At 63.8% G+C, this 56,488-nt stretch carries 52 protein-coding genes (1 of these 52 running past the window's edge); 27 read left to right on the forward strand and 25 right to left on the reverse strand.

From position 1 onward, the window contains the following. The first annotated feature begins 54 nt into the window (after positions 1 to 54). The 3 genes from DWB23_RS20530 (at position 55) to DWB23_RS20545 (ending at position 5,627) form a co-directional block, all read left to right on the forward strand. Positions 55 to 3,477: a PAS domain S-box protein gene (locus DWB23_RS20530; protein WP_121744643.1), complete on the forward strand. Its 3,423-nt coding sequence runs from the start codon at positions 55 to 57 to the stop codon at positions 3,475 to 3,477. Positions 3,478 to 3,913: 436 nt separating this feature from the next. Beyond that, positions 3,914 to 4,603 carry a helix-turn-helix domain-containing protein gene (locus DWB23_RS20540; RefSeq protein WP_121744644.1) on the forward strand — a complete coding sequence of 230 codons (690 nt, stop codon included), beginning with the start codon at positions 3,914 to 3,916 and terminating at the stop codon, positions 4,601 to 4,603. Between the two features lie 445 nt (positions 4,604 to 5,048). Beyond that, entirely contained in the window at positions 5,049 to 5,627 is a 579-nt protein-coding gene (locus DWB23_RS20545) for a DUF7344 domain-containing protein (protein WP_121744645.1), read from the forward strand. A gap of 43 nt (positions 5,628 to 5,670) precedes the next feature. Here the strand turns inward: DWB23_RS20545 and DWB23_RS20550 are convergent, their stop codons facing one another. Next, complete coding sequence (locus DWB23_RS20550; RefSeq protein WP_121744646.1) at positions 5,671 to 6,126, reverse strand: hypothetical protein; 456 nt, start codon at positions 6,124 to 6,126, stop codon at positions 5,671 to 5,673. A 217-nt stretch (positions 6,127 to 6,343) separates the two neighbouring features. Here DWB23_RS20550 and DWB23_RS20555 point away from each other — a divergent pair, with 217 nt between their 5' ends. Genes DWB23_RS20555 through DWB23_RS20560 form a run of 3 tightly spaced genes read left to right on the forward strand, consistent with a single transcriptional unit; the run spans position 6,344 to position 8,310 of the window. Then, entirely contained in the window at positions 6,344 to 7,075 is a 732-nt protein-coding gene (locus tag DWB23_RS20555; protein WP_121744647.1) for a GNAT family N-acetyltransferase, read from the forward strand. Positions 7,076 to 7,100: 25 nt separating this feature from the next. Next, positions 7,101 to 7,238: a hypothetical protein gene (locus tag DWB23_RS23225; protein ID WP_162989891.1), complete on the forward strand. Its 138-nt coding sequence runs from the start codon at positions 7,101 to 7,103 to the stop codon at positions 7,236 to 7,238. Between the two features lie 49 nt (positions 7,239 to 7,287). After that, positions 7,288 to 8,310: a hypothetical protein gene (locus DWB23_RS20560; protein ID WP_121744648.1), complete on the forward strand. Its 1,023-nt coding sequence runs from the start codon at positions 7,288 to 7,290 to the stop codon at positions 8,308 to 8,310. Positions 8,311 to 8,317: 7 nt separating this feature from the next. On the opposite strand, the gene DWB23_RS20565 is transcribed toward DWB23_RS20560, so the two are convergent. Further along, the gene (locus DWB23_RS20565) at positions 8,318 to 8,728 is read right to left on the reverse strand and encodes a DUF2267 domain-containing protein (protein WP_121744649.1); all 411 of its coding nucleotides are present in this window, start codon (positions 8,726 to 8,728) and stop codon (positions 8,318 to 8,320) included. 148 nt (positions 8,729 to 8,876) lie between these two features. Here DWB23_RS20565 and DWB23_RS20570 point away from each other — a divergent pair, with 148 nt between their 5' ends. Beyond that, positions 8,877 to 10,055 (forward strand): redox-regulated ATPase YchF, encoded by a 1,179-nt coding sequence (locus DWB23_RS20570; protein ID WP_121744650.1) that lies wholly within the window; start codon positions 8,877 to 8,879, stop codon positions 10,053 to 10,055. Between the two features lie 68 nt (positions 10,056 to 10,123). Here the strand turns inward: DWB23_RS20570 and DWB23_RS20575 are convergent, their stop codons facing one another. Continuing rightward, positions 10,124 to 10,591, reverse strand: a complete 468-nt coding sequence (locus DWB23_RS20575; RefSeq protein WP_121744651.1) for a GNAT family N-acetyltransferase — start codon at positions 10,589 to 10,591, stop codon at positions 10,124 to 10,126. A gap of 441 nt (positions 10,592 to 11,032) precedes the next feature. Beyond that, on the reverse strand, positions 11,033 to 11,851 hold the full coding sequence (locus DWB23_RS20580; protein ID WP_121744652.1) for an aminoglycoside N(3)-acetyltransferase: 819 nt from the start codon (positions 11,849 to 11,851) through the stop codon (positions 11,033 to 11,035). A 202-nt stretch (positions 11,852 to 12,053) separates the two neighbouring features. Here DWB23_RS20580 and DWB23_RS20585 point away from each other — a divergent pair, with 202 nt between their 5' ends. Then, entirely contained in the window at positions 12,054 to 12,959 is a 906-nt protein-coding gene (locus DWB23_RS20585) for a hypothetical protein (protein ID WP_121744653.1), read from the forward strand. A gap of 200 nt (positions 12,960 to 13,159) precedes the next feature. On the opposite strand, the gene DWB23_RS20590 is transcribed toward DWB23_RS20585, so the two are convergent. Then, the gene (locus DWB23_RS20590) at positions 13,160 to 14,020 is read right to left on the reverse strand and encodes a UbiA family prenyltransferase (RefSeq protein ID WP_121744654.1); all 861 of its coding nucleotides are present in this window, start codon (positions 14,018 to 14,020) and stop codon (positions 13,160 to 13,162) included. Positions 14,021 to 14,150: 130 nt separating this feature from the next. Between DWB23_RS20590 and DWB23_RS20595 the strand changes: the two genes are divergently transcribed. Continuing rightward, on the forward strand, positions 14,151 to 15,842 hold the full coding sequence (locus DWB23_RS20595; RefSeq protein ID WP_121744781.1) for a thiamine pyrophosphate-binding protein: 1,692 nt from the start codon (positions 14,151 to 14,153) through the stop codon (positions 15,840 to 15,842). Between the two features lie 40 nt (positions 15,843 to 15,882). Here DWB23_RS20595 and DWB23_RS20600 read toward each other — a convergent pair whose 3' ends face one another. Together DWB23_RS20600 and DWB23_RS20605 are read right to left on the reverse strand one after the other, a co-directional pair. After that, entirely contained in the window at positions 15,883 to 16,236 is a 354-nt protein-coding gene (locus DWB23_RS20600; RefSeq protein ID WP_121744655.1) for a hypothetical protein, read from the reverse strand. 60 nt (positions 16,237 to 16,296) lie between these two features. Then, the gene (locus DWB23_RS20605) at positions 16,297 to 17,712 is read right to left on the reverse strand and encodes an FAD-binding oxidoreductase (protein WP_121744656.1); all 1,416 of its coding nucleotides are present in this window, start codon (positions 17,710 to 17,712) and stop codon (positions 16,297 to 16,299) included. Positions 17,713 to 17,809: 97 nt separating this feature from the next. On the opposite strand from DWB23_RS20605, the gene DWB23_RS20610 reads away from it, so the two are divergent. Both DWB23_RS20610 and DWB23_RS20620 read left to right on the forward strand, forming a co-directional pair. Continuing rightward, positions 17,810 to 18,136 (forward strand): hypothetical protein, encoded by a 327-nt coding sequence (locus DWB23_RS20610; RefSeq protein WP_394341762.1) that lies wholly within the window; start codon positions 17,810 to 17,812, stop codon positions 18,134 to 18,136. A 367-nt stretch (positions 18,137 to 18,503) separates the two neighbouring features. Next, positions 18,504 to 19,511 (forward strand): TIGR04024 family LLM class F420-dependent oxidoreductase, encoded by a 1,008-nt coding sequence (locus DWB23_RS20620; protein WP_121744657.1) that lies wholly within the window; start codon positions 18,504 to 18,506, stop codon positions 19,509 to 19,511. A gap of 91 nt (positions 19,512 to 19,602) precedes the next feature. On the opposite strand, the gene DWB23_RS20625 is transcribed toward DWB23_RS20620, so the two are convergent. Both DWB23_RS20625 and DWB23_RS20630 read right to left on the reverse strand, forming a co-directional pair. Beyond that, positions 19,603 to 19,860, reverse strand: a complete 258-nt coding sequence (locus tag DWB23_RS20625; protein WP_121744658.1) for a DUF5789 family protein — start codon at positions 19,858 to 19,860, stop codon at positions 19,603 to 19,605. Positions 19,861 to 20,018: 158 nt separating this feature from the next. Continuing rightward, entirely contained in the window at positions 20,019 to 20,984 is a 966-nt protein-coding gene (locus DWB23_RS20630; RefSeq protein WP_121744659.1) for an NADPH:quinone reductase, read from the reverse strand. Between the two features lie 115 nt (positions 20,985 to 21,099). Between DWB23_RS20630 and DWB23_RS20635 the strand changes: the two genes are divergently transcribed. Then, positions 21,100 to 21,657, forward strand: a complete 558-nt coding sequence (locus DWB23_RS20635) for a type 1 glutamine amidotransferase domain-containing protein (protein ID WP_121744660.1) — start codon at positions 21,100 to 21,102, stop codon at positions 21,655 to 21,657. 200 nt (positions 21,658 to 21,857) lie between these two features. Here the strand turns inward: DWB23_RS20635 and DWB23_RS20640 are convergent, their stop codons facing one another. Next, positions 21,858 to 22,979: a pyridoxal phosphate-dependent aminotransferase gene (locus DWB23_RS20640; RefSeq protein ID WP_121744661.1), complete on the reverse strand. Its 1,122-nt coding sequence runs from the start codon at positions 22,977 to 22,979 to the stop codon at positions 21,858 to 21,860. 148 nt (positions 22,980 to 23,127) lie between these two features. Between DWB23_RS20640 and DWB23_RS20645 the strand changes: the two genes are divergently transcribed. Further along, entirely contained in the window at positions 23,128 to 23,784 is a 657-nt protein-coding gene (locus tag DWB23_RS20645; protein WP_121744662.1) for a DUF6517 family protein, read from the forward strand. Positions 23,785 to 23,921: 137 nt separating this feature from the next. Here DWB23_RS20645 and DWB23_RS20650 read toward each other — a convergent pair whose 3' ends face one another. Both DWB23_RS20650 and DWB23_RS20655 read right to left on the reverse strand, forming a co-directional pair. Then, the gene (locus DWB23_RS20650; protein ID WP_121744663.1) at positions 23,922 to 24,785 is read right to left on the reverse strand and encodes a 2-oxoacid:ferredoxin oxidoreductase subunit beta; all 864 of its coding nucleotides are present in this window, start codon (positions 24,783 to 24,785) and stop codon (positions 23,922 to 23,924) included. Further along, the gene (locus DWB23_RS20655) at positions 24,785 to 26,539 is read right to left on the reverse strand and encodes a 2-oxoacid:acceptor oxidoreductase subunit alpha (protein WP_121744664.1); all 1,755 of its coding nucleotides are present in this window, start codon (positions 26,537 to 26,539) and stop codon (positions 24,785 to 24,787) included. The genes DWB23_RS20650 and DWB23_RS20655 overlap by 1 nt, the downstream gene beginning before the upstream one ends. A 305-nt stretch (positions 26,540 to 26,844) precedes the next feature. On the opposite strand from DWB23_RS20655, the gene DWB23_RS20660 reads away from it, so the two are divergent. After that, complete coding sequence (locus DWB23_RS20660; RefSeq protein WP_121744665.1) at positions 26,845 to 27,519, forward strand: ferredoxin--NADP reductase; 675 nt, start codon at positions 26,845 to 26,847, stop codon at positions 27,517 to 27,519. Positions 27,520 to 27,677: 158 nt separating this feature from the next. After that, positions 27,678 to 27,992, forward strand: coding sequence for a DUF7344 domain-containing protein (locus DWB23_RS20665; RefSeq protein ID WP_338067834.1), 315 nt, complete (start codon positions 27,678 to 27,680; stop codon positions 27,990 to 27,992). A 64-nt stretch (positions 27,993 to 28,056) separates the two neighbouring features. On the opposite strand, the gene DWB23_RS20670 is transcribed toward DWB23_RS20665, so the two are convergent. After that, positions 28,057 to 29,211: a sensor histidine kinase gene (locus DWB23_RS20670; RefSeq protein WP_121744667.1), complete on the reverse strand. Its 1,155-nt coding sequence runs from the start codon at positions 29,209 to 29,211 to the stop codon at positions 28,057 to 28,059. Between the two features lie 195 nt (positions 29,212 to 29,406). Between DWB23_RS20670 and DWB23_RS20675 the strand changes: the two genes are divergently transcribed. Beyond that, complete coding sequence (locus tag DWB23_RS20675) at positions 29,407 to 29,802, forward strand: hypothetical protein (RefSeq protein WP_121744668.1); 396 nt, start codon at positions 29,407 to 29,409, stop codon at positions 29,800 to 29,802. Between the two features lie 57 nt (positions 29,803 to 29,859). On the opposite strand, the gene mce is transcribed toward DWB23_RS20675, so the two are convergent. Next, positions 29,860 to 30,243 carry a methylmalonyl-CoA epimerase gene (mce, locus tag DWB23_RS20680; protein ID WP_121744783.1) on the reverse strand — a complete coding sequence of 128 codons (384 nt, stop codon included), beginning with the start codon at positions 30,241 to 30,243 and terminating at the stop codon, positions 29,860 to 29,862. Between the two features lie 528 nt (positions 30,244 to 30,771). Between mce and DWB23_RS20685 the strand changes: the two genes are divergently transcribed. Further along, the gene (locus DWB23_RS20685; RefSeq protein WP_162989892.1) at positions 30,772 to 32,181 is read left to right on the forward strand and encodes a glycosyltransferase family 2 protein; all 1,410 of its coding nucleotides are present in this window, start codon (positions 30,772 to 30,774) and stop codon (positions 32,179 to 32,181) included. A 25-nt stretch (positions 32,182 to 32,206) separates the two neighbouring features. Here DWB23_RS20685 and DWB23_RS20690 read toward each other — a convergent pair whose 3' ends face one another. Both DWB23_RS20690 and DWB23_RS20695 read right to left on the reverse strand, forming a co-directional pair. Continuing rightward, a complete protein-coding gene (locus DWB23_RS20690; RefSeq protein WP_162989893.1) occupies positions 32,207 to 33,001 on the reverse strand; it encodes a polysaccharide deacetylase family protein in 795 nt (264 codons plus the stop codon). Between the two features lie 211 nt (positions 33,002 to 33,212). Next, positions 33,213 to 34,490, reverse strand: coding sequence for an RNA-guided endonuclease InsQ/TnpB family protein (locus DWB23_RS20695; RefSeq protein ID WP_121744671.1), 1,278 nt, complete (start codon positions 34,488 to 34,490; stop codon positions 33,213 to 33,215). Positions 34,491 to 34,706: 216 nt separating this feature from the next. On the opposite strand from DWB23_RS20695, the gene DWB23_RS20700 reads away from it, so the two are divergent. The 3 genes from DWB23_RS20700 to DWB23_RS20710 all read left to right on the forward strand — a co-directional run bounded on the left by DWB23_RS20700 (position 34,707) and on the right by DWB23_RS20710 (position 39,149). Further along, positions 34,707 to 35,531, forward strand: coding sequence for a glycosyltransferase (locus tag DWB23_RS20700; RefSeq protein WP_121744672.1), 825 nt, complete (start codon positions 34,707 to 34,709; stop codon positions 35,529 to 35,531). Between the two features lie 373 nt (positions 35,532 to 35,904). Next, positions 35,905 to 36,753 carry a glycosyltransferase family 2 protein gene (locus tag DWB23_RS20705; RefSeq protein ID WP_162989895.1) on the forward strand — a complete coding sequence of 283 codons (849 nt, stop codon included), beginning with the start codon at positions 35,905 to 35,907 and terminating at the stop codon, positions 36,751 to 36,753. A 191-nt stretch (positions 36,754 to 36,944) separates the two neighbouring features. Then, positions 36,945 to 39,149: a DUF2206 domain-containing protein gene (locus DWB23_RS20710; protein ID WP_121744674.1), complete on the forward strand. Its 2,205-nt coding sequence runs from the start codon at positions 36,945 to 36,947 to the stop codon at positions 39,147 to 39,149. A 90-nt stretch (positions 39,150 to 39,239) separates the two neighbouring features. Here the strand turns inward: DWB23_RS20710 and DWB23_RS20715 are convergent, their stop codons facing one another. Continuing rightward, positions 39,240 to 40,670 carry a lipopolysaccharide biosynthesis protein gene (locus DWB23_RS20715; protein ID WP_121744675.1) on the reverse strand — a complete coding sequence of 477 codons (1,431 nt, stop codon included), beginning with the start codon at positions 40,668 to 40,670 and terminating at the stop codon, positions 39,240 to 39,242. A 468-nt stretch (positions 40,671 to 41,138) separates the two neighbouring features. Between DWB23_RS20715 and DWB23_RS20725 the strand changes: the two genes are divergently transcribed. After that, positions 41,139 to 42,524, forward strand: coding sequence for a glycosyl hydrolase family 28-related protein (locus DWB23_RS20725; protein WP_121744677.1), 1,386 nt, complete (start codon positions 41,139 to 41,141; stop codon positions 42,522 to 42,524). Positions 42,525 to 42,631: 107 nt separating this feature from the next. Here the strand turns inward: DWB23_RS20725 and DWB23_RS20730 are convergent, their stop codons facing one another. After that, positions 42,632 to 43,606 (reverse strand): DUF1616 domain-containing protein, encoded by a 975-nt coding sequence (locus DWB23_RS20730; RefSeq protein WP_121744678.1) that lies wholly within the window; start codon positions 43,604 to 43,606, stop codon positions 42,632 to 42,634. 259 nt (positions 43,607 to 43,865) lie between these two features. On the opposite strand from DWB23_RS20730, the gene DWB23_RS20735 reads away from it, so the two are divergent. Next, positions 43,866 to 44,819, forward strand: a complete 954-nt coding sequence (locus tag DWB23_RS20735; RefSeq protein WP_121744679.1) for an NAD-dependent epimerase/dehydratase family protein — start codon at positions 43,866 to 43,868, stop codon at positions 44,817 to 44,819. A 166-nt stretch (positions 44,820 to 44,985) separates the two neighbouring features. Here the strand turns inward: DWB23_RS20735 and DWB23_RS20740 are convergent, their stop codons facing one another. After that, positions 44,986 to 47,211 carry a PQQ-dependent sugar dehydrogenase gene (locus DWB23_RS20740; RefSeq protein ID WP_238717522.1) on the reverse strand — a complete coding sequence of 742 codons (2,226 nt, stop codon included), beginning with the start codon at positions 47,209 to 47,211 and terminating at the stop codon, positions 44,986 to 44,988. Between the two features lie 165 nt (positions 47,212 to 47,376). Continuing rightward, entirely contained in the window at positions 47,377 to 49,059 is a 1,683-nt protein-coding gene (locus tag DWB23_RS20745) for an acyl-CoA mutase large subunit family protein (protein WP_121744681.1), read from the reverse strand. Positions 49,060 to 49,269: 210 nt separating this feature from the next. On the opposite strand from DWB23_RS20745, the gene DWB23_RS20755 reads away from it, so the two are divergent. Then, the gene (locus DWB23_RS20755; protein ID WP_121744683.1) at positions 49,270 to 49,509 is read left to right on the forward strand and encodes a hypothetical protein; all 240 of its coding nucleotides are present in this window, start codon (positions 49,270 to 49,272) and stop codon (positions 49,507 to 49,509) included. Positions 49,510 to 49,626: 117 nt separating this feature from the next. Here DWB23_RS20755 and DWB23_RS20760 read toward each other — a convergent pair whose 3' ends face one another. Continuing rightward, positions 49,627 to 50,616, reverse strand: coding sequence for an alpha/beta hydrolase (locus tag DWB23_RS20760; protein WP_121744684.1), 990 nt, complete (start codon positions 50,614 to 50,616; stop codon positions 49,627 to 49,629). A gap of 265 nt (positions 50,617 to 50,881) precedes the next feature. On the opposite strand from DWB23_RS20760, the gene DWB23_RS20765 reads away from it, so the two are divergent. After that, entirely contained in the window at positions 50,882 to 51,337 is a 456-nt protein-coding gene (locus DWB23_RS20765) for a hypothetical protein (RefSeq protein ID WP_121744784.1), read from the forward strand. Between the two features lie 29 nt (positions 51,338 to 51,366). Here DWB23_RS20765 and DWB23_RS20770 read toward each other — a convergent pair whose 3' ends face one another. Beyond that, the gene (locus DWB23_RS20770) at positions 51,367 to 51,615 is read right to left on the reverse strand and encodes a hypothetical protein (protein WP_121744685.1); all 249 of its coding nucleotides are present in this window, start codon (positions 51,613 to 51,615) and stop codon (positions 51,367 to 51,369) included. 130 nt (positions 51,616 to 51,745) lie between these two features. On the opposite strand from DWB23_RS20770, the gene DWB23_RS20775 reads away from it, so the two are divergent. After that, positions 51,746 to 52,348, forward strand: coding sequence for a sulfite oxidase-like oxidoreductase (locus DWB23_RS20775; protein WP_121744686.1), 603 nt, complete (start codon positions 51,746 to 51,748; stop codon positions 52,346 to 52,348). Positions 52,349 to 52,445: 97 nt separating this feature from the next. On the opposite strand, the gene DWB23_RS20780 is transcribed toward DWB23_RS20775, so the two are convergent. Both DWB23_RS20780 and DWB23_RS20785 read right to left on the reverse strand, forming a co-directional pair. Next, positions 52,446 to 53,030 (reverse strand): GNAT family N-acetyltransferase, encoded by a 585-nt coding sequence (locus DWB23_RS20780; protein ID WP_121744687.1) that lies wholly within the window; start codon positions 53,028 to 53,030, stop codon positions 52,446 to 52,448. Positions 53,031 to 53,229: 199 nt separating this feature from the next. After that, entirely contained in the window at positions 53,230 to 54,165 is a 936-nt protein-coding gene (locus tag DWB23_RS20785; RefSeq protein ID WP_121744688.1) for a hypothetical protein, read from the reverse strand. A gap of 102 nt (positions 54,166 to 54,267) precedes the next feature. On the opposite strand from DWB23_RS20785, the gene DWB23_RS20790 reads away from it, so the two are divergent. Further along, on the forward strand, positions 54,268 to 55,332 hold the full coding sequence (locus DWB23_RS20790) for a pyridoxal-phosphate-dependent aminotransferase family protein (protein ID WP_121744689.1): 1,065 nt from the start codon (positions 54,268 to 54,270) through the stop codon (positions 55,330 to 55,332). Between the two features lie 127 nt (positions 55,333 to 55,459). Here DWB23_RS20790 and DWB23_RS20795 read toward each other — a convergent pair whose 3' ends face one another. After that, the gene (locus DWB23_RS20795) at positions 55,460 to 56,125 is read right to left on the reverse strand and encodes an HAD family hydrolase (RefSeq protein WP_121744690.1); all 666 of its coding nucleotides are present in this window, start codon (positions 56,123 to 56,125) and stop codon (positions 55,460 to 55,462) included. Between the two features lie 160 nt (positions 56,126 to 56,285). Between DWB23_RS20795 and gvpA the strand changes: the two genes are divergently transcribed. Then, on the forward strand, positions 56,286 to 56,488 hold the 5' portion of the coding sequence (gvpA, locus tag DWB23_RS20800; RefSeq protein WP_121744691.1) for a gas vesicle protein GvpA. Its footprint extends 85 nt past the window's final position; 203 of the gene's 288 nt are visible here — the first part of the coding sequence; the start codon lies at positions 56,286 to 56,288; its stop codon lies beyond the right edge, outside the window.

The raw sequence follows: 56,488 nt of genomic DNA on the forward strand, positions 1-56,488 counted from the left end.
AGCCGCGTCGAATCGGCGAGAGGTTTATCCGACTCAGGGTCGACCACGAGACATATGAGTAACCGAGTGGATGCCGCGGAATCGACGTTTTGGGGAGACGTCGACGACGACGTGGCGCTCCAGCGCTACCGGACGCTCGTCGAGACGATCGACGACAGCGTCTACCAACTCGATGCCGACGGGAACTTCATCGCGGTCAACGAAAACGTCGTGGAGTGGACGGGATACGCCCGGGACGACCTCATCGGAGAACACGTCTCGCTGGTCATCGACGAGCGGGACGTCGAACGGATCGATCGCGAAATCCGCGCGCAACTCGAGGGCGGTGCCGAACTCACCCCGTTCGAACTCGCGGTCGAAACGGCGGGCGGCGGGCGAGTTCCCTGCGAACTGCGGATCAGCGTGCTCACCGACGACGGCGAGTTCAGCGGTACGGTCGGCGTCGCCCGCGATATCTCCGACCAGAAACGCCGACAGCGGATACTCGAGTCGACGCAAGCGTCCTACGAGTCGATCACGAGCGTCGTCGACGAAGCCGACGTCGGCGTCTTCATCATCGGGGAGGCGTCCGATATCAAGTGGATCGACACGTCCGTCGAGGAGTATCTCGGGCTCGATCGCGACGCGGTCATCGGGCGGGACAAACGGAGGGTGATCGAGGAGAACGTCATGGGGAAGGTCGCCGATCCCGAATCCTTCGCCGAGACGGTCCTCGCGACGTACGAGGACAACAGCTACGTCGAACGCTTCGAGTGTCGGGTTACCGCCGACGAATCCGAAGGCCGCGAAGAACGCTGGCTCGAGCACCGGAGCAAGCCGATCGAGTCGGGTCGATATGCGGGCGGCCGGGTCGAACTCTACTACGATATCACCGAGCGAAAGCGCTCTGAAGGTGCCCTCAAGGAGAGCGAAGAACGGTTTCGATCGCTGGTCGACGCGGTCGAAGAGTACGCGATTTTTCGGCTCGATTCGGACGGACACGTCGCTAGCTGGAACGAGGGGGCGAGACAGATCAAGAGCTACGACCGCGAGGAGATCCTCGGCGAGCACATCTCCACGTTCTATACCGAGAGCGATCGAGCGGCGAACGTGCCCGAACGAAACCTCGAGCGCGCGATGGAAGCGGGGTCGATCGAGACGAAGGGCTGGCGTCTCAGGAGGGACGGCTCGCGGCTCTGGGCGAACGTGACGATCACGGCGATCCGGGACGACGACGGAACCCACCTCGGGTACGTGAAGGTCACCCGCGACATGACGGAGCGACGCGAACGGGAGCAACAACTCCAGCGCGAACGCGACCTGACCGATCGCGTCCTCGAGGCCAGTCCGGTGGGGATCATGGTCTTCGACACGGACGGGGTCATTACCCGGGTCAACGATCGATACACGGAGCTGCTCGAGCTCTCCGAGTCGGATCTCGAGTGGGCCACGCAGTCCAGCGGGATGCTCTACGACGAACGTGGCGATCCGATCGAATCCGCGACGCACCCGTTCGCGCGAGCGTTGCGGACCGGGGAGCCGGTATCGGACCAGCACATCCAGTTCGAGCCCGCGACCGGGAGCGAGGACCGACGGTGGGTGGTGATGAACGCCGTCCCGATTCTGGACGGCGAGACGGTCGACCGCGTCGTCGCGACGGTCGAAGACGTCACCGGTCTCAAGCGGCGCGAACGGGAACTCAAGAGCGAACTCGAGTCGATCTTCATGCGGATCACCGACGCCTTCTACGCGCTCGACGACGACTGGACGTTCACGTACGTCAACGATCGGGCCCGGGAGCTAATCGATTTCGAGGACCGGGGACTACTCGGGCGAAACATCTGGGACGTGTTCGAGTGGGCGGCCGATTCGACCCTCAAGGAGGAGTACGAGCGAGCGATGGAGACCCAGGAACCCACGGCGTTCGAACTCTACTACCCCGACCCGCTCGAGACGTGGTTCGAAATCCACGCCTACCCCTCCGAAACGGGACTGTCGGTCTACTTCCAGGACATCAGCGATCGCAAGGCCCGCGAGCGAGCGCTCGCGGAGTCGGAACGTCGCCACCGCACGCTCGCCGAGCACGTCCCGAACGGGCTCGTAACCCTGTTCGACCACAAACTGGAATACACGCTGGCGGCGGGGAAAGGGTTCGACCGCATTCCCGTGGCACCAGCCGATCTCGAGGGCGAACACATGCGAAACGTATGGCCCGAGTCGACCGCAGACACGCTCGAGCCGGCGTTCAGGGCTGCCCTCGGCGGATCGGAACAGTCGGTCGAACTCACGTACGCCGGACGAGAATGGGTCCTTCGGGCCGTTCCGATCACCGACGACCGAGGCGACGTTTTCGCCGGGATGACGATGGCACAGGACGTCACCGAGCGTAAACACCGGGAACAAGAGCTCCGGGAGGAGCGAAACCTCGTCGAGCGGATCATCGACACCAGTCCGATCGGGATCGTCACGCTCGATGCGGACGGGACCTTCGAGCGTATCAACCGCCGGGCCGAAGAGATCCTCGGCTACTCGATAGCCGAATTCGAGGCCGTTTCCGGCGGGACCGACGAACTGGATCCGATCGGGCCGAACGGGGAGCCGTTTACGGCGGCGAGGATGCCGATACGTCGCGTGCTCGGTGACGGCGAGACGATTCACGACCTCGAGATGGGCGTGCGTCGGGCTGACGGCCGGCGAGTCTGGGTGTCGGTCAGCGGTACGCCGCTGTACGACGATGGTGCGATCACGGGTGCCGTGATCACGTTCGTCGATATCACCGAACGCAAGGAGTACCAGCGGAAACTCGAAGCCTCGAACGAACGCTTAGAGCAGTTCGCCTACGCCGCCAGCCACGACCTCCAGGAGCCCCTCCGGATGGTCTCGAGCTATCTCCAACTGATCGAGAGCCGGTACGCCGACGAACTCGATGCGGACGGCGAGGAGTTCATCGAGTACGCCGTCGACGGCGCAAACCGGATGCGCGACATGATCGACGGACTCCTCGAGTACTCCAGGATCGAAACGGAGGGAGACCCGCTCGAACCGGTCGATCTCGATCGCGTGCTCGAGGACGTACTAGAGGATCTGTCGCTCCAGATCGAGGAGACGGACGCCGAGATCACGGTCGAGGAACTGCCGTCCGTCCGCGGCGATGCCGATCAGCTTCGACAGGTGTTCCAGAACCTCCTGAGCAACGCGCTCGAGTACAGCGGCGACGAGTCGCCGACGATAGACGTGTCGGCGGACCGCGACGGAACTCGCTGGACGATTTCCGTCGCGGACGAGGGGATCGGCATCGACGCCGAAGAGACCGACCGCATCTTCGAGGTATTCCAACGGCTACATAGCCGCGAAGAGCACGACGGGACGGGGATCGGCCTCGCGCTCTGCCAGCGGATCGTCGAGCGCCACGGCGGCGAGATCCGGGTCGACTCCGAACCCGGGGAAGGAGCGACGTTCTCGGTGACGCTGCCGGCCGCGGAGACGAGCGACCGATAGCGGTACTGTTCGACGGCGATCGGCTCGAGGTGGTCGACGGATACGGTTCGGGACGTTCGCGGCTTCGCGAGGAAATGCGTGACCCGCGCTGGCGGCGGACGTGGATCGTCCTCGGGGCTCGGTCTCCGAATCTACAAAACGCGCGACTAAGAAAGCGTGGGAGGACGCGAAAACGCGACACCGGCGACCTGTATTCCCTGTTGACCCAGTTCCAGAACTCGGTCAGCTACAGCTACCGTCGTGTGACTATTATAGCTTTGTGGTGGTTTCTCTCAGTGAGAGCGCGGTGAACGTATCGCGAACGAAGTCAGTTCGTTCGGACGAACGATTTGCCGCTCGCGACTCTCAGTTTTCGGGGATAGTCATCCGGATTGGGTGGCGGGAAAGGCTACCGGAAACCCAACGGGTCTATACGTCTTTGTGGTGGGTTCTGGTGATGACGACAGTCGTCGAACTCGAGATTCCAGCCGATCGACTCGGGGCCGCCCGGACGTTCGATCGAGTCCCGGCGTTCGAGTGCCAGATCGGCGGGATGATCGGTGACTCGCCCCCGCTAGTCTGGGTATCCGGCCCGAATCGGGAAACGGTCCACGAGGCGCTCACGCAGGATCCGTCGGTCGACGTGATCGCGAGTCTGACCGGCAGCAACCGGGGCGGAGGGACCGCCGAAACCGACGATCAAGAGCGGTGGCTGTTCCGCCTCGAGTTTGGGGACGGCATCAAACTGTTTCAACAGATCGTCACGGAGAACGACGGCGCGATCCTGGCGGCCTGCGGCAAGAACGGCACGTGGGCGGTGAAACTCCTCTTTCACGACCGAGGCGCGCTCTCCGAGTGTTACGCGCTGTTCGAACAGTACGATTTCAACGTCGAGGTGACGCGTCTCACGGGGCTCGACGATTTCTCGAGCGCCCAGACGCCGCTGACGCAGACGCAGTACGAGACGATCTGTAAGGCCCACGAACTCGGCTACTTCGACATCCCGCGACAGATCACGCTCAAGGAACTCGCCGCCGAACTCGACGTGTCACATCAGGCGCTCTCCGAACGACTCCGCCGGTGTCACTCCGCGCTCGTCAGCGCCGAATTGACCGACCGGATGCAACCGACCGCGATCGATCCGTAGTCGCGCCGCTCCGTTCTCGAGGGCGAACAGTCGGCATCGGCCTTCGACCCTCACAGAGACGTACTTTTCAGCGGCGAGCAGTATCAATTCCGCGTATGATTTTTAAATTGCGGCCAAAATAGGGAGTTTGTTAATATACTGTCCGTAAAGAGGCACATATACCGCGAAAGATAGCTTTATTGTTGGACAGAACAACTCAAACGTGTCGGTGTGATGGCCGACCTCGCGATGCGCTACCGCGTGTATCGATACGCGTCGGTAGACCACTCGTGCTCAATCACCGCGGTCACTCGTGGCTGTGTGGCCGCCGTTTCAGATCTCTCGGGCCGTCCCCGACGGCCTACTCGTTTTCGAACCGATAAGTCGGGACCGCCGACAGCGCCGGCGATCGTGTTCGAAACGAGCAAGATACTTACCGTTCTCCTCTGGAAGTGTAGTACCGACGATGACCACCGTATCCCGCAGCCGACGCACCGACGGCCAGCACTCGCCTCGAGAGCCAGACGCGGACGGTGACCGGTCCGTACTGGACCCGGACGACATCTATCACATTCTTCAAACCCGCCGGCGGCGCGACGTGCTCCGGTATCTTCACACCGCCGACGAACCGGTTCGGTTGCGCGACCTCGCCGAACAGATCGCCGCCTGGGAACACGAGGTCACCGTCGAGAACCTGACCTCGAGCCAGCGCCAGCGCGTCTACATCTCGCTGTACCAGTCGCACCTCCCGAAACTCGACAACCGCGGGATCGTCAGCTACGACAAGGACCGGGGAACGATCGAGTCGACGCCGCTTGCGTCCCAGTTCGATCCGTACCTGGTGGGGATCGAGAGCCCGACCGAAAGCGACCCGTGGCCACACCGGTACGCGGGGGCCGTCGGCTGTTGTGGACTGTTCCTGACGGCCATTGCGGGTGGCATCGTTTCGATACCGTGGACCGTCGCGGCAGTGCTCGTCGTCCTCCTGTTTGCCGCCGTCACGACCGTTCACGCGTACTCGGAGCGGATGCTAAGCCGCCCGTGACTCGCTCGAGCACCACGAGACCGCGGCGGCGAAGCGACGACCGTCAGTCGGCGCAAGAAGCGGGTGCCGCGTCCGTCTCGTCGGTATCCGCAGCCTCGAGGACCCGGTGGGCGTAAAAGGCGACCGAGAAGTCCTGTGGACTGGGGACCGCACAGGCGAGCCAGCCGATCGCGACCGCCGTGACGATCGGCGACTCGGCCGTCACGATGCCGCCGATCCCGAGCGCGAAGGCGGGAGCGGCGAGGAGTACCGGTGCGAGAGCCGCGATCCGAAGGATCGTGGCCGACTCCCGATCGACTCGATGCGGGTGGACCGCAGCCCACGGGCAACTCGCCAGAAGCCCGAGGACGCCGTCGCTCCGGCCCGGAAAGTAGGTGATCGTGTACTCGACGCGGGCGAGTCGAAGGACCAGCGCGTGAGCGCACTCGTGGGCGACGAGTCCGATCGCTACCGCGAGGACGAGCGCGCAGCCAGCAACAACCACAGTCGGTTCGATCATGAGGAGACGTGAGCCACCTGTCGTCTCGACCCTGCACCGAGCCGAGACTCGTCTCACGCGTTCGTCGCGACGAACCGCGGGTGAAAGTCCGTCCGGATTCACCTGTTGGATTATTAAATAGCAGTTCGCGCCGAGCGATCCTTCAGTACGACCGCGATCGACCACACCCGCCCGGGCCCAGCCAAGGGTTAAGTATTGTAAGGTGTTATCTAATGACATGGCATCAAGTGAGCCACTCGAGTTCGGTCACGACGACCGCAAACGGATCTACGAGCACGTCGAGCGCCACGGCGCGGCCGATCCGGACGAAACCCAGGCGCAACTGGGCATCGATCCCAGCGGTTTTCGACACCACGTCGCGATCCTCAAACGCGACGGACGGCTCGGGGAAGCGGACGGGAAACTTCGGGTCACGATCGACGCGGGAGCCGAAGAGGAGTACGTTTCGGCGGACCTCGAGTTCCACATCCGACCGGCCAGACAGGAGGACCTCTCGGGGGTCGTCGGCGCGATCCGACAGGTCGCCGAGGAGAAGACCTACATCGAGGCCGAAAGCGTCGCCGACGAGATCGATCACGAGGAGGCGTTGCTCCGACACAACGAGATCGAGTCTCGGATGTTCTTCGTCGCGACCGTCGACGACGAGGTCGTCGGCTGGGTGCACCTCCACGCGCCGGAGTTGGAGAAACTGTCCCACACCGCCGAACTCACCGTGGGCGTCCTCGAGGAGTACCGCGGCCACGGCATCGGCTCTCACCTCCTCTCGCGGGGGCTCGAGTGGGCCGGCTCTAACGGCTACGAGCGGGTCTATCAGAGCGTTCCCTCGAGCAACGAGGACGCCATCGCGTTCCTCGACGAACACGACTGGGAGACCGAAGCGGTCCGCGAGGACCACTACAAACTCAACGGCCATTACGCCGACGAGGTGATGATGGCGATGACACTGTAGCCGGTCACACCGCTTCCCACCATCGGTGACTCGACCGCAACGTCCGACGGACCGAACGCTGGTCCGCCTTCGAGTGCAACACGTCGCTCGAGTACTGACCGTGCTCGTCGCACCCTCCCGCCTGACGGCCGATCCCGAGATCGTCCCGTTCCGGCGAACGTAGTCACCTCCGGACAGTCTGTTTTATATACTACTCGCTGAAATGAAGAGGCATGCGTTTCGCTACCCCGATACAGTACGACTGGGACGAGTGGGGCGAGTCGTCCGCCCTGATCGTCTCCATGGGGCTCGCGCTCGCGATCGCGGGTATCGTGCAGACGCTCGCCGCTCCGGCTACCAAGCCGCTCGTCGCGCTCGAGCTGTTTCTCTCGTTGCTCGTTCCGACCGGTCTCGCCACCGGCGGCTACTGGCTGGTCAGCCAGAACGTCTCTCGAGACGTCCGTCGACGGGTCGCGATCTGGGTGTCGGCCGGGATCGTCGGCGCTTGCGCACTCGGCGGCTGGCTGTGGCTCTACGTGGCGCTCGAGGGCGGGACGATCCACGGGCCGCTATCGATCGTGACGACGCTCGCCACGGTCGGCGGTGCGGGCGGCTTCGTCGCCGCGGTTCGCCTGGCGCCGAAGATCGAATCGCCGAGTTCGGTTACCGAACAACCTGCCACGCCTGAGACGGGCGCTGCCGCCGCGTCTTCCTCGGACTCCCGCCGAGAGCCGACACCACCCCGGTCAACGGGACCCGCTATCGGCGCGTCGGAACCGCCCCAGTCGACGACGCCGTCGACACCCGCAACATCACCCCCTCCCGAATCGGCGACGCCTTCCCGGCCCGCGACGCCAGCCGACCCCGCCGAGTCCGTCAGCGCGCCGACCGCACGATCGTCGCTGGAACCGCGCGTCGACACCGTCGCCGCCGCTCCGTCCACAGCGGAGGTGGTCCTCGAGATCCTCCGGGACGCTCGTGCTCGAACCACCCTCGCGGTCCTCTATCACGAGCGGGGTGGGAACCCGCAGTCCGTCGACGAACTCGCCCGCGCCGTCGCTGACCACACGGACGACTGCGTCGAGGACACCACGACCGCGCTCCGACAGTCGACGCTTCCGCAACTCCGAACCGCTCGAGCTATCGACTGGGATCCCGCGACGGATCGGATCACAGCGCCGGAACACGCGGTCTTCGAAGAAGGCGTTCGCGAGGCGTCTGCTCTGCTCGAGACGTTCGAACCCGGCACTCGATGACGTCGGTTTACGCGGGGCTTCCGTCCTGTTCTGCGATCTCGAAGAGGTCTCCGTAGCCTTCGTCTTCGGGCAGTTGATCCCTGATATCCTCGAGTGCGCCCTCGGTAACCGCTTGCTCGACTACGTCGATGACGACCTGTGCGTGGAAGGCGGCGTCGGCCGGATCGTCGTCGCCGATCTCCTCGCGGTCGGCGACGCGCTCGACGAACTCGTCGGACCCGAACCGCTCGATGTCGTCGACCTCCTCGAGAAATCGACCGAGTTCGTCGGGGAATTGGGCTCCCAGGTTCTCGGCTTCACCGGGCTGGATCCGCTCGGAGAGCGTGGTCAGCGTAGCGCGGGAGACACTCAGCCCAGCCTCTCGGGAGTCGAGCTGTGCTCGGTGTTGGACCTCGCCGATGAAAGTGCCATACTGCATACTCGTTCGTTCACGCCCGCCGCTCGTGAGCCTGACCCTTCAGATGAAAGGGACGCGGAGCGGCTCAGTGACGAGTCGCGTCGCGATCGCACGGTGCCCGAGCGCGGGAATCGAAAGACAGTTTGAGGGGACGATGCTACGGGGAGGCATGCTTTCGATCGCACTTGCCGGAAAGCCGAACGCCGGCAAGTCAACGTTCTACACCGCGGCGACGATGGCGGAGGTCGACGTCGCCAACTACCCCTTCACGACCATCGACGCCAACCGTGGAGTGAGCTACGTCCGGACCGACTGCCCCTGCCTCGAGCGCGAGGAGCGCTGTACCGCCGACAACTGCGAGGACGGCAAGCGCTACGTTCCGATCGAACTCATCGACGTCGCAGGGCTGGTTCCCGGTGCTCACGAGGGGAAGGGGCTGGGCAACCAGTTCCTCGACGAACTCACGAACGCGGACGTGATCGTCAACGTCGTCGACGCCTCCGGGGGGACCAACGAGAAGGGCGAACCCGTCGATATCGGCGACCACGATCCGCTCGAGGATATCGATTTCGTCGAAGAGGAGATGGACCTCTGGCTGGCCGGCATCGTCGAGAACAACTGGGAGTCCGTCGAGCGCAAATCCCGATCGCCGGATTTCGACATCGACGACGTCCTCGCGGATATGCTCTCGGGCTTCGGCGCCTCGCCGACGCAGATCGCGAAGGTGCTTCGGGAACTGGACTACCCCGAGGACCCGATCCAGTGGGAGGACGACCACCGCGAGGAACTCGCCCGATTGGTCCGCGAACGGACCAAGCCGATCGTCGTCGCGGCGAACAAGATCGACGTCGCGCCCCAGGAGAACGTCGAGAAACTGCTCGACCTCGACAAGCCGGTCATCCCGACCACCGCGGAGGGCGAACTCGCGCTTCGCCGCGCCGCGGAGAACGGCCTCGTCGACTACGATCCGGGCGACGAGTCACTCGAGATCGGCGACGACGTCACCGACGCCCAGTGCGAGGCGCTCGAGGGACTCGCCGAAACGATGGGCGAGTGGAACGGAACCGGCGTCCAGTCGGCGCTGAACTACGCCGTCTACGACTTGCTCGAGCACCTCACCGCCTACCCGGTCGAGGACGCCGCGAAGTGGTCCGACGGCAGCGGCAACGTCCTCCCCGACGCCTTCCTGTTGCCGGACGGCTCGACCCCTGTCGACCTCGCCTACGCCGTCCACTCCGACATCGGCGACGGCTACCTCCACGCGGTGAACGCGAAGTCGAGTCGGGAGATAAGCGACGAGTACGAACTCGAGGAGGGCGACGTGATCAAGATCGTGAGTACTAATTGATAGTTCCCCGTTATAGAGGACCGATGCTTCACAGTGTTGGAGCAGTCAGATAGACCGGCGTATTCGACTCACTCCAGTGGCTGTGCGTAGTCGACTTGCTTCGGCTGGAAGTTCGCGTCGCGATAGAACCGGCGTGCATCCTCGTTTCCCCACTCGCAGGAGACTTTGAGATGGTCGCAACCCCGCTCGCGAGCCAGTTCTTTCACGCGCTCGAGGACCGCCGTGCCGTGGCCCTGACTCCGGTGGGGTTCGTCGATAGCGACGTTCACGATGCGAAGGTACGTCGAGTACTGCTGGGACGGGTGGCGGCCCTCGCGGAGCGTGACGAAGCCGATCGTTTCGCCGTCGTGGACGATGAGGTAGTCGGTGACGTCCTCGTTCTCGAGGTGTGCCCGGAAGCCGTCGTCGGGGACCTCGCGAACGTCCGCGTAGGCGAGTTCGTTCAACTCGGAGTACTCCTTCATCCCCGTTGCGAGGTCGTACCAGCGATCGACGAGCGCATCGAGATCGTCCGAGGTGGCTTCCACGAGTTCCATACGGGGGACCTCTCAGCGCTCGCTTGTTAGGTTTCGGCCGGTGTGTCGTATTCTGGTACGCCTCTTATCTGCCCTACGAGCGAGTGCGTGAACCCGCCGTACAGAAATCCGAGCCCAACGGTTGGAAAATCGGGTTCTGTTTAATCATCACTTTTCAGACATATTTTTGCGTGAAACACGCGTTCACGACAGCTGTGTACTTGCCGATCCTGTTTTGCAGTGATTACGGCAAAGACGAACGTATTGCTGCCGCTGGCGGCAGTGATTTCCACGTCCTCCCCAACCGATTCGCTCGTTCGCAGACTCACTCGCTCATCCCTCGCACGGCTACGAACCGCGTCTCACTGTTCGTTCGACGCGGTCCAGCGCGCGCCACCGCACGTTATTTTATTAGTATGAAGCGATAACGTGTTTACTTATCGAATGTAATTCTGAATTGAATTATCGCTCCCGGTTGACCTCGAACCAGCCGACCGCGAAATCCACGAGTAACGGCTGTGGCAGGAGTGTAGCGTCACTGACGCCGACGGTGCCCGTCTCGAAGGCGTCGGGATGCTCGCGCTCGAACGCGTCGCCGCAGGCCGGAAAGTCTTCGTCGGTGTAGTCGATGTCTTCCCACTGAATCCACTCGCGTTCTCCGTCGACGAGCACCGCGCCGGCGTGAGTTTCCGTGGCGAGCTCGAGGTCGGCGCGGTACTCGGCGAGATGGAACGAGGTGTTCGTCGCGTGGGATGTTCCCAGAAACAGTACGTCACCGCCGAGATCATAGATACGGGCCAGCGGCGACTCCTCGCCGAGCGAATAGTCGAGCGAATGATCTTCGATAATGAACTGGGTATCAGCGCCCCACGCAGCGAACGATAACTGTGGGTGGTCGCTCCGGCGGACACCTGGGGAAGAGCGGAAGCACTCGGCGATTGCGCCCATCCCTTGGGTCGGCGTGACGGCTGGCCGGTACGGGGGCATCTGTTGACGAATGGTGTCGTACCACGAGTCAGGGACCGGCGGGGCTCCCATGTCGGAGGGATCCATGTTTCCGGGCGAGTGCGCCGGCATCACGATGGTTCCGTCCTCGCCGACGACGCGCTGGAGCGCATCTATGACGGCGGGCGCACCGCCACAGACCCAGCCGAGGGAGGAGAGTGATCCGTGGACGAGCAACGTGTGCCCGGCCTCGATGCCAAGGGCACGTAGATCGTTCGCCATCGAATCCACCGTGATCGGCTCCGAAGATCGGTCCGCGGGGAGCGTTTCGCTCATGCGTAGATATATCTGAAATCGAATTTACGTTTTTTGATCCGATGCAGCATGGGCCGTCACTGTATCCGGGTATCGCCCCACAGGGACTTCACAAATGTCGATACTAATCAGTAGCATATTCAGTATCCGGCGACGCATTTTCAATTACTGAGTACAATAATTATTTCTTAACCCTTGACCGTTGGCTGTTGGGTCGTAACAGATGAATCCCGAACGAACCCGGAGTAGGAAATTTCTGAACCGACGAACGTATCTCGGCCTGACCGGCGCAACCGTCGCGGGGATGGTTGGTGCAACGAGTACGGCCAGCGCGGCGGACGAGACGTACGAAACCGTCACCGTGCCCAAAGGCGAGCGCGAGGTCGTCAACGTGGACGACGGCGAGACGCTCGAGAACGTGCTGTACGACGTCACGGCCTGCGGGGCAGGCGTGACGATCGTGGCGTACGGGTCGGACTGGACGATCCGAAACATCGCCGTTCGCGGGCAGGTCGATATGGGTGACAATACCGTCATCGGCGGGGCCGTCACCGATGGCGGGAGCGCTCGCATCGAGAACGTGTGGATCGGCGACGGCGCGGTCTACGAAGCGGACGGCGGGATCGGAATCTGGCTCGATCCCAAACACGACGGTCACCTCACGATCGATCGGGTGAACGTCCAGAAAATGGGTAACAACGCTTTCTACTGTTCGTCGCCGGGCGGTAACGGTAACGGGACAGTTACCTTCCGAAACTGTTACGCAGCGAACTGCGGGGTCGCTCACTACCGACTCCCGCGCGGGGTCGTCGATAACTGCGTCGCCGCCGTTACCGACGACCGACAACACCGCAAGGGACGGGGGGTCTGGGCGTGGTCGCCCGGACCGGTTTTCGTCCAAGACAGCCAGTTTGCGATGAACGGACACCACTACTCGTTCGTTCCCGGCGCGGAGGACGAGGGAAGCACCATCGTCGTTGCCGGAACGCAGTGGGACGACGAGTTCCGCGGCGGCTGGACGGACGCGTACGGCGGAACGGCATACTTCGCCGGCGGCAACGGGAACGATCCGCAAAACGTCGTCCCGGCGGGCTGTCCGACCTCGCCCGCGGACGCGGTCGAGAACTAACCTTCGTTTCGTTCGTCGGTATTCTGTGGATTCATCCCTCGGTATCTCTGACGATCGACTACCGGCTTTCAGTGGGCGGGGTTTACGTCGCAAGCGGGTAGCTATCGTTCGAATAGAGAGTCGTCTGTCGTCTCTCGGCGAGGAGCGCCGGCCCTCGGTGTCGTTCTTTCGTCGGGTGATCAGGCTCGATCGACCGGTACTCAACCGATCCACGCGAGCGGTTCGAACCAGACCGCGAAGACGAGCACGGCCAGAAAGACGTACGAGCCGCGAATGAGCAACATCGTCGCGATATCGGGACCGGCTCGGCGGGCGACGAGCGCGACCGCGCCGAAAGCGAGCGCCGCGAACACCGCCGTCGGCGGAAACACTCGAGCGACGGCGAAGCCGACCACGACGAGGAGCGCCGTCACCATCAGGCCGTAGGCGACCGCGTACGCCCGGTGCGGGCCGACCGTTACGGCAACGGTTCGCTTTTCGATCGAGCGGTCGTACGCGTAATCCTGCGCGTCGTCGATGACCTTGATTCCCGAGAGCAGCAGGAGGAAGACGAGGGCGAAGCCGAGCGGGACGGCGGCGATCGTTTCGGCCTGCACGTAGAATCCGCCGAGTAGCGAGAGCGCGATCCCGAGCGGGTAGCCGACCGTCGCGGTCACGGGATGCATATCCAGCTGTGGCGCGTGATGGTACGCGATCACCCACGTCGGGAGCGTCAGCGCGACCGCGACCCAGTTGACGAAGACTAACAGGAGGAGACAACACAGCGCGAACACCGCCGTCGAGAGCGCGAGACCGACGTGACAGCCGCGCTCGGTCAGCGGATGCGCGTCGTCCTCGCCGCGGACGTGGAAGTCGACGTAGCCGTCCTTGACGTGAGCGGTGTAGACCGCCGCGAACATCGCGACGACGTGCACTATCGCGAGCGTCGGCTCGACGCTCCGGGCGAGTATCGCGCCGAACAGCGACGCGGCGAGCGGCGGCGTCATGAAGACGGGATGGATCTGCGACCAGAACGCCCGCGCGGTTGCTCCAGCGCCGGTCTCGTTTCTCGCGAGGGCCATGCCTCGAGTGACAACGAACTGGCCCATAATACCCGTCCCAGCACGCCGCGTGTTGCAATCGACGGACGACGAACCGGTGTGGGGCTCCGAAACACACAGTTTGATGTACCGTCCCGTGCCACGAGCGACCATGACAGACGGCTACACCGGTGCCGAGCTTTTCACCGACGCGCTCGAGTCCTACGGCGTCGACTACGTCTTCGGGAATCCCGGCACGACGGAGCTCCCGATCATGGAGGCGATCGGGCAAAGCGACCTCGAGTACGTTCTGGGGCTGCACGAGGACATCGCGGTGGGGATGGCGTCCGGCTACGCCCAGACGCGGCGCTACCACTCCCACCACGACGATTCGGTGCGCCCGGTCGGGGTGGCCAATCTCCACATCGCACCCGGGTTGGCCCACGGGCTGGGGAACCTCTATGCGGCCAAGATCACCGGCGCGCCGCTGGTCGTCACCGCGGGCAACCACAGCACCGACTTCCGCCACGAGGAGCCCATCCTCTCGGGCGATCTGGTCCGGATGGCCGAGCAGTTCTGCAAGTGGTCCGACGAAGTGCTGGACGTCTCCGCGCTGCCGACGATGCTCCGACGCGCGTTCCGCGTTGCGATGACGCCCCCGACCGGCCCCGTTTTCCTCGGATTGCCACTGGACGTGATGTTGGCCGAAACCGACGCCGAACCCGAGCGTCTCGGCGCGATTCCGAACGCGGGCAGCGGCGATCCCGCCCAGCTCGAGCGCGCCGCCGAACTCCTCGCTGAAGCCGACAGCCCGGTGATGGTCGTCGGCGACCACGTCGCGCGGTCGGGCGCTGACGCCGTCGACGCGGCGGTCGAACTCGCGGAGTCCACGGGCGCTCGCGTCCATGGCGAGATCCTCGCCTCCGAGGTGGACTTCCCGACCGATCACGACCAGTGGGTCTCCTACATCCCGCCGGACGAGACCCTCGCGTCGATGCTGATGGATACCGACACGGTCGCCTTTATCGGCTGCTCGACCAACACGACGCTGACCCGCCACGAGGAGGCGCTGGTCGATCCGGACACCACGTGTATCCACATCAGCGACGACGACTGGCAGGTCGGCAAGAACCAGCCCGCCGACGCGGCCGTAATCGGCGATCCCGGGCTGATCCTGCAGGGGCTCAACGAACGAGTTCGGGGCAGACTCTCCGAGGATACCGTCGAGGAGCGACTCGAGAACGTCGCCGCGATCAAGGAGATGGTCGAAGCCAGGATGGCCGGCATGGGCGAGAGCGACGGCGAGGACGACCCGCGGGCCTCGAAAGCCGAACTCGTCGACGCGATGGAGGCTGTCGCGGGAGACGCCTACATCGTCGACGAGGGAGTCACCTCGAAGTACGCCATGTTGACCCGCTGGGATCTCGCTCCCGAGCAGTACATCTCGAACAAGGGCGGTGGCCTGGGCTACGGGCTTCCCGCCTCCGTGGGGGCGGCCGTAGCTGAAGGCCAGCGCGACGATCCGCGCGAGGTCATCGGCTTCATCGGCGACGGTTCCTACCTGTACTACCCGCACTCGATCTACAGCGCGGCCCGCCACGACGTCGACCTCACGGTCGTCATCTCCGACAACCGCAACTATCGCATCCTGAAGGACAACACGCTCAAACTGATGGGCGGGGAGGAAGACGACTACGGGTTCCTCGGAATGGACTTCGATCCGGCCGTCGACCTCGTCACAAACGCCGAGAGCCACGGTGCGCGAGCGACACAGGTCGAGACCCCCGACGGGATCGAGGGGGCGCTCGAGGACGCGGTAGCCCACGAGGGAACCGACGTCCTCGACGTGTTAGTTCACGACTGATACGGGGCTGACTCGAGCGGACGGAGACGACGGGCGTCGTTCAGTACTGCTCTCGAACCGCGTCGATCTGACACTGCACGCAGAGATCGTCTGCGAAACAGGAGACGCTGTCGTACGGACAGTCGTACGCCTCGACGTGGACCGACAGCCGGCGTTTTTCCCGTTTCCACGCGCTCTCCCAGTCGTCGATGTCCATCTCCACGGAGGTGAAGACGACGTCATCGTCTCGGTCGATGATCTTCGCCGCCGTGACCGAGTGCTGGTTCGCTCTGACGAGTTCGATCGCTCGCTCGTAGGACGAACAGTCGAACTCTTCCATCCCGGCGTCGTCGTCCAGCAACCGAACGGTGATCGACCCGTCGTACTCCTCCGTCGGCTCGAGCCCGTGAGTCATGCGGTTCACTACCGGAAGCGCGTATAAAAAGGTGGGATACGGCGGGCCTCCGTTCGGTCATCACCGCGAGTCGCGTTCGTCGTCCGCTTGCTCCGGAAAGATCTTCCCCGGATTCAACGTCCCCGTCGGATCGAGTGCATCCTTGATCCGCCCCATGGCGTCGACCGCGCCGGCACCGTGTTCCGGCTCGAGGAACTTGCGTTTCCCCTGGCCGATACCGTGCTCGCCGGTGACGGTGCCGCCGAGTTCGATCGCGCGCTCGACGGTCCGTCGGTAGACATCCTCGCCGCGTTCGACCTGCTCGGGGTCGTCCGGGTCGACGAGTACGGTGTGGTGGAGGTTGCCGTCGCCGGCGTGGCCGTAACAGGGTGCGAGGAGATCCGCCCCGTCGGCGAGTCGCTTCGCCTCGCGGACGATTTCGGGGTAGGAACTGGGCGGCACCGTCACGTCGCCGGGATGGAGCGGTTCGAGGGCCGTTTCGTAGCTTCGAACGGCGTAGGCCAGTTCGCGACGAGCTTTCCAGAGCTGTTCCATCTCCGCGTCGTCAGCGCTCATCTCGAATCGGAGCACGCCGTGGTCCTCGAAGATCGTCCGGCAGAGGTCGATCTCCTCCTCGATCCCGTGGTTCGCGTGGAACTCGAAGAAGACCATCGGCGCGTCGGGAAGATCGGTGTCTAGGTAGCGATTCGCCATCCGCGCGCTCAACGCGTCGACCAGTTCGATTTTGGCGACGTCGACCTCGGTCAGGATCGCGTCGGAAATCGCTTCGGCCGCGTCGTCGAGCGTCTCGAAGATGGCCCGGCCGCCGCGGATCTGCTGGGGCCGGCCGGCGAGTTGGAGGGTGGCTTCGGTGACCACCGCCAGCGTCCCCTCGCTGCCGACCAGCAGGTCGGTCAGGTTGTAGCCGCTCGAGGTTTTGATCGCCCGCGATCCCGTTCGGACGACGGTGCCGTCGGCGAGGACGGCTTCGAGGCCGAGCACCCAGTCGGCGACCTCGCCGTAGCGGACGGTCTGCATGCCGCTGGCGTCGGTCGCGATCATCCCGCCGATCGTCGAGATGTCGCCCGAGGAGGGAAGCGGCGGGAAGAACAGGCCGTCGTCGGCGACGTACTCGTCGACCGCAGACCCGATGATCCCGGGGCCGACGTCGATCTGGAAGTCGTCGGGGCGGTAGTCGACCACGCCGTCCATCCGGGTCAGATCCATGCTGATCCCGCCGTGGGCCGGAACGGCGTTCCCCTCGAGACCCGTCCCGGCCGCGTAGGGGGTGACCGGGACGCCGCGGTCGGTCGCGGCCGCGAGCACGGCCGAGACGTCCTCGGTACGTTCGGGCCAGACAACTGCGTCCGGGGTGACGCCGCGACCGCCGAGCTGTGCGCCGAAATCGGCCGCGTGTACCTCCCGTCGCCCCTCCGCGAAGGATAGCTGGTCGTCCGCGAGGTCGAGGGCCTCGAGAAACGAGCAGTCGTGTGTCATACGAGCACGTCGTCCACGATCCGTATCAACGTTTCCCACCGATTCGACGGTCGCTGAAGGGGATACCACTACGGGCCCCGTCGACGTCCCCTCGAGTGTGACCGACGAGATGACCTCACCACCGGATTCGAACGGCGACGGCCCGGACGACTCGCTCGCCGAGCGGACGCGGCAGTTACACCGCCACCTCGAGGCCACCGCCGAGTTACCGATCGAGCGCCGGACAAATCGCTGGCTCGGCGAGGCCGAAGCCATCGCTACCGACATCGTGACGAGCGACCTCGGTCGAAAGACGGTCCTCGAGCGCGTCTCGAAGGTCGAACGCCTGCTTTCGGAAGTCGACGACACCGGCCACCAAGGGGCTAACGACCACCTCGAGGCGGCGAAAGGGGTTTGTGCGGGTATTCTCGAGGAGCACCTCTAACCTCGGCGGGGCGAAACCGACGAACAGCGTCCCGTCGTACTCGAGGCTCCCGCTGCCTCGCCGTACACGATAGAAGACGTATATTTTCGGCCGCTGTTGTCGACAGTACGCCAGATGCTCGATCGCTCGCGGTGATCGAGCGACGCTCCGGACGGCCGAGGGCGAAGACCGCCCCTTCCTGCAGCGCACGTACACCAATCCCGAGATTCGCTATCCGCTCGGGTCACCGCTGAACCAGGACCAACTCGAAGAGTGGCTCGAGTGACCGCCGACCCGTCGGAAACATCACAATTTTATATGACTGGCTGTCGCGGTAGGGGACGATGACAGACGATCGACTCGAGTCGTCGACGCGGAGGGCAACACCGTGAACGCCGAACTGGATCTACTGGTGCGACTCGGCGACTACGAACGGCCGCGGGACGTCGCCGATCGCGCCGTCCAGGCCGAGAATCTCGGGTTCGATCGGATCACGGTCGGCGAAACGACGGGCTGGAACATCGTGCCGCCGCTGACGCTCGCGGCGGACCGCACCGACGAACTCGGGATCTCGAACGACGTCATCTCGCCCTACGGACGCTCGCCTGCGCTGCTCGCCCAGACGGCGCTCACGCTCCACGACGCCTCCGACGGCCGGTTTCGGCTGGGGCTCGGCCCCAGCTCCCCGGCGATCACCGAGCGCTGGCACGGCCAGGCGTTCGATCGCCCGCTGCGGCGCACTCGAGAGGCCATCGAGGTCGTCCGCGCGGTCTACGAGAACGGCACGCCGGCCTACGAGGGCGAGATCTTCGATATCTACGGGCTCAACTACGAACGCGACGTCCCCGAGAATCCGCCGCCGATCGACCTCGGGACGCTCGGCCCGAAGGCCACCGAGATGGCCGGCCGCTTCGGCGACGGCTGGGCACCGCAGTTGTTCACGAAAGACGGCCTCGAGGATCGACTCGAGGACTTGGCGCGCGGTGCCGAACTCGCGGGCAGGGACCTCGACGACCTGCGCGTCGCGCCGATCGTTCGCGGCATCGCGAACGAGGACCGCGACCTGGCACGACGGAAGGCCCGAGGGACGATCGCGTTCATGCTCGGGGCGTACGGTCCCTACTACGGCGATTCGGTCGCCGGGCAGGGTTATCCCGAGGTCGTCGAGGAGATCCGGGCCGCCTGGCAGGAGCGCGATACCGAATCGATGGCCGCCGCGCTGCCCGACGAACTGCTCGACGAACTGGCCCCCGCGGGAACGCCCGAGGAGGTTCGGGAGTGGGTCGCGGCGTACGGCGACCTCGAGGGCGTCGACGCCGTCCGCGTCGGCTTCGTCAACGAGATGACCGAGGAGGAAAAGGCGGTGACGATGGAAGCGGTCGCGGATCTGGTGTAGCGGCTCTCGGCGACCGTACGTGCTCTCGAGAGCTTCCATAGAGCCGATCGATCTCATCTCGCGACGGAATTTCCGAGACGCCGTCGCGTTCTTATCCTTCCCCCTCGGACTGGTAGGGCTCCCCGACGGCGTTCCGGGGAAGGAGGTTGAACACCTCCGTTTCCAGATCGTCCATCGACTCGAACTCGTCGCCGTTCGAATCGGCGATGAGTTCGCCGAGGTTCTCCGCTCCCTCGGCGAGGATCAACGTCACGTCGGAACACTGCGTGGCCGCCTTCTCCCTGGGGATCGGATACTCGAGATCCTCGAGAATCCGTCCGAGACCGTTGAGCTTGACATTCCGTTCCATGGGAGCGAACACGACTGCCGGTAGCTTAGCCGTATGGATGCTTCGGATCCCGGTACAGTCGGCATCGGCCGAATCGGGCGAACCGCGGAACGACGAGTCGCCGGCGGGAACCGACCGAACTCGAGGAGGGATTCGCGCTCAGTCCGTCCGGATTCAGCTCACGGTTCGACGACCAGCTTTCCGAGGAAGCTGTCGTCGATCACGTCCTCCTGGGCCTGCGAAGCGTCCTCGAGGTCGTAGCTCCGCGCGATCTCGATCGAGAGCGCGTCCGTCGCCATGAGGTGGGCGACGCCGCGCAGCGGCACGCGCAGATCGGGCGTGTTGAACATGCTCATGAACTGGTAGCTGACGTCCTTCGAGCGGGCGGCGCCGTCGTTCGTGAACGCCGGGTCGGGACTGTTCTCGCCGATACCGACGACGCGACAGCCGGTCGCGGCGACGTCCGCGTCGAACTGGAGGTAGTCGTCGAGGCGGTGGTCGAGGATCGCGTCGACGCCGCCGTCGCTGGCCTCGAGCGTCGCGTCCGCGAGGTCGTCGCGTGCGTAGTCGAGGACCGTCTCGGCACCGAGCGTCTCGAGGGCGTCGTGGTACTCCTCCGCGCCGGTCGTGATCACCCGCGCGCTGACGGCGGCACCGATCTGGACGGCGGCGTGGCCGACGCCGCCGGAGCCGCCGTGGACGAGACAGTACTCGGCGGGGTCGAGGGCCGCGTGGTCGATCAGCGCGCGCCAGGCGGTGACGGCGGCGACGCCCGCCGCGCCGGCTTCCGTCAGGTCCGCGCCGTCGGGGAGGCGAACGACCCGGTCCGTGGGCACCGTCGCGTACTCGGCGTACGACCCCTGGAAGGAGCCGTTGCCGATCCCGGTGCCGAAGACGCGGTCACCCCCGTCGAAGTCCGCGACGCCGTCGCCCGTCTCCGCAACGGTACCCGCAAAATCGACGCCGGGCGTGAAGGGCAGACCGACCGGTTCGTACGATCCGTCCCGAAAGTAGGTGTCGACCGGGTTGACACCCGCAGCGGCTACCTCGACGAGCAACTCGTCGTCGGCCGGGTCGGGTCGGTCGACCTCGTCTACCTGCAGTACGTCGGCATCACCGTGCTCGTGACAGCGTACAGCTCGCATACGGTTCGAGCACACGCCGCAGAGCCGTATAAGGGTACGCGTCTCTCGGTTCGCGTTCGCTCGGCTGCACCAGCAAGTCCAACGCTTGTCCGTTCGCTGGCCCTCGAGTGAGGTGATGAGTGAATCTTCCCAGACCGAACTCGAGGACGTAACGGTCGCCGTCTTCCTCGCACAGGAAGGCAGCGAAGAAATCGAGTTTACCGAGCCAATGGAGACCGTCTCCGAGGCCGGCGCGACCGTCGACGTCATCGGCAGCGAGACCGGCGAGGCACGGACGGTCAACAACGACCTCGAGGAGAGCGAGAGCTACGAGATCGAGAAGACGTTCGAGGAGGTCTCAGCCGACGACTACGACGCGGTGATCGTGCCGGGCGGCACCGTGGGCGCGGATACGCTCCGAACGCAGGAGGAGGGCGTCGAACTCCTGCGCGAGCACGTCGAGGCCGGCAAACCCGCGGCCGTGATCTGCCACGGCCCGTGGACGCTGATCGAAGCTGGCGTCGTCGACGGGCGGACGCTGACCTCCTACCACAGCCTCCGGACCGACGTCCGCAACGCCGGCGGCGAGTGGGTCGACGAGGAGGTCGTCGTCGATGGCGGTCTGATCACGAGCCGGAATCCGGACGACCTCGAGGCGTTCTGCGAGACGATTCTCGAGGAGTTCGGAACGTAGGAGGGCTAAGCGACGGCCCGCTGGAACGGACTCACGCGCCGCTCCGCCGAAAGCGGTCCAGAAACGCGAAACCGTGTTCTTCACCGATGCCGAACAGCTCCACGGGGTCGCTATCGCTCATCTCGCGCGATGTGGGTCGATCTCGCGCCGCAGTCGGCTCACTGACGGCGCGAACGAACGCGACGGAGAACGTTCCGGCGCTATCGAACCGCTCGCGTCGCGTCGTCGATGATCTCGAGGGCCTCTTTCAACACTTCCGTCCCCGTCGCGTACGACAGCCGTGCGTACCCCTCGCCGTTCGCGCCGAACGCGTCGCCGGGGACGACGACGACGCCCCGCTCGAGCACTTTATCGCACCACCCCTCCGGAACCTCGGGCATCACGTAGAACGCGCCCGACGGCGTCGGCACCTCGAGACCGGCGTCCTCGAGTCCGTCCACGACGACGTCACGACGTTCCTCGAAGGCGTCGACCATCTCCCGAACGGGCTCTTGTGGCCCCGTCAGCGCGGCCTCGGCGGCGTACTGTGCGGGCGCGGAGGCGCAGGCCTGTCCGTACTGGTGGACCCGAAGCATGCGCTCGACGCGCCGATTGGAGCCGGCGACCCAGCCCAGTCGCCAGCCGGTCATCGAGTAGGTTTTCGAGCAGGCGCTGACGACGACCACGTTGTCCGTCTCGGCGAACTCGAGGGGCGACCGGTGTTCGCCCTCGAAGACGATGTGCTCGTAGACTTCGTCGGAGATACAGAGGACGTCGTGCTCGTCGGCGATGCGGGCGAACTCCCGAATGTCCGCCTCGCTCTGAACCGCACCGGTCGGGTTGGCGGGGCTGTTGACGACGAAGACGGCGGTGTCGTCGGTGATGGCGTCCTCGACGGTCGCCGGATCGAGCGTGAGGTCGTCCCGTAGCCCGACGGGTTTTGGCGTCCCGTCGGCGATGTGGGTCAGCGCATCGTAGGAGACGAAGCCCGGATCCGGGAAGATCACTTCCTGGCCCGGATCGACGTGGGCCTGCAGGACGAGGTGGAGCGCCTCGCTCCCGCCCGACGTGGCGATGACGTCCTCGGGATCGATCTCGAGACCGTAGTCGCGGTCGTACTTCGTCGAGATAGCCTCCCGAAGGCTCAGGGTGCCCTTGTTCGACGTGTAGGCGTCGGTCAGCCCGGACTCGATCGCCTCGATCGCGCCGCGGCGGGCGTGGGCCGGCGTCGGGAAATCCGGCTGGCCCAGCCCCAGGTTGATCGCGTCGTCGCCCGCGGCCTCGAACACTTCTCGAATGCCGCTGATCGACACCTGCTCGACCCGATTTGCGAACTCGGTCATGCCTAAACCGGTGGGGCGAATCCCGATAACGCTTGCTGTGTCGGTTACCGCCGTCGGGTCGAGCACACGGCCGCCGTATCCGGTCGTACTGTCTCCGAGAAAGAACGTGCCACAACGGTTATACGGCCGCTTTCGCACTACAGAAGTAATGACTTACTCTCGACGGACAGTCCTCGCTGCGGGCGCGACCGGGGTGCTCGCACTGACGGCAGGCTGTCTCGACTTCACACTCGGCAACGGTCCGCTCGAACTCGAGTCCGAACGCGTCGCACCGACGACGACGGCGCTCGAGGAGACCGGCTACGAGGAACACGAGGTCACACAGGAAACGATCGAGGAGACGGTCGATGTCGGCGTCGAACGCGACGTTCACGCCTCGGTGTGGAGTTCGGTCTACTCGAAACGCGTCGAGCAGCTAGGACAGGAACGCGACGGCGCGTTCTTCGCCGCCGTTTCGATCCCGGATTTTTCGATACTGGGTCGGTCGTTCAACCCCATCACGGAGATGAGTAACGAAGAACTCCTCAACGAGTTCGTGGATCAACTCGACGGCGATCAAAGCGGGATCGACAACATCGCCCATCAGGAGACGATTTCCTTCGAGATTCTCGGCGACGAGCGGGAGGTCGAGGTCTTCGAAGGCGAGTCGGAGGTCGCTGGCGAGCCGGTCGATGTCGAGATCAAACTCGCCTCGTTCAGTCACGAGGACGACCTCATCGTCTTACTCGGCAGCTATCCTGCGCCCCTCGCCGAGGAGTCCGCGAACGTCGAGGTCTTGATGGAGTCCGTCGAGCACCCGGTCTAATTGCACGAGCGTCCGAGTGGTCGGGCGGTCCACTCGAGATCTCGAGGTCCATAACGGAATCCGAGACGACGCATCTCTGCAAAAGCCGTCGCTACGTGAGAGAAAAACCGAAACGGCTGAATCGGTGATACGGGGCGTTAGTAGAACTCGCGAACGAGGTCCATCGCGTCTTCGGGTGCGCCGTCGGGGATCTCGGACATGTCCTCGGTGACGCCGTGTTGTTCGTGGTACGGCACGGAGTTTTCGTCCTGATACATGACGCCCTGGTACTCCTTCTCGCCGTCGGTGATGACGTTCTTGGCGGCCTCGTAATCGGTCGGATCGTGGTCCGCTTCCTTGAGGTCGACCAGATTGTCACGGAAGTAGTCGTAGGTGTCGACGTCGTTGAACGTCACGCACGGGCTGAAGACGTTGACGAAGCCGAAGCCGTCGTGTTCGATCGCCTTCTGGATGATCTCCTGGTGTCGGAGCGCGTCGGAGCTGAACGACTGGGCGATGAAGGACGCGCCGGCAGCCAGCGCGAGTGCGAGCGGGTTGACCGGCGGCTGCTTTGGCCCTTCGGGCGTCGTCGAGGTTTCGAAGTCCGATCGCGAGGTCGGCGAGGCCTGTCCCTTCGTCAGGCCGTAGATGCGGTTGTCCATGACGACGTAGGTCATATCGACGTTCCGCCGTACGGCGTGGACGAAGTGGCCGGCACCGATCGAGTAGCCGTCGCCGTCGCCGCCGGCGACCATCACTTCGATGTCCGGTCGGGCCATCTTGACGCCGGTGCCGACGGGGAGCGCACGGCCGTGGACGCCGTGAAGGGCGTAGCTGTGCATGTAGGTCCCGATCTTGCCGGAACAGCCGATCCCGGCGACCACGAACGTGTTGTCGGGGTCGTTGCCGGTTTCGGCGAGGCCTTTCATCATCCCGTTCATCGTCCCGAAGTCGCCGCATCCGGGACACCACGTGGGCTGCTTGTCGGATTTGAAGTCGGTGAATCGTACGTCTGAGCTCATTATGCTGGCACCTCCTCGGAGAGTCGTTCGGTAATCTGTTCGGCGAGTTCGTCCGCCTTGAAGCGGACGCCGGTGTACTTGTTAATGCGCTTGACGCGGGTAAGTGCGTCGTGTTCGATAACGTCCGCGAACTGCCCGGTTGCGTTACACTCGACGACGATCGTCTGTTCGGCGGCCTCGATCTCCTCGGTCAGATCCGGTCGCGGGAAGATGTACGGCACCGAAATCACGCGGACGTCGATTCCGTCTTCCTCGAGGTAGCCGAGCGCTTCGGCGAGTGCGCCTTCGTTCGATCCCCAGGAGATAACGAGGTTGTCCGCGTCGGCGTCGCCGAACTCGCGGTAGTCCCAGTCCTCTTCGTTTTTGGCAGTCTCGACCTTCCGGTTTCGCTTGTCGACTTGCTGGACGCGTTCGTCCTCTTCCTCGGTTCGGCGGCCGAGTTCGTCGTGTTCTAGGCCCGTACTCATGTGAGCGCCGTCGATCGTGCCGGGTTTCGCTCGCGGACTGATACCGTCTTCGGTGACGGCGTGGGCGCGGAAGTGTCCCTGTGCGTCGAGCCACTCGTCGACTTCGTCCTGGTCGACGAGTTTGCCGCGGTCGATCTCGACTTTGTCCATGTCGAACGTCTCGGGTTCGAACGTACGTTCGGTGACCGCCATTGCGAGGTCGGAAACGACGTAGACGGGCGTCTGGTACTGCTCGGCGAAGTTGAACGCTTCGACGGTCTTCCAGAAACACTCGGCGATGGTCGTCGGGGCGATGACGAACCGGGGGATCTCGCCGTGCCCGCCGTAGAGCGTCATGTTGAGGTCGCCCTGTTCTTGCTTCGTCGGCATCCCGGTCGAGGGACCCGAGCGCATCACGTCGACGATGACCATCGGCGTCTCGCTCGTCGCGATGAGGCCGAACGTCTCGGTCATCAGGTCGATCCCGGGGCCGGAGGTTGCGGTCATCGAGCGCGCACCGGCGCGCGCCGCGCCGAGCGCCATGTTGATCGCCGACAGTTCGTCCTCGGCCTGGACGACGTGGCCGCCGTAGTCCTCGATTCGGCCGGTCAGGTACTCCATGACGTTCGTCGCGGGCGTGATGGGGTAGCCTGCGTAGAAGCGACAGCCGGCCGCGAGCGCACCCATGCCGATGGCCTCGTCGCCGTTGAGCAGGACGTAGTCATTGTCGGTCGTTTCGACGGCGTAGCCGAGGTGGTCCAGGTCGTAGTTTTCCTGTACGTACTCCTGTCCGGCGCGGGCGGCCTCCTTGTTGTTCTCGACGATCTTCGAGCCCTTGCCGCCGAAGCGCTTCTCCAGGGCTTCGTCGAGGTACTCGACGTCGAAGCCGGTGATCTCACACGCGGCACCGAGCGCGACGATGTTGCGCATGATCGCTCCCCCGGCGTCTTCGGCGAGCGATTTCAGCGGCACGTCTACCGCGGTCATCTTGTCGGGAATCTCGGCCTCCCACGAGCGCTCGCCGTCGTAGATAACGGCGCTGCCCTCGTGGAGTTCGTCGAGGTTCTCGTCGATCGTTCGCTGTGTCAAGGCGACCAGAATGTCCAGTCGGTCGACGACGCTCTGGACCTGATCGACCGACGTCCGAATCTTGTAGGCCGTGTAGCCGCCGCGGATTCGCGACGCGAAGTCTTTCGACGTGAATACGTGCCGCCCGGCTCGGGAAAGTGCCTGAGCGAAGATTTTTCCAGTAGAGTCGATGCCGTCACCGGCCTCGCCTCCGACCGCCCAGTTGAGATCCTCAGCCATGTTATGCTGGACCTTGCCCCCAGTAAATGAAAAGGCTTCTGAAAACCCAACCGGCCCACCGCAACAGCAGACGATACGTTCACTCTTCAGGGACGATTTCGTTACTCGTTACAGAAGAAATATGTTTAGAACTATGCGAATCGGAAAACGATGAAAACTGCTAACGGTCACTCTCCTGAACGGAATCTGCGCGATGGCGCTCCCCTGTTCGTCGATCAGCGCCTCGGAACAAGGGCCGAGGTCGCGAATCCCGCGATGGCGCGGAACGGAAACGCCTTTTCGAGCGGCCGCCGAACGCGTCCACTATGACAATCGAGGGGACACCAGTCGCCGTCGAATCGGTCCGCGAAGTAGGTCCTGATACCGTCGCACTCGAACTCGAGACGCCCGAGGGGTTCGACGCTCACCCGGGGCAGTTCGTCCTGCTCCGGGCCGTCCCGCGGGACGTCGACGCGGACGAAACGATCGACGAAGACGACGTCGTCATGCGCCACTACACGCTCTCGTCGCCGTCGGTCGGTGAGACGTTCGAGATCACGGTCGGAATCGACCCCGACGGAGACCTCTCGCCGTGGCTCGCGGCTCTCGAGGGCGGCGAAACCGTCCACGTCGAGGGTCCGTTTGGAACGATCACGTACGAGCGCGACGAGGATATCGTCGCCGTCGCCGGCGGACCGGGCGTCGGCCCCGCGGTCTCCATCGCCGAAGCGGCCCGCGACTCGGGCCACGACGCGGTCGTCATCTACCAGGACGACGAACCGGCTCACGTCGACCGCCTCGAGACGCTCGAGGCCGACGGCGCGGCTGTCGTCATCGTCGACGAAGACGACAGCGATGGACTCGCCGATGCGGTCGAAACCCACCTTGGCAACGGTCAACTCTACGCGTTCGGCTTCGAGGACTTCGTGACCTTCGTCGCGGAGACGATCGAGGGTGCCGGCGGGGATTCGGACGAGGCGCTGATCGAAAACTTCGGATAGCGAACTCCCGCCGGATAGCGCACCCCTCTGTTCCGAGTGCGTTCGGCGTGGGACGGCTGCGAACGGGACGCGTTCGACCGGCGGTCACTCAGTTAATCAAAAAAACAACTCGCGCGAATATATTGGCGGTTTAACTTCTTCGCAACCCAATGCCGGCTATGACGCCCGCAGACAAATTCTTCCGAGCAGTGGGAAATGTTCAGCGCCGCCGGCTATTAGTCCGTATGTTATCACATAATCCGGAGGATGAGTCGAAGGTGTACACCGGAGATAGAGAGACGGACGAGGAGGAGTTGGCGAACCTTCTGATCGAGATGCAACACACGCATCTTCCGCTGCTGGAAGAGTACGGATTCATCGACTGGGACAGGGAAAATCGCGAGGTAACGAAAGGACCGGAATTTGACGAGATCAGACCGCTCCTGGAGATGATGATCGAACACCAGGACGAACTCCCCGAAGGGTGGTTATAGCTTGCCAGCACGGCGATACGTCGGTGTCCGTCCCATCCTGTCGAACGCGACCACCGGTCAGCCTTCACCGAGTGACATCACCCGTCGCCGGGAGCGAAAACGAGAACGTCGACCCCTCGCCGGGTTCGGAGTCGACCCAGATCTCGCCACCGTGGCGCTCGACGATCCGCCGGCAGAGCGCGAGACCGATTCCCGATCCCGAATGATCCTCGGCGGTGTGGAGTCGCTGGAAGACGTCGAAGATACGATCCGAATCCTCGGGATCGATTCCGATCCCGTCGTCGCTGACCGATACCGTCCATCTGGGACCGGTTCGCTCGGCGGAGACGCGCACGCGCGGCGACTCGTCGTCGTTGTACTCGAGGGCGTTGCTCAGCAGGTTCTGGAATAGCTGGCGCAACTGCGCGTGGTCTCCCTCGACGTGGGGGAGTTCCTCGATGTCCACGTCGGCACCGCTGTCCGTGAGCTGAAGTTCGAGATCCTTTCGAACGTCCTCGATCACCGCGTTGAGATCGACCGGCTCGAACGGCTTTCCCTGCGTATCGACCCGGGAATACTCGAGCAGTCCGTCGATCATCTGGCGCATTCGCTCGGCTCCGTCGACGGCGAACTCGATGAATTCTTCGCCATCGTCGTCGAGTTCGTCAGCGTAGCGGCGTTCGATGAGAGTGAGATAGCTAGTAATCATCCGCAGCGGCTCCTCGAGGTCGTGAGACGCCGCGTACGCGAACTGCTCGAGGCGCTCGTTCGACGCCTCGAGTTGCTCTCGCGTTCGATCCAGCTCCCGGTTGCGCAGTTCGACTTCACGGGCGCCGGTCTTAGCCTGTGCATCGTAGATGCCTACGCCGAAGCCGGCGAGGCTCCCGAACGCCGTGAGAACGAGGGCGGCTCGAGACGGGTCGCTAACGCTTTCAGCGGGCTCGAGTTGGTAGAGGACGAGACTGCCGAGCATCAGTCCGAATCCGCCGAGACACCAGGCCGCGATGACGGGATAGAATTCGGGGCGGACGCCGAGGTCTGGCAACCGATAGCCGCCGTAGAGCAGTGTGATACCGGGGACGCCGATGAAGAGCGTCACGATCAAGACGCTCGATAGGGGATCGCCCTCGGCGATTTGTGCGAGCGCCCAGCCGATCGCGAGCACGGTGTACGACACTCCGAGGGCCACGACGAGACGCCGTCCACCGACCGCGGTCACGATGCGTTCCCAGTGGGCCATTAGCATTACTCGGCGAACCGTCGTTGTTAGTTTTGTGCCGCATAGCAGTGACAAACGCCTTCGATTCGTGTCCCCACGGATCCGGGATCGGTGCCAATCCGCTGTACTCACGGCGACCGTTACATCAGCAGATCCCGTCGATCAGCGGCCGTTGCAAGCACAGCCACTACCCGCGAACGCACGCTAGTCCGCCCTATGGTTGACGACGACCTCGAACTCGAGCGTGACATCGGCGAAGCGACGATCGTGTACGAAGAACCCGACGAGGAAACCGTCCAGAAGACGGTGCCGAACGAGCACATCGCCTACTTTCAGGACCACTGGATAATCAAAACCGGCGAGGACGAAGAGGGACGCGACATCGTCCGCCGGGTTCCGGCCCAGCGCGTTCACTACGTCGAACGCACCGTCGACGAGTTCGCGGAGGAAGTCGAGACGCTCGTCGATCAGGTGCAGTCGTTCGCCAGCGACCTCCGAACGAAGATTCCGGTCGGTGGCGGCGGTGGCAGCAACGGCGGTGAGCGCCCCGAACCGCACCGCATCGACGTCGAAAGCGGGGAGCCGGACGAGAGCGGCGATCGACCCGAGTGAGACCGCCGCTCGCCGCGAGCGCTCCGTGACGAGCGACGATTTTTCCGACCGATCCGTTCAGTGTTCGACGAACTCGACCAGAATGCCGCCGGTGTCCTTCGGGTGCAAGAATGCGACCGAATGCCCCCACGCGCCGGGCCGTGGCTCCTCGTCGATCAACCGAACGTCGTGATCGCGCGCTCGCTCGAGCGCCCCCGCAATGTCGTCCGTCGCGAGCGCGAGGTGGTGGATTCCCGCCCCGTTGGCTTCGAGATAACCGGCGATGGTTCCGTCCTCGAGCGGCTCGAGGAGTTCGAAGTAGCCGTTTCCACAGTCGATGAAAACGACGCGCATGCCGTCGAACGTCTCCTCGTGAGCGACCTCGAGGTCGAAGAGGTCGGCGTACAGTTCCGCGAGTTCCCGTGCGTCTTCGGTCGCGATTCCGGCGTGATCGAAGTGCATGATCGACCGTTCGGGATCGAACACAAATATCGATGTGGTTCTCGTCGCACCAACCGGCCGTCAGCGCCGTTTTCTTCGCTTCCAGCACCGCACAATTCGGATCGCCGATGATTTCCGTTCACGTCAGCGTCTCTTTTCGATCAGCACGTGTTACCGGATCGTGAATTCGAAGGCGAGTCTGTAGATTCCGAATACGGAACCCGTTCCCGAGAGAGACCGTCGACGGTCTCGGAATCGCTCGCGACAACACCGGCCTCGAGCGCCGAAATACCGTCATTTTCCACTGTCACGATAGCCGATACCAGATCGGGGCTCGCGGCTGATCGTTCATTCGCCATCGGAATCGAGTAGTCGGGGGGTATTCGGTGCTTCCGGGCGCTTCGACGCTGGTTTCCTCGAGGTAACCACGTCGTATAACTCTCAGATCGCTATCACTACTGGACTACGTCGGTGCTCTGGACTGGTATGAGTGCCGCACACCGCCGCCGCCGCCGTACCGCCACGACCGACGACCCTCTCCGTTCGGGTTTGGGGGAGACCGACGCCGATGAACTGGTGTCCTCGCCCGATTCACAGCGCCCCGCGGTCGGTATCGTTGCCCGGGGTGAAGAGTCCGACTCGATTTACCGGACGATCCTTCGAGCGACCGACCGAGGTTTCGCGGTCTACCTCACTGGGGTCGACCCCGATTCCGAGATCGATCACCTCGCCGGCCGACTCGACGCTACGGTCGTCGAACCGCGAACCCCGGCCGCAAACGGGATCGAACTCGAAGCGACTCTCTTCGCGGCGGGACAAACCGGCGGCCACTCCGGGATCGTCTTCCAACTGGAAGGGTGTCCGCGAATCGACTACGAGCGGACCCTGGCGGCGTTCGACGGGGATCGATTCCAGGTCTACGCGATCCCGGAATCGGGATCGGGACCCGGACGCCGGCCCCACGTTGTCGCGGCGATTCCCGCGTACAACGCGGGCGAAACGATCGGTGACGTGGTCAGGGAAGCGGCCGGATACGCGGATACGGTTCTCGTCGTCGACGACGGGAGCGGCGACGCGACGGCCGAACGCGCCGAACGCGCCGGGGCGCTCGTCGTTCGTCACGACCGCAACCGCGGCTACGGCGGCGCGCTCGAGACCATCTTCGAGGTGGGACGAACGCTCGACGCGGACCACCTCGTGACGCTCGACGCCGACGGACAGCACGATCCCGCGTCCATCGCGAAACTCGTCGCGGCGCAGGAATCGAGCGGCGCCGAGATCGTCATCGGAAGCCGATTCGCGCCCGAATCGAACACGCGGATGCCGTTCGTTCGGTCGTTCGGCCTCGGCGCCATCAACCTTCTCACGAACGCGAGCCTGGGACGGTTCCTGCCGCACACGTGGGTTCGGGATACCCAGAGCGGCCTGCGGTCGTACACCCGAATCGCCGTCGAGTCCCTCGCGACGACCGCCGATCTCGGGAGCGGAATGGGCGCAAGTACGGACATCGTCTACCACGCCCACCGTGAAGGGTTCGGCTTCGAGGAGGTCGGAACCACGATCAGCTACGACGTCGAGCACGGTAGCTCTCAGGGAACGCTCTCCCACGGGACCGATCTCGTGCGAAACATCCTGGGATTCCTCGAGCGAACGCACCCCCTGCTCGTCCTCGGACTTCCGGGACTGCTCCTCACCGTCCTCGGCACGTCGTCCGCCATCTGGTCGATCGAACAGTTACTCGCCGCTCAGGTGTCGGTGATCTCGATGGTCGCGACCGCCGCGTTCACGTTCTCCGGGATGACGATGGTCCTGCTCGCGTTGTTCCTCCACACGATAAATACGCACCCGTACTTCCGAACGACTCCGGACCGGGGCCGTTCGAAACGCGTCCAGGGTCGCGAGCGACGTGCTGAGACTGCGCCCGGCGGTGCGGTAGTCGTGACCGACGAGCGCCCGTGAAAGCGATCGTCGCGACGGGGACAGTTCAACGGTATCCGTTCTGAAGGTCGAATATCGTCTTCGCGAGGAAGGCGCTGAAATCGGTGAACTCCCACCGGAGCTGTTTCGGCTCGCCGGCACCGTTTATCCGCGGCAGGAGACACGGATCCGACTCCGGACCCACTCGAATTTCGTTCAATCCCGCCACCGCGAACCGGTGCGTGTCACGAACGAGGTCCACGGCCGCTGGCGAGTACTCGCCCTCGGGATAACAGAATCGCGTTACGTCGACTCCCAATAACTCCTCGAGTTCGATCTTCGACTCTACGATTTCGTCTGCCAACTCGTCGGCGGGTACCCTATCGAGCTTTCGATGGGACTTCGAGTGGTTCCCGACCGTGACGTACTCGTCGTCGACGAGTTCGACGAGCTGGTCGTCGGACATGTACTCGTAGTCGAACCACTCGTCCTGCCGGAACTCCTCGTTTCCGATGCTATCGGTGGTGACGAAGACCGTCGCCGGAACCTCGAACTCGTGGAGGATCGGTCGAACGGTTTCGAAGAAATCGATGGTTCCGTCGTCGAACGTCAGCGCGACGCTGGTTTCGATCGTCTCCTCCATCACGTCCGGGAGGTCGACGACGGCGTACTTCCGGGTGAGCTGTTCGATCTGTCCCCGGAACCGACCCGGAGAGATGTCGTCGTAAGACCCGCCCCCGACGGAGTGGTACATCAGAATTCGATTCCCGGAGTCCGGAACCGGCACCAGCGACGAGACGTTCGCGTAGTAATCGAGGCGGGCCAGTCGTATCCACACGCTCTTCAGAATCCTGTGGCTCACCGTCGGATTACCCGGTACATCGCGGACGCGCAGACGAATGTTTCGTAGCATTTCGGTTCGCTCGCTCTCGACGGTGCGGTATCCGGGAACCGCACGCTCGAGACGATCGGGCGTGTACGTACGAACGTCGCCACGATCTAAATACCGAGCGCATCGTTCCACCCGTCGCGATAAGCGAGGACTAACGCGGTAACGATACCGCCACGGTGAACTACCCCGCCCTACTCGCCTGCTTCGCAGGCTCCTTGAGGGTGGGGCTTCCTGTTTCGACGACGTAACTTGCAGATACCATAAAGGAATCCACAGTGGTCGCAGTCTCCACAGGCGTGTCTTCGGAGTGAACCACTCCTAGTTTCGTCAGGCCATGCGAGAGGACGTTCAACGCTGCGTTCCAGTCTCGGTCAAGTTCGAATCCGCACGCTGGACACGAGTGCTCTCGAACCCATATCGGTTTCCGAGTCTCAACGCCACACGCCGCGCACTCCTTGGTAGTCCCCCGTGGCTCGACTTCCACGACGTGACATCCGTTCTTTTTGCCGTGGTGTTCGAGGATAGTGATACAGTCGCGCCAGCCGACTTCGGCCTTGTTCCGCGCGTTCTGTGGGGATTCAAGCATCCCCTTGACATTGAGGTCTTCGACGAACACGGCGTCGTATTCGGTGGTGTAGAAGTGCGCGAGCTTGTGCTTGAAGTCCCGCTTTTTGTTCGACATCTGAGCGTGGACTTCTGCGACGCGGCGGCGTTGCTCCTCCCAATTGTTTGATTCGTACTCTTTCCGTGAGAGTGAACGTTGCTCTCGTTCGAGTCGCTCGCGGTCGGCAGATAAGTCAAGCCGCCCGACTGAGCGACCGTCCGAGTCGTGAACGAAGTTGAACACACCGAGGTCAAGACCCACGGTGTCATCAGGATTGATATCTTCGATGGCGGGTTTCTCGGGTTCGTCCGCCTTGATGCAGAACGAGACATGCCACGCTCCCGTGGGTTCTTTCTTGAGCGTGACCTCTTTGATAAGTTCGTGGTCGGGGAGGTCACGGTGGAGTCGAATCGGAATTTCACGGGTTTCGCCTTTGAGTTTCTTGAGTCTCAGGAGCCCGCGTCCGTTCGAGCCACTCTTCTTGTCGAGTTCGAAGCCCGATTGCCGGTACGTGAAACTCCTGTACTCTCGCGGCTTTTTCCAGTTCAATGACCCTACATCGTAGCCTTTGGCTTTGAGTTTCCCGAGGTTCTGGATACTATCGCGGATGCGTTCGACGGCTTTCTGTAAGACGGTGGAGTAAACCTGCTTGAGGTCTGACCACCAGTCTTTTATCGCGGGGAGCGTGTCCCGTACACTCCAGACGCGTTGGCGGAGCGTTCCGGCGTCCGCTGGGATTTGGTTGAATTCGCGGAGTGCGTGGTTATACACTTGCCGTACAGTATCCCGCGTCCAGTCCAGTACCTCGCGTTGCTCGGCATCTGGGAAAAGTCGATACCGCGGGCTGTACATCATACGGCTTCACTCTGTGTTCGAAGCGTTCGGTTGTGAAAATTATGATTTTAAGTGTTTGTGACTCGTGCGGGTGCCGTATCCCCGTCCTCCTCGCTCGCGTTGCTCGCTCGGTAAGGACCGGGGCTTGGCACCCTCACCGCCACTGCTAAATCGAGCGGAGGCGTACTCGTCCCGTCGAGGTCGGTTCGTCGATCACCGGCCGCCACCAGCTACAACATGAAACCCGCGTTTTCGGTACTGATGCCGGTGTACCACGGCGACGATCCGTCGCAACTAGACGTTGCCGTTCGAAGCGTCATCGACCAGTCGGTCCGCCCGGACGAGATCGTGATCGTCGAGGACGGGCCGCTCACTCGAGAGTTGAGCGCGGTTCTCGATTCGTACGAGCGGGAGTGCGAGGGCCGTCTCTCGCGGTATCGGTTGCGCGAGAACGTCGGCATCGGGAACGCGCTCCGGGCCGGCGTGACGCGGTGTGAACACGAACTCGTCGCCAGAATGGACGCCGACGATATCAGCGTCCCCGATCGGTTCGAACGCCAACTGGCCGTCTTCGAACGACGTCCGGACGTGGACGTCGTCGGCGGATACATCGCCGAGTTCGACGACGATCCGAACGACCGCTACGCGCGTCGAATCGTCCCCACGAATCACGCATCGATCGCCGCTCGAGCCCGGTTTCGGAACCCGATGAATCACATCACCGTGATGGCCCGCCGCCGGGCGATCCTCGACGCCGGCAACTATCGGGATTTCCTCGGCATGGAGGATTACGACCTGTGGGTTCGGATGCTGTCGAACGGCTCGACGTTCGCCAACGTGCCGTCCGTGCTCGCGGCGGCGCGGATCGATCGACGCTACAGTCAACGCGGCGGGATCGACGTCGCGAGGGCGGAAGCCCGACTCCAGCGCAGTTTCTACCGATCCGGATTCATCGACGCGCCGATCTTTCTGTACAACCTGCTCACGCGAGTCACCCTTCGACTGCTTCCCGGACGAATCCGCGGCCGACTGATCGCGCGCTACACGAGGACGCCTCCGTAACGCGTCGGTCGGCCGCTCGATGGAGCGAGTTCGGTGTTCCTCGGCGGTCACCCCGAAGCGACCGGGAACATCACGCTCCCGTCGATGATACCGCGTATCGATCTTCGGCGTCGAGAGCGTCGTCCGGGACTCGGTACCGTATTCGCTGTAACTCCGTGCTACAGGTGGGAACCGTTCGATAATCGTCTCTTACCGAATCACTTCCTCCCATACGTTTTTGTGTCGAACGATGGTAACTGCGTTAGCGGGTGAAGATGACAATTAAATTATACTCGTCCCGTTCCGAGCGTCACGAGTCGGCTTCGAACGCACCTCGACGCGACGTGTGGTCCGCACGAACGCCGATCCGCGTCCACCGACGTCGGACGCTGCTATGAGAGCCGTGACGACCGACGAACGAACGGACCAGCGGGAACCCCTGCCGATCTCCGTCTGTGTTACGACGAAGAATAACGCCGATATCATCAGACGATGTCTCGAGAGCGTCCACGACTGGACGGACGAGATCGTCGTCGTGGACACCGACAGTCAGGACGGGACGATCGAAATCTGCGAGGAGTACGGTGCGAACGTCTACCAGCACGAGTTCAAGGGGTTCGGGGACATCAAAACGAAGTCGATAGAACACGCGACGAACGACTGGGTGCTCATCTTGGACTCGGACGAGGAGGTGCCCCCGTCCCTCCGGAGGGAGATCTTCAACGTGTTCGGATCGCCCGGGATCGTCGGCTTCTACATCCGTAAGCGCGAGCACATTCTGGGCGCGTGGTCCCATCAGTATCACGTCAAACAGCCGGTGTTGGCGCGAAAGGAGGTGCTGTACTACCAGCAGGAACACCTGTGGGAACGGCCGGCGATCAGGGACGAGTACGCCGGGCGGACCAGGGATCTCAAACACGCGCTCAACAACTACGCGGTCAGGCGAGTCTCCGAACGGGAGGCCAAGATGATGCAGTACAGCGCCTTGGAGGCCTTCCAGGTCGTCGAACTGAACAAACGCGACAGCGCCACCGTTCTTCTGGCGAAAGGAATCGCCGCGGCGCTCTATCGACTCGTCGTCGGTCGGGCCGCACTGGACGGCTACCGCGGGTTCTACATGGCGTTCACGGATGTCTACCACTACGTGTCGACGTACGCGAAAATTCAGGACATCGAGCGACTCCGGAACCGCCGACCGGAAGACTGGACGGAGATCTGGCTCGAGGAAGAGTGTGGACGATGACCTGCGAGGTCGAATCGGCCGATTCGACGCCGTCGCGTGTGCGGCTACATTCGCGGAGCGGAACGCACCGATCGGTCGATAGGGGGCACCGGTTCGTCGGAAGAAGTGGACCGGTATCGCGCGGCAGCCTGATCGCGGCCGGGCCGGGGTTCGACCGCGAGAGGCGACCGCTCTCGTAACGACGCATACGAATGTACGAGACTCACTCCGATCACCGCGGGAGACCCCGCGAGTACGTCGGCGCGCTCCTCTTTGGCTGCCTCCAACTCGCGTTTCTCGGCTGGGTCGGGATGGCCGCGCTCGGCTTCGACCTCCCGATCGTTCGCGCGGTATTCGTCTCCCTCTATCTCACGTTCGTTCCCGGTTTCGTCCTCGTTCGGCTGCTGAACGTCGACGTCCGGTCGATCTCGCACCTGCTCGTGCTCGTAATCGGCTCGAGTCTCGTCTCGTTGATGGCTCTCGGTGCGATCATCAACGTCGCGTATCCGCTGGTCGGGATCGCTCGACCGATGGCACCGCTCTCACTCGCCGGGACGATCGTCGTCTCGGTCAGCGTCCTCTACCTGATCGCCGTACGGCGTCGCGACGCAGTCCGATCCGTTCCGCGGGTAGACGCCGTCGTCAGCTGGCGAGCGATCCGGTACGCGGTCCCGCTGTTGACGCTGCCGATACTGAGCGCGGTCGCTTCGTATTACGGGTCCGCGGCCGGGGAATATCGGATCAATCTCCTCGTCCTGGTGGTGCTCTGTCTCGTTCCGCTGGCGGTGTACGTCAGCGATCTCCCCGGACCGGCGTATCCGCTCGCGATCTGGACGGTATCGCTCGCGATCCTGTTTCAGTTCACGATGGTCTCGGCGCACGTCGTCGGGTTCGACATCCACTACGAGTTCTACACCGCGAACGCCGTTCGGGAGCAACTCCGCTGGTACCCGCAGGTGACCTCGGTCGGAAACTCCCTGCTGTCGATCGCGGTGCTCCCCGCGATGTACTCGATCCTGACGAACGTCGACGTCGCGCTGATTTTCAAAGTGGTCGTGCCGTTTTTCTTCTCGCTGGCCCCGCTCTGCGTGTATCACGTGACGGTTCACGTGTTCGATCGGCGCGACACCGGCTTCCTGGCCGCGTTCGTGTTCGTCGCCTACTACAGTTTCTTCAAGGACATGCCGGACAAACAGCACATGGCCATCCTGTTTCTCGGCCTGTTCCTCCTGGTGACGACCGATCCGCGTCTCGCGCGGCGCGTGAAACTCGTCCTCTCCGTCGCGTTTCTCGGCGGCATCGTCACGTCGCACTACGCGACGAGTTTCCTCCTGATCGGGCTCTTCGCGCCGGTGGCGTTCGTCGACGTCGTCTCCCGGTTTCGATTGGGATCAGTGCGCGTCGATAGGACCGCTATCCCCATCAGCGCCGGACTGTGGGCGTATTTCGTCCTCTTCAACGTGCTCTGGTACGGCACCGTCAGCCAGGGAACGAACCTCGAGCTGATCGTCGCCGTCTCGTCCGAGACGCTCACGAACGTCGAGGCGTTCATGGCGACGCCCGAAAGTCGAAGCGGCGTGGACTACGCGACCCGAGACCTCCCGGGCGGCCTGCTCTGGGAGGGGTACAGACTGCTGAACGTCGTCCTCCTCGGACTCGTCTTCGTCGGCCTCGTCGAGACGGCGCGGCGGATTCTCGTCGATTGGGAGATCCACCCGTACCACGTCCTCGCGGCGGGGTGTTACGCGCTGATCGTCGTCACCATCGTGCTCCCGTTCGACATCGGATTCGACCGCATCCTACAACTGGCGCTGTTCGTCCTCGCCCCGTACCTGATCGTCGGCGGCGTCGCCCTGGCCAACGCGACCGCTCGCGCGTTCGACTCCGTCCGCGCCGTCCGTGCCCTGGCGACAGCGAGCAACGCCCGCAAGCTGGTGTGTGCGTTTCTCGTGATCTACCTGCTGTTCAGTACGGGGGCGGGGTTCGCGATAGCCGGCGACGAAACCCCGCCGTACGCGATCTACCTGGACGACGATAACTGGGAGGAGTGGAACGTCGCCTACCCGTCCGAACTGGCCGCCGCGGAGTGGGTGAGCGCACACTCCTCGTCGGACGAGATCGCGACGCTCCCCGGCCCGCCGAACCACTGGTGGCACAACAAGGACTTCATGATACTGTCCGGTTACTACGACCAATCGGCGTTCGTGTGGTTCGAACGGGAGACGGAGTCCGTCCCGCAGGGAACGTGCATCTATCTCGGCAACGAGATGAACGACGACGGGCGGATGCCGTACTTCGACGTCGAAACGGAGACGCTCGAGCACACCGAGTTCGAGGAGACGGCGTTCTACGAGTCGGTCGTGGTCGACTCGAATCGGGTGTACGATAGCGGGTCAGCAACGATCTACGGGTGCTGAGAGGGGAGTCGCGAACCGGGATACGCCGTCCGAACGGATGTGCACCGGCTCGGTGGGCGTATCGTCGCGCCCTCCGATCGAAATGGCGGCTCAATCGGACGGCGAGAGGACGCCGACGACGTCCCGGCGGATCCGTTTCGTCAGCGCGAGCAGCGAGACGAGGTAGACGACGATCCCGAGGGCGATCACCAGCACGAGGCCGACGAGCGTGTCGACGGCGAACGGTGAGAACAGCATTGCGATCCCCATGAGGCCCGCGGATACCACTTGCATGGCGATCTCGCGTATCGGGACGGTGATCTCGAGCAGTCGCGACGAGTAGACGTACACGAGGACGGCCTTCGTCAGCATCGCCAGCGAGGTCGCGACGGCGGCACCGCGCCACCCGATCGAGACGATCAGCACCACGTTGAGCACGACTGCCAGCACGATGAATACGACGTTGGCCTTGAACATGAGCACCGGCCGGTCGAGCGCGTGGACGAGTTTCTCGAGGATGATCTCGTAGCTGTGGATCACGCGCGCGAAGATCAGAACGAGCAACACGGTGTAGCCGGCGGTGAACTCCGCTCCGAAGTACGAGAGCAGTTCCTCGCCGACGAAAATCGCGCCGACGAAGCCGGGGATCGCGATGATTCCCGCGTAGACCAGCGAGGACTCGACGAGCCGTTCGACTCGCTCTCGCTCCCCGCTGATCCACAGTTCGCTCACGTTGGGGAGCAGCGCCGAACTCACCGCCGAACCGACGAAGAAGAAGACGCCGGAGATCTGCCAGCTCACCTCGTAGATGCCGATCAGCGCGGACGCGACGAACAGCCCGAGTATCAGCGTGTCCGTCCACACCCAGGAGGTCTCCTTGATCGACGCGAGCCAGCTGTACCGCGCGAATCGATAGAGGCTCGAGTAGTGCGTGCTCGCGGGAGCGCCGGGCGCGACGGGGAGCAGGTACAGCGCCAGGGCGATCGCGAGCAGCTGTCCGACGATGAACCCGACGAGGATCCCGATCAGCCCGTACCCGAGGTAGATCAAGAAAAACCACAGGAGGACCCGTCCGAGCGTCTCCGTGAACAACAGCAGCACCGACCGTCCGACGAGTTTCTTTCCGGCCAGTACCGACGAGAAGGTGTCGACGGCGACGTTCAGAAAGATCCCCGCCACCAGGAAAGGGAACACGATATCGCTGCCGATGTACGCCGTGATCGGGCCGCGTAACGCGAGCAGCGCGACCAGGACGCCGACGAAGAGCGCGAGTCGGATCAGTAGCGAGGCCGCGAAGTATCGATCGCGGGCGTCGCCGCTCGCCGTCCGCTCGCTGATCCGCTTTCGCGTCGCCTCGGAGAACCCCATATCGGTCAGCAAGGCGGCGAAAAACACCGTCGCGGCGAACAGCGCGTAGGTCCCGAACGTCGCGGCGTCGGTCGCTCGAGCGACGTACAGGACGCCGACGAACTCGAGCCCCGCGACCCCGACCTGCAGGGAGAACACGCCGAGGGACGATTTGACGAACGCGAGCTCTTTCATCGGTCCAGAACGGTGGTGATCGGCGACGGTGTGTCTCGGCGACGACTCGTCACGGGTAGCGGATACGTATCGGACACTCGATAACGTCTCACCATACTCAACGACTTAATACCACTATCTAACCGTTCGGCGTTCCAGTACGAATCTCCGCGATCGGAACCCGTCGAATCGGCGTCGCAATCGCCGATCTCACCGGGCAGGTGTAGTGAACCACTTAACCCCGTCGGACGCCTCACTCTCTACGATGACCGAGGACGATCGAACGATTCACCGCAGAGCGGTTCTCGCCGCGATAACCGCGACGTCGCTCGCCGCTGCCACCGGTTCCGCGGCCGCTCACCACCGACTCGGTCACCGTCGAGGGGGACCGCCTTCCCGAGATGCGGGCACGGACGGTTCCTCGAGCGAGAGCGGCGGATACGGTTCCGAATACGGTCGTCGATACCGATCATAACACAGGAGTAACCCATGCCAACGCCATCCGACAACCACGAATTCGACCTCGACTACCAGCGCGATGAGGAGTGGGACTACAACGACGAGTTCGAGGCGCTCGAGGAGCGGGTGCCGATCGTCGACGACGAGACCGACCGCGACGAGTACACCCCGCACGAAGATTCGGTGTTCCTCGCTCGAGATACGGGTGATGTGTCCGTCGGTACCGGCGCGGAGTGGACTCACCTCGGAAACGTCGCCGAGACGATGATCCCCGTGACCGCGTACGGTGCCGTCGGGGACGGCGTCACCGACGACACGCGAGCGATCCAGGACGCGATCGACGACACGCCCTCCGGCGTCTTCTTTCCCGACCCGGCGGACGCGTATCTCGTCTCCGAACCGATCGACTTCGGCCACGGCGGCCGCTCCCGGCACCTCCGCGGAAGCGGCGCAGTCACCATCCGGGCGGATCCGGACGGAACGTGGCCGGCCGGATCCGGCGTCCTGAACAGGCCGGAGCGAACCGAGTGGACCGACGGGCACGACCTGGTCGTCCGCGACCTCACCCTCGATGCCAACGACGCCGCCGCTCACGCGCTGGGCATCAGCGACGCGGGTGCCGACGTGAACGTCGTGCTCGACGTGGCGAACGTCCACGGCGTCCGCGCGAGGAGTCACGGCTTCGCGATCCACCGACCGATCGTCTCGCGGATCGCTTCCTGTCGCGCCCAGTACAACGGTGGTAGCGGCTTCCTCGTCACCGGTCACGGGACGTCGACGCAGTTTCACACCTGCTATTCGCTGGACAACGACGGCCACGGCTACGAGATATCCGCGATGGACTACACCGGCCTCGTCAACTGCGCGGCCGACAGGACCCGACGCGGCTACTCCCTCCGCGGGGCCGACGGCCGACGAAGCATGGCGCTCGAGATCCACCACTGCGGCGTCGAGTGGCCGGAGGAAGAGGCCTACTACCTCGAGGGCGTCGACAACGCCCACATCGTCGCGCCGTACGTTCACGACCCCGACGACGACCACCCGATGCTCTCGTTCAACGCGTTCGCGCGGATCACGGTGTCGAACTTCGTCTCGTTCGTCGAACCCGAGAACGCATCCGTCGTCTCCGTCAACGCGACCGGCGAAACGCTCACCCGATATCCGGATCAGATTCACTTCGAGAACTCCCGGTTCGCCTCGATCGACGGCGGCGACCTCGACCTCCGGTGGGTGTTGAGCTACTACGGACTCGAACTCGAGGACGACTCGCAGCTCGCGACGTACCGCGTCAACGGCGACTTCTACTGCGGCGGTGCCGACGGAAACGGCGTGATCGTCCGCGACCGTTCGACCGGCGAACCCTACCGAATCACCGTCGACGACGGGGCGGTCGTCGCCGACCCGGTGGACGAGTAACCGCGCTGCGTTCGCCCTCGAAACCGAACTGGACGCCTCGCTCGAGCGAGAATCCCGCGACTCGCTCCCGAACCGACGAACGTCCTCGAGTACTGCCGGCGACGGCGTCAGTCCCCGTCGGTCAGATCCACCCAGAGCGAGACGTAGTAGTCCGCGGTTTGGACGGACGGATCGTCCGGAACGTCCCCGTCGAGGTACAGCAACCAGACGACCCGGACGTCCGACCCCGTCATCGTCGGCTCGAGTTCGACCGACCGATTCCGCGTCTCGTCGTGCTCGAGGCGCGCGTCGAACCTGCCGAGTTCTCGTTGCTCGTCGACGACCGTCTCGCCGTCGCTCACGGCGACGTCCTGTTCGGCGACGACGACGGTGTAGTTCGTCGTCCGGTGCTCGTGGTTGTCGATGCCGACGATCACCTCTCGCTCTTCGCCACGCTCGAACTCGGTCGGGTAGTCGTCGGCGACCTGCTCGCCGTCCCCGTCCGCAGTCAGGAGATAGATCGCCGAGTACGATTCGTCCTGTGGCGGCGCTACGGCGACGTAACCGACGCTACCGACGACGAGCAGTACCGACACCACGAGGAGTACGGTCAACGCCGTCTCTCCTCGCGTACTGGGTCGAAGCCCGCCGGTTCGCTCGGATCCGAACCACTCGCGGTACGGGACGCGAAACCGCTCGTCCTCGGCGAGGGACCACCGTCTGAGGGCCGCGACCGCCGCTGCGAGGAGCGTGACGGCGGTCGCGACGAGGATAATCGGAACGAGGTGGATACCCCACGGCGTCGCGGAGAGTCCGAGGCCGAACAGCGGAACGATCGCCAGACTCACTCCGACCGAGAGCGCGACGCGCTCGATCCCGCCGATTTCGCCGCGTTCGGGGAAGAGTCCCGCGACGACGACGTATCCCGGAGCGACGAGGAGCATCGGGACCGCGAGCGGGAGAGGAACCGTCGCGTCGTAGTAACGCAACACGAGTCCGACGACGGCGACGAAAACCGTTACCGCAGCTACCGCGACGAGGTCGGCCGGAAGGGGCGACCCGTCGCGCACACGAGGCGGTTCCCGCGACTCGTCGTCGGCCATCGGCCGTAGCCACCACCGTCGGCGATAAAAAGTTGAAGTACGGTCGAGATGACTCTCTCGATACCGAAAATATCGTAACAGCTGAACTGTCCCTCGCCAGTTCGCTCCGGGGCGGTTCGAAATTGGAACCGGAAGCCGGTCCGTCACGAGAGTATCGTACAGAAGAGCCGGATACGAGCACGATACCGAACGGCTTTCGCGAGTAATCGGTGCCCCTCGAGGGGCAAAGGAACATACGTTTCTTCGCCGTCCGTTCAATATGCGGACACACGAACTCGAGGATCGAACGGTCCTCGTCACGGGCGGCGCCGGATTCATCGGAAGCCACCTCGCGACCGCGCTCGCCGACGATACCGACCTCAGGGTTCTCGACTCGTTCGCCACGGGACGGCGGGAACGGGTCCCGGACGATGCGACGGTCATCGACGGCGACATGCGAGACGAAACCGCGCTCGCTCGAGCGACCGAGGGCGTCGATCTGATCTTCCACGAGGCCGCCCTCGTCAGCGTCGAGCGCTCCGTCGAGGACCCCGTGGCGAGCCACTCGATAAACGTCGACGCGACCCTCACGCTGCTAGAGCGCGCTCGAGAACTCGACGCGCGGTTCGTCCTCGCCTCCAGCGCGGCGATCTACGGGCAACCGGAGCGGACGGTCGTCTCGGAATCCGACCGAGCGGTCCCGACGTCGCCTTACGGGCTCGAAAAGCTCGCGGTCGACCACTACGCGAGCCAGTACCACGACCTCTACGGACTCGAGACGGTGGCGCTTCGCTACTTCAACGTCTACGGACCGGGGCAGTTCGACAGCGACTACAGCGGCGTCGTCACCGCCTTCATCGACCGGGCGCTGGCCGGAGATCCGCTTCCGATCCACGGCGACGGCGGTCAGACGCGGGACTTCGTCTTCGTCGAGGACGTCGTTCGGGCGAATCTCCTGGCCGCCACGACGGATCACGTCGGCCGCGCGTACAACGTCGGAACGGGACGGTCCGTTACGGTTCGCGAACTCGCGGAACTGATCGTCGACGTGACCGACTCCGAGTCCGAGATCGTTCACACGGACGAGCGAGTCGGCGACATCCGACACAGCAGAGCCGATATCGACGCGGCGCGAGCCGATATCGACTACGCGCCCGCCGTCTCGCTCCGCGAGGGGCTCGAGCGAACCGTCGAGTGGGTGGCAGCATCGAACAGGCGAGGCGAGTTTCGGTAACCGCCACCGAGCCGTCACTTCCGAGAGCTACACACTGATTTCGATCACCTGTTGTGCGTTCTCGGGACGCAATCGTCTTCGACGAGTACCGTGGGGGAGCCGCGACCGTCCACCGAGGGGCCGGACGAATCTGTCAAACGAACCGAGATCGGTCCGTCGTCCCTCGTTAGGCGTCGTCGACGGTCGCGTTCCCGTCGGCAGTCGCGTTCTCGCCGGTCACGTTCTCGTCGGCGGTCACGTTCTCGTCATCGGCCATTCCGTCCGTTGCGGTGTCGTTATCGGTGGCGTTTTCGTCGTCGGTCGGTTCGTCCTGCGTGTCTTCGGTTGCTTGCTCTTCGGGCGGCTCTATGTCCTCACCCTCGTCGGGCGGGACGATCTCCATCACGACACCCGTATCGCCCTCGGGAATGCCCATCCTGTTGGCGAGCACGTAGACGTTGCCCTCGAAACCCTGACCGAACTGCCGAACGAAGTAGGGGAACGAGCCGTCCTCGCTGCCCGAGACCTGTAGCTCTTCCATGTTCCAGAGCTCGTCTCGAGGAACGATCTCCGCCTCGTCACCGCTGTCGGCTTCGTTACCGGTGCTCTCGTTGTCGATGCTCTCGTTGTCGATGCTCTCGTTGCCGATACTCTCGTTGCCGATACTTTCGTTGCCGATACTCTCGTTACTGATATTCTCGTTTTCGATACTTTCGTTACTGGCGCTCTCGTTGTCGATGCTCTCGTTGCCGTCGTCCGCTTCGGTATCGACGCCTTCGTCGGGTTCCGACGCGGCGAGGAGCCGTCCGGCGGGTTCCGCTCGAGAGGGATCGGATGTCCAGTCGCCGAAAACGTACTTGCCCTCCAAATCTGGGATTTGGCCGGCTTCGTAGACGTGGCCGCCGATGATCGTGATGCCGACCATCTCCTCCCCGTAGACGTGGGGGTACTCGACGATCGGGTCCTGAAGTTCCTGGCCGTTGTACGGCGGTTCGTCCGGGGTAGAGTCCGGACACTCCGTCGGCGGATCGCTCGGGCTCTCCGTGCTGAAGCAGTGGGTTCCTTCCTTGACGTTCCAGCCGTAGTTGCCGCCGGCCTCGACGATGTTCGCCTCCTCGAAGAGGTCCTGTCCCGCGTCGGATGCGAACAGCCGTCCCTCGCTGTCGAACGAGATGCCGAAGGGATTGCGCATCCCCCACGCGTAGTACTCGGGGAGGGCGTCTTCTTCGTCCACCAGCGGATTGTCGTCCGGAACGGCGTACGGCTGGTCCGTTCCCTCCTGGTCGACATCGATCCGGTGAATCCCGCCGAGTAGGTTCTCGCTGACATCCTGACCGTTCCCGCCAGCGTTATCGTCGTACCAGTCTTCGACGTGGCCCTCCATGTCGTCGTTCGCACCCCCACCGTCGCCCATCGGGACGTAGAGGTAGCCGTCGGGACCGAACGCCATCGGTCCGGCGTCGTGATTGTACTGCGGCTTCTGGAACTCCATTAGAACGCGCTCGGAGTCCGGGTCGCCCTGCGTCAGATCCTCGTCGGCCCGGAACTCCGAGACGACCTCGACGTGGCTCCAGCCCTCGGGCGTCTCGTCGTTCGGCGGCGCGCTGTAGTGAAGGAAAAAGCGCCCGTTCTCCGAGAACTCGGGGTGGAGCTCGACGCCGAGCAGTCCCCGCTCGTCATAACCCTGTTCCGGATCCGCGTAGTCGCCCTCGAACGTGCCGAGTTCGACGAGCCGATCGCTGACGTCGAGGAACGGCTCGCTGTGCAGGCCGTCGTCGGTGACGACCCAGAGTTCGCCGATCTGGTCGGCGACGAAGTATCGCTCTCCGTCCGGATCGGCGGCGAAGTCCGTCGGCGCCGTCATGCCTTCCGCGACCGTCCGGAGACCGATCTCTGCGCCCGGCTCGAAGAAGCTCTCGCTCTCCGCATCCGATTCGTCGTCGGCTGGCGCTTCCTGTCCGTCGACGGAAATCTCGCCGCGCATCGTCCCCGCGTGTGGCTCGCAGTAGTACTCCGCCATCTCGCTCGTCGCCTCGAACTCGAGCGTCTGGGTCTCGCCCTGTTCCGTCATGAGCTCGGTTCGCTCGAGTTCCTCGCCGTCGGAGCCTTCGATGACGAAGTTGTGCGCTTGCCCGTCGAGGTTCTCCCACGTGAGTTCGTACGCGGTTCCCTCCTCGAACTCGAGCGTCGGATTCTCCTCGTCCGCGATGTCGTCTGGCGCGACTCCCACCCAGCCGCTGGTCTCGCCGCCGAGTTCGATCGTCTCGGTTTCCTGAGCGATGCCGAGGTCACTCAGTGCGACGACGCCGCCCGCTGCCGCGGTAGCCTGCATCACGCGGCGGCGGGATATCGTCGGGTGATCGTCATCCGATTCCGGTGCGGAAACTGATCGCTCGTCTGGTTGTTCTCTCACGCCAGTGCTGGCGGCCGATGTTTAAATAAATCGACCCGGCCGTTCCTCCGAGTTCCTCGCTCAACAGCCTCTTGTCTTCGAACCGCCCGACGGAGGCGACTGTAAACGAATATTACTCGAATACCATCGGCGATATTATTCCGCTCTAATCAGTCGTTCAACCGATCAGACCGCGCCGCCGGGCTGGTACTCGCCGAACTCGTCGCGCATGACGTTACAGATCTCGCCGACCGTCGCGTACACCTTCACCGCCTCGATGATGTACGGCATCAGGTTCTCGTCGCCCCGGGCGGCCTCGCGCAGCGCCTCGAGTTTCGCCTCGACGGCCTCGCCATCGCGTTGCTGGCGGGTGGACTCGAGGCTGTCGATCTGGCGCTGCTGGTCCTCCGGGGTGACTTCTTCGACGTCCATCTGCGGGTCCTCGTCGACTTCGAACTCGTTGACGCCGACGATGATGCGCTCTTTCGATTCGATTTCAGTCTGGCGGTCGAAGGCGGTGTCCTGGATCTGGCGCTGGACCCACTGCTGTTCGATCGCCTCGCGCATGCCGCCGCGTTCGTCGACCTCCTCGAGGATTTCGTAGGCGTCCGCCTCGACCTCGTCGGTCAGCGATTCGACGTAGTAACTCCCCGCGAGCGGGTCGACGGTGTCGGCCGCACCGGACTCGTGGGCGAGGATCTGCTGGGTTCGGAGGGCGGTTCGGACGGACTCCTCGGTCGGCAGCGCGAGCGCCTCGTCCTTGCCGTTCGTGTGGAGGCTCTGGGTACCGCCGAGGACGGCGGCGAGCGCCTGATAGGCGACGCGGACGACGTTGTTCTCGATCTGCTGGGCGGTGAGCATCGAGCCCGCGGTCTGGGTGTGGAACTTAAGCTGTTTGGATTTGGGATCGTCCGCGTCGAAGCGCTCGTCGATGATGTCGTGCCACATTCGACGGGCGGCGCGGAACTTGGCGACCTCCTCGAAGATGTTGTTGTGGCCGTTGAAGAAGAAGGACAGCTGCGGCGCGAACTCGTCGACGTCGAGGCCGGCCTCGATCGCCGTTTCGACGTATTCGATGCCGTCACCGAGCGTGAAGGCGAGTTCCTGGGCCGCTGTCGACCCCGCTTCGCGGATGTGATAGCCCGAGATCGAGATCGTGTTGAACTTCGGCGTTTCGGCGGCGCAAAAGTCGAAGATGTCCGTAATGATCCGCATCGACTGCTCCGGGGGATAGATGTAGGTGTTGCGCGCGATGTACTCTTTCAAGATGTCGTTCTGGATCGTTCCGCGGAGTTCCTCGCGATCGACGCCCTGCTGGTCGCCAACGGCGATGTACATCGCGAGCAGGACCGACGCCGGGGCGTTGATCGTCATCGAAGTCGAGACCTCGTCGAGAGGAATGCCGTCGAAGACGGTCTCCATGTCGTCGAGGGAGTCGATCGCGACGCCGGCCTTCCCGATCTCGCCGGCGGCCATGCCGGCGTCGGAGTCGTACCCCATCTGGGTCGGCAGATCGAACGCCATCGAGAGTCCCGTCTGGCCCTGATCGAGCAGGTAGTGGTAGCGCTCGTTGGTATCCGCCGGCGTCGAAAAGCCGGCGTACTGGCGCATCGTCCAGAGCCGACCGCGGTACCCCGTCGAGTAGACCCCGCGCGTGTAGGGCGGGTCACCCGGATAGCCCAGATCCTGCGTGTAGTCGTGGTCTGCGATGTCTGCGGGCGTATAGAGTCGATCGACCTCCTGACCCCCCGTATCCGTCGTAAACGTCTCCTTTCGCTCCCCGAACCGTTCGATCACCGGTTCGACGTCTTCCTCGTGCCACTCCTCCCGATCGGCACGGATCTCCTCGAGATCGTCGGAATCAAACATTATCTTTTACTGTAGATGGGGTGGGGCTTGAAGGTTGATGAACGCGGCCAAAATCGTCTCGAGCGGGGATTCGTCGATATCGGGTCCGGTAGGTTCGCCGACTTGAGTCGACCGGATGGCGGTTCCCGACGGTATCCGAAACCGGTCCGTTCCCGTGGCCGTCGCGGCGATCGGGACGACCTTTTTCACTCGAGCCGTAGTGGGGCCGGTATGGAGCCGCCGTTGCCGAGCGGTGACGAGACGCGCGACCGTCGTCGAGCGACGCTGTACGTTGCCCCGTTTCTCGCGATCGGGCTGTTGAACCTCGTCGTGTTGCTCCGGTGGGGGCTGGATCCGCTGTGGGCCTTCGCGATCTTGCCGCCGATCCTGGCCATCACTGCGATCGGGTGGATCGCGTTTCGTCACGGGGTCGGCGAGCGTCCACAGCGAACGGGGAATCGAGGCGAGTAGTGGCCCCGCCCATCGATAACGACCTGGGACGGCAGTCGGCCGTCTGCTATTGATACGCACGCTTCGTGCCGGTTCGGATCATCGAAGCGGTATCGGTGGAGGTGTCGTGGAAGACGCCTACTCGAACGCCCCCCGAAGCGCCTCGCCGGCGCGCCTGCGTACATCGTCGGCCGCCTCGACGCCCGGGAACGGTCCCGCGAGACGACGCATATTGGCGAAATCGTGGATCATATCGTCGTAGTGCGTGTGCTCGACCGGGACGCCCGCGTCCTCGAGCGCCTCGCCGTAGGCGAACTGCTCGTCGCGAAGCGGGTCGTAGCCGCAGGTGTACAGGGCCGCGGGTGGGAGTTCGGCGAGTATTCGCTCGCGAGCCCGAAGCGGTGACGCTCGAGGGTTCGCGCCGTCGATGTCGTCTCGAAGGTAGTGGTTCCAGAACCACACCATTGCGCGGGTCGTCAGGAAGTAGCCGTCCGCGTTTTCCTCGTAGGAGCGGGTGGCGTACGAGTGGTCGGTCACCGGATAGAACAGCACCTGATGATCGATGTCTGGGGCACCGACGTCCTTCTCGACGGCCATCTGTGCGACGACGGTCGCGAGATTGCCACCCGCGCTCTCGCCGGCGACGGCTAGCCCTTCGGTCGCGCCGAGTTCGGCGGCGTTATCAGCCGTCCACTTCGTGGCGAGGTACGCGTCCTCGACGGCAGCGGGAAACGGGTGTTCCGGCCCCTTTCGGTAGTCGACGGAGACGACGACGCAGTCGCCCTCGTTCGCCAGCGATCGCGCGACGCCGTCGTGCGTATCCAGATTGCCGGCGACCCAGCCGCCGCCGTGGAAGTAGACGACCGCGGGGAGGTCTCGGCTCGGATCCGGATCGTACGTCCGTACCCGGATATCCCGGGCGTACGCTCGGATCTTTCGCTCGTTCACCGCGGCGACCGATTCTGGCTCGACGTCCGGCGTGAACAGATCGCCGAGCAGCGCCCGGGCCTGCTCGGGGGATAAGTGGGTGAGGTCGGGCGCACCTACTTCGACTAGCTCGTCCAGGAGCGCTTGAGCGTCCGAATCTACGTCTTCGGCGCGTCGCTCGTCGATCGGTGTAGTAGACATTCAATAACTCCACACGCCGTTGTAGGTCATAAAGGCACCACGATAGTCGAAATAATTCAACGTTCTAGATGGAATTTCGCTCATACGATACCATCCCGACTCTATTTCAGTAACTGCAGATGATTCCCGAAAGCGACGCGCGTCTCGAGAAGGCGTACGTCGGTGCCGCCGAACGAACGGCGGCGAGACGGGCACGCATCTGCGATTCGGAGAGAACGGTGCGATGACAGAAACTGTCAAATCGATGTCGGCCGAACCGTACTGTATGACACTCGATGTCGACATCCCCGACCCGCCGGCGCTCGACGGACCGCAGAATCCCGGCGCGTACGACGCCGTCGACGAACCGGAGGAATGGTCGGGCGATACCGTTCCCCACGAAGCGTTAGCGACGTTTTTACAGGAGGGCGCGTGGGAAGACGGGTTCGATGAATGGCGTGATTACACGTACATGACCGCAGACGAGTTCCGGCTCGTGCGTGAACTGGGATTGATCCGTGGATTCGATTTTTACTGGAACGTGTCTTCAGCGGACGTCGGCTACCAGGCGCCGACCGTCCCCGAAGACCTACCACCGCCGTACGATGAAACGCTTGAGCGGGGCGATATCCAGGGTATCGAAGAAGAACTAGACGAACTCGGACGGACCGTCAGCGAAGTACTGGAGACCGATTATATCCACCGTAGCGGAGAGGAGTTCGGGTTCTTTAGCGATTATTGACGCTGACGCGTACGAAATCGAACGATCCGTCACTCGTCGCGCCGCTCTTTGCCGTGGTCCTCACAGAGAATATCGCCCGTATCCGTGTCGAAACAGAATCCGTCTCCCGGTTTGATCCGTTTTCCGGTGGCGCCACAACCATCGGCGTGGTCCAAGAAGTACTTTCCGTCGGCCTGTCCCGTTTCTAACCGTCCGGCCTGGGCTGCGAACCGAACGAGCCCTTCGCCGATCTGCGTTCGCTCGGTCGAGTCCGCCATCTCGAAGTGGATCAGTGGCATAGCTGCGTGCCAACGACGGGAGCAAGCGGAAAAAGACCGTCCCCTGCGATCGCTTCGCATCGCGGACGCGTATGAGAAGCCGACGCTCGTCGGGTCCGGATTCTTGTAGCTCCTCGTACTGACACCGGGTATGGTGGACAGAGACGCCACTTCGATCTACGAGGAGTTCGGCGACGAGAGACTACCACCGGGACAGCGCCACACTGAACGCTTCCCGGTGCTCTCGAAGAGCGGAACGCCCTCGTGGGACATGGAAACGTGGGAGTTCACCGTTACAGGTGCCGTCGAAAACGAGTTGGCGTATTCCTGGGCCGAGTTCAACGACCTTCCCCGAGAAACGCAACTCCAGGATTTCCACTGCGTGACCGGCTGGAGCCGGTTCGATACCGAGTTTACCGGCGTGACGTTCCCGACGATCGCCGAGCGAGCCGCCGTCTCGGACGACGCCGAGCACGTCCTGTTCCACGCGCTGGACGGCTACACGACGAACCTTTCGCTAGAGGAATGTCTGCGCGAAGAGGTGCTGTTCGCGCTCGAACTCGAGGGACAGCCGCTCCCGTCGGAACACGGCGGACCGCTCCGCGTTGTGGCGCCGCAGCGATACGCGTACAAGGGGGCCAAGTGGGTCACAGGCGTCGAGTTTCTTTCCGAACCGAAGCGAGGCTACTGGGAGAAACGGGGCTACTCGAACACCGCAAACCCGTGGGACGAAGAACGGTACAGTACGTTCTGAACGGAGAATCGTGCGGAGTGCGGACGTTTTCGGAATCCGGACGTGAAACCAGAATCGATTCGATACCCGTCGGAGGCGGTCGTCTCAACGTCCGGCGCTATCTGCCCGTCTCGTACTTGTAGGTCGCCGACTCGGGATCGATCCCGAAGTCCTCGGCGGACTCGCTGTTCGACGGCTCGTCTCGATCATCGGGCGCGCGTTTGAACGCCTCTCGAAGCCGATCTGGCACCCGGAACCGATCGATATCGATCTCGAGGGGGACGGCGTCCGGATCGACTCCGTCCCGTTTGTCCGCGAGACGTTGCTGGAGCGGCTCCGGAAGCTGTGACTCCTCGATCCGGCGGAAGCCGAACTGGGAGAGATAGCCACCCTCGCCCGTGAGCGCGTAGACGGTATCGAACCCCTCGTCGCTGGCGTACTCGACGAGTCGTTCGACGACGTGCGCGCCGACGCCCTGGTCGCGCCAGCCCTCGAGGACGCCGATACTGGTCAACTCGCAGACGTCGGTATCGCCGTCCACCTTGTGAATCCGGATCCGTCCGAAGCCGGCCTTTTCGCCCGAGTGTTCGTCCATCGCGACGACGTAATCGCGCGAACGGAACGCCGTCTCGTCGAGCCCCATCTCCTCAATGTGGTCGAGCAGCCAGACCTCCTCTCTGTTTTTCGCGTCCCGTACGTACATAATCCGAAATAGGGGCCGTGCGGCCAAAAGTATTTGCGGGTGATCTCCGCTCTCGGTAGCCCGAACCGATTGTCGGCCGTGACAGAAGAGAGTCGAGAACGGGGGGTGAGCGAGCGTACTGGTCCCGCCAAATCGTCTCGTTCGACCGTAGACCGGACGGGTCACCGCTCGAGCCTCGTGCAGGCGGAGAACCGCGTCGCTAACCGGCGGTTAGCGCCTTCTCGAGTCGGTCCTCGATCTCGTCGAGTTCGTCGCGAAGCGCCTCTCCCTCGGCGTCCTCGAGATCCTCGATTCGATCGGCGATCCCCTGTAACCGCGAGTACTTCTCGTCCTCGTCGACGCCGGTTTTCTGGACGTAGACGTCCTCCGAACTGTCGTAGACCTCGTCTTCGGAGAGATCGGTCACGGAGAGAACGACGTCCAGTTTGTCCGGATCGACACCCAGCACCCACTCGCGGGGAATGCCGCGCTCGTCGAGCGCGGCGAGGACGGTTTCGTCGTCCTTCGGCCGGCGGCGTTCGCGGGTCGTCCGCCGAACCGTGCCAAACTGACCGTGGAGTTCCTGGTCCGGGCCCAGTCGCTCGAGTAGTTCGTCTCGAGCCGTCGACCGAACCCCGTTCGCACCGCGCTGGACGTCGGATGCGAGGACGTAGTAGTCGGTCAGCGAGTCCGTGTCCAGCGACTCGAGGTCGGACCGATCGTCCACCGCGAGGCGTTCGATGACGTGTGCCAGCAACAGCGCGTCGTCGTGGACGCGCTCCGGTGGCGTCCGCGCGTCGGCCGCCGAGACGAGAAACGGGCTTTCGCCGCCGGTGGCCTCTTCGGGAGCCCTGCCGATCGCGTCGTCCTCGACGACGTAGGCGTCCGAGAGCGTGATCACCGCGGCGTAGGGTTCGACACCGGGCTGGAGGTCGTCGATCGCCGTCGCCTGACCCTCGAGTTGGTCGTCGAAGATGCCGAACTGCTCGCGCCAGAGGGGGCGTTCCTCGCCGCTATCCGCGAAGCGAACGACGATTCGGTCGTCGTCGGTCGCGTCGATCCTGAACGGGCGATCCGAGAGCGGCGTCACCAGTTCGGATCCGGGGTCGAGACGCTCACACCGAGACCGCAGGTCCTCCCAGTCGTCATCGTTCATACCGTGACCTCCGACGGTCGCGGGCAAAAAGCAGTGCCCGGAATCTGCGCCGCCGCCGTCGTAACCGCAACCGGCTAATGGGAGCGATTCGCATGCACTCTCATGAGGTTCACGCCAGGACCGACGACGGTTCCGCCGCCGGTCAAAGAGGCGATGGCCGAAACGCAACCGAACCCGGACATCGAACCCGCGTTCGCCGAACGCTACACCGAGGTCTGTGCAAAGCTCGCGGAGGTATACGGGACGGACGACGACGTCGTCGTACTCGGCGGCGAGGGAATCCTCGGTCTCGAGGCGGCGATCGCCTCGCTGGTCGCACCCGGCGACCGCGCGCTCTGTGTCTCCAACGGACTCTACGGCGACGGCTTCGCGGATTTCGTCGAGTCGTACGACGGGGATCCCGAACTCGTCTCCGCGCCGTACGACGAGGGGTACGACCTCGAAGCCGTCGAGACGGCGCTCGAGGAGGCGGCGGCCGCCGGCGAGCCGTTCGCGCTGGCGACGATGGTTCACTGCGAGACGCCCACCGGGACGCTCAACGATCTGGGACCCGTGCTGGATCTGCTCGACGATCACGGTGTGTTGAGCGTCGTGGACGCCGTCTCGTCGCTCGGGGGAACGCCGGTGCCGACCGATCGAATCGACGTCTGTCTCGGCGCGTCCCAGAAGTGTTTCAGCGCGCCGCCGGGACTGACGACCGCCGCGATCAGCGAGCGGGCCTGGACGGCGATGGAAGAGCGCGATCCGTCCTCGCTGTACACGAACTTCCTCCCGTGGCGGGACGTCTCCGACGGGTTCCCGTACACGCATCTCCCCGCGAACGTGGCCGCGCTCGACACGGCGCTCGATCGCCTGCTCGAGGAGGATCTCGAGACCGTCTTCGCGTGCCACGAGGAAGCCGCCGAGCGGTGCCGAGAGCGGGGATCCGAACTCGGACTCGACCCGTATCCCGACCCCGAACGGTGTTCGCCGACCGTGACGGCGTTTTCCCTCCCGGGCGACGCGAAGCGAGTGCAGCGGCGGGTCGCGGCGGAAGCGGACATCGTGTTGGCGACCGGACTCGGCGACCTGACCGACGACGTCCTTCGGCTCGGTCACATGGGATACAACGCGGACCTCGAGAAGGTGGATCGGGCGATGGACGCAGTGGCGGCCGTTCTGGAGTGAACGGCTCTCGCTCGGATGCGTTCAACGACGTCCGGATCGCGAGCGATAACACCCGCGAGGGGGGTCCCCCTCGAAAATCTCATCAGCGGTGCCGGTCGGTAACCGCTCCCGGCTGCCGTTCGCTACACTACTTGAGAATCCCCGGCAGTTGTGTGAGCGAGGTGCAGTGGTAGGTGGGGGTCGCCTCGGGAGCCTCGTCCTCGAGTTCCGAACTCCCGCTCGAGCGCGAGAGCAACACCGAGTCGATTCCGGCGTTGTGAGCCGCCCGCACGTCGACCGCCCGGTCGCCGACGTACAGTGCCGACCGGGCCTCGAGGAGGTCCATAGCGCGATCGATGTTCGTCGGATCGGGCTTGCGTCGGGCGAGTCCGTCCGGCGTCAGCGGGCAGCCGTGGACGGTCTCGAACAGCGACCGAAGGCCGAACCGATCGAGCACTCCCGTGACCACGGTCGGGTGGTTATCGCTCACGATCCCGAGCGGGTGCTCGAGCGATCGAACGGCCGTCACGTCGTCGTAGACCGAGCGAAGCCCGCGCTCGATCTCCGAGAGCTGGGTTCGGATCAGTTCGCGTGCAGCCTGCGTACAGAAGACGTCCGTCTCGATCTCGAGTCGGCGACAGCGGTCGGCGATCAACTCGAAATCGCCCTGCATCAGCTCCTGCAGCGTCTCCGCTGCCGGACCGGTTCGCTCGAGTTTTTCGTACGCTCGGCTGAGTGCATCACCCATCCGTCGCGAGGAGGGTGTCTCGACCACGACGCCATCGAAATCAAACAGGACCGCGTCGTACTGCATCGCCGGGATGGTATTTGCTCCGAGACAATAACTCTGTCTAGCTGGTTCAGCAGCGATGAAACGGTGACTCCGTCCCGGTTTCGACGGTTCAGCCGGAAGCTTGCCGACGCAGCCAGTGTGGTGAAGCGAACGCGCGACTCACCCTTCGACGGGGATCCCAATGGCATCACCACAACGGAGACCCGACTCCTCGAGTCTCGCAGAGGTGCTGGACCGCATCCTCGACAAGGGCGTCGTCATCGACGTCTGGGCGCGCGTCTCGGTCGTCGGGATCGAGTTGCTGACGATCGAAGCCCGCGTCGTCGTGGCGTCGGTCGACACCTTCCTGCACTACGCGGAGGAGATCGCGAAGATCGAACAAGC

Origin of the sequence: Natronorubrum halophilum, from assembly GCF_003670115.1 — an archaeon.
In the GTDB taxonomy this organism is placed as follows: Archaea; Halobacteriota; Halobacteria; order Halobacteriales; family Natrialbaceae; genus Natronorubrum; species Natronorubrum halophilum.

Bases quoted from the DNA above. Each gene is read 5' to 3' on its own strand.
- DWB23_RS20530 (WP_121744643.1), top strand. From the start codon at position 55: ATGAGTAACCGAGTGGATGCCGCGGAATCGACGTTTTGGGGAGACGTC.
- DWB23_RS20540 (WP_121744644.1), top strand. From the start codon at position 3,914: ATGACGACAGTCGTCGAACTCGAGATTCCAGCCGATCGACTCGGGGCC.
- DWB23_RS20545 (WP_121744645.1), top strand. From the start codon at position 5,049: ATGACCACCGTATCCCGCAGCCGACGCACCGACGGCCAGCACTCGCCT.
- DWB23_RS20550 (WP_121744646.1), bottom strand. From the start codon at position 6,126: ATGATCGAACCGACTGTGGTTGTTGCTGGCTGCGCGCTCGTCCTCGCG.
- DWB23_RS20555 (WP_121744647.1), top strand. From the start codon at position 6,344: ATGGCATCAAGTGAGCCACTCGAGTTCGGTCACGACGACCGCAAACGG.
- DWB23_RS20560 (WP_121744648.1), top strand. From the start codon at position 7,288: ATGCGTTTCGCTACCCCGATACAGTACGACTGGGACGAGTGGGGCGAG.
- DWB23_RS20565 (WP_121744649.1), bottom strand. From the start codon at position 8,728: ATGCAGTATGGCACTTTCATCGGCGAGGTCCAACACCGAGCACAGCTC.
- DWB23_RS20570 (WP_121744650.1), top strand. From the start codon at position 8,877: ATGCTTTCGATCGCACTTGCCGGAAAGCCGAACGCCGGCAAGTCAACG.
- DWB23_RS20575 (WP_121744651.1), bottom strand. From the start codon at position 10,591: ATGGAACTCGTGGAAGCCACCTCGGACGATCTCGATGCGCTCGTCGAT.
- DWB23_RS20580 (WP_121744652.1), bottom strand. From the start codon at position 11,851: ATGAGCGAAACGCTCCCCGCGGACCGATCTTCGGAGCCGATCACGGTG.
- DWB23_RS20585 (WP_121744653.1), top strand. From the start codon at position 12,054: ATGAATCCCGAACGAACCCGGAGTAGGAAATTTCTGAACCGACGAACG.
- DWB23_RS20590 (WP_121744654.1), bottom strand. From the start codon at position 14,020: ATGGCCCTCGCGAGAAACGAGACCGGCGCTGGAGCAACCGCGCGGGCG.
- DWB23_RS20595 (WP_121744781.1), top strand. From the start codon at position 14,151: ATGACAGACGGCTACACCGGTGCCGAGCTTTTCACCGACGCGCTCGAG.
- DWB23_RS20600 (WP_121744655.1), bottom strand. From the start codon at position 16,236: ATGACTCACGGGCTCGAGCCGACGGAGGAGTACGACGGGTCGATCACC.
- DWB23_RS20605 (WP_121744656.1), bottom strand. From the start codon at position 17,712: ATGACACACGACTGCTCGTTTCTCGAGGCCCTCGACCTCGCGGACGAC.
- DWB23_RS20625 (WP_121744658.1), bottom strand. From the start codon at position 19,860: ATGGAACGGAATGTCAAGCTCAACGGTCTCGGACGGATTCTCGAGGAT.
- DWB23_RS20630 (WP_121744659.1), bottom strand. From the start codon at position 20,984: ATGCGAGCTGTACGCTGTCACGAGCACGGTGATGCCGACGTACTGCAG.
- DWB23_RS20635 (WP_121744660.1), top strand. From the start codon at position 21,100: ATGAGTGAATCTTCCCAGACCGAACTCGAGGACGTAACGGTCGCCGTC.
- DWB23_RS20640 (WP_121744661.1), bottom strand. From the start codon at position 22,979: ATGACCGAGTTCGCAAATCGGGTCGAGCAGGTGTCGATCAGCGGCATT.
- DWB23_RS20645 (WP_121744662.1), top strand. From the start codon at position 23,128: ATGACTTACTCTCGACGGACAGTCCTCGCTGCGGGCGCGACCGGGGTG.
- DWB23_RS20650 (WP_121744663.1), bottom strand. From the start codon at position 24,785: ATGAGCTCAGACGTACGATTCACCGACTTCAAATCCGACAAGCAGCCC.
- DWB23_RS20655 (WP_121744664.1), bottom strand. From the start codon at position 26,539: ATGGCTGAGGATCTCAACTGGGCGGTCGGAGGCGAGGCCGGTGACGGC.
- DWB23_RS20660 (WP_121744665.1), top strand. From the start codon at position 26,845: ATGACAATCGAGGGGACACCAGTCGCCGTCGAATCGGTCCGCGAAGTA.
- DWB23_RS20665 (WP_338067834.1), top strand. From the start codon at position 27,678: ATGACGCCCGCAGACAAATTCTTCCGAGCAGTGGGAAATGTTCAGCGC.
- DWB23_RS20670 (WP_121744667.1), bottom strand. From the start codon at position 29,211: ATGGCCCACTGGGAACGCATCGTGACCGCGGTCGGTGGACGGCGTCTC.
- DWB23_RS20675 (WP_121744668.1), top strand. From the start codon at position 29,407: ATGGTTGACGACGACCTCGAACTCGAGCGTGACATCGGCGAAGCGACG.
- mce (WP_121744783.1), bottom strand. From the start codon at position 30,243: ATGCACTTCGATCACGCCGGAATCGCGACCGAAGACGCACGGGAACTC.
- DWB23_RS20695 (WP_121744671.1), bottom strand. From the start codon at position 34,490: ATGATGTACAGCCCGCGGTATCGACTTTTCCCAGATGCCGAGCAACGC.
- DWB23_RS20700 (WP_121744672.1), top strand. From the start codon at position 34,707: ATGAAACCCGCGTTTTCGGTACTGATGCCGGTGTACCACGGCGACGAT.
- DWB23_RS20705 (WP_162989895.1), top strand. From the start codon at position 35,905: ATGAGAGCCGTGACGACCGACGAACGAACGGACCAGCGGGAACCCCTG.
- DWB23_RS20710 (WP_121744674.1), top strand. From the start codon at position 36,945: ATGTACGAGACTCACTCCGATCACCGCGGGAGACCCCGCGAGTACGTC.
- DWB23_RS20715 (WP_121744675.1), bottom strand. From the start codon at position 40,670: ATGAAAGAGCTCGCGTTCGTCAAATCGTCCCTCGGCGTGTTCTCCCTG.
- DWB23_RS20725 (WP_121744677.1), top strand. From the start codon at position 41,139: ATGCCAACGCCATCCGACAACCACGAATTCGACCTCGACTACCAGCGC.
- DWB23_RS20730 (WP_121744678.1), bottom strand. From the start codon at position 43,606: ATGGCCGACGACGAGTCGCGGGAACCGCCTCGTGTGCGCGACGGGTCG.
- DWB23_RS20735 (WP_121744679.1), top strand. From the start codon at position 43,866: ATGCGGACACACGAACTCGAGGATCGAACGGTCCTCGTCACGGGCGGC.
- DWB23_RS20745 (WP_121744681.1), bottom strand. From the start codon at position 49,059: ATGTTTGATTCCGACGATCTCGAGGAGATCCGTGCCGATCGGGAGGAG.
- DWB23_RS20755 (WP_121744683.1), top strand. From the start codon at position 49,270: ATGGAGCCGCCGTTGCCGAGCGGTGACGAGACGCGCGACCGTCGTCGA.
- DWB23_RS20760 (WP_121744684.1), bottom strand. From the start codon at position 50,616: ATGTCTACTACACCGATCGACGAGCGACGCGCCGAAGACGTAGATTCG.
- DWB23_RS20765 (WP_121744784.1), top strand. From the start codon at position 50,882: ATGACACTCGATGTCGACATCCCCGACCCGCCGGCGCTCGACGGACCG.
- DWB23_RS20770 (WP_121744685.1), bottom strand. From the start codon at position 51,615: ATGCCACTGATCCACTTCGAGATGGCGGACTCGACCGAGCGAACGCAG.
- DWB23_RS20775 (WP_121744686.1), top strand. From the start codon at position 51,746: ATGGTGGACAGAGACGCCACTTCGATCTACGAGGAGTTCGGCGACGAG.
- DWB23_RS20780 (WP_121744687.1), bottom strand. From the start codon at position 53,030: ATGTACGTACGGGACGCGAAAAACAGAGAGGAGGTCTGGCTGCTCGAC.
- DWB23_RS20785 (WP_121744688.1), bottom strand. From the start codon at position 54,165: ATGAACGATGACGACTGGGAGGACCTGCGGTCTCGGTGTGAGCGTCTC.
- DWB23_RS20790 (WP_121744689.1), top strand. From the start codon at position 54,268: ATGAGGTTCACGCCAGGACCGACGACGGTTCCGCCGCCGGTCAAAGAG.
- DWB23_RS20795 (WP_121744690.1), bottom strand. From the start codon at position 56,125: ATGCAGTACGACGCGGTCCTGTTTGATTTCGATGGCGTCGTGGTCGAG.